Source organism: Micromonospora tulbaghiae (assembly GCF_900091605.1).
Lineage (GTDB): Bacteria > Actinomycetota > Actinomycetes > Mycobacteriales > Micromonosporaceae > Micromonospora > Micromonospora tulbaghiae.
The window spans coordinates 56,252-112,244 of sequence record NZ_FMCQ01000001.1 but is presented as its reverse complement, the minus strand read 5'-3'; the positions used below and the strand labels follow the sequence as shown (position 1 = coordinate 112,244).

The following is a 55,993-nucleotide window of genomic DNA, read 5'->3' as shown; positions in this document are numbered from 1 at the left end:
CCGGTGAGGCGTTCACGATGAGCTTCGCCGGTCAGGGCTTCGTCGTGGTCCAGCCCTCGGAGGAGCCTCCGGTGGCCGGCAGCGGCTCCCAGCAGCAGGGCGGCGTGCTCGGCGGCCTGCTTCAGTGACCCTCCGGTGCCCGGGGCGTCCGCCGAGGTCGCCCCGGGCCGGTCAGCTCAGCTCGCCCGACCGCAGCCGGGCCACCCAGGCCGCCGCGTCGGCGTAGTCGGCGTCGGTGAGACCGGGCGGCACCGGCGCCTGCTGGTCACCCGGCGCCGTGCTCCAGCGGTGCCGGGGGTACGACCCCAGGAACCGCACGTCGGCGCAGACCCGGCGCAGCCCCTGCAACGCCTCGCCGAGGCGTACGTCGGCGACGTGCCCGGCGCAGTCCAGGAAGAACACGTAGCGGCCGAGTGCCTCGCCGGTCGGGCGGGACTCGATCCGGGTCATGTTCACGCCGCGCACCGCCAGTTCCATCAGCACCGCCAGCAGCGCACCCACCCGGTCGTGGGCGAGGCACACCGCGAGCGAGGTGAGGTCGTCGCCGGTGGGCGGCGGGGGCGGCCCGGGGCGGGACACGAGCGCGAACCGGGTGACCGCGTCCGGGTGGTCGGCGATCTTGTCGGCCAGCACTGCCAGCCGGTGCCGGGTCGCGCCGATCGGGGCGCAGATGGCGGCGTCGTACTCGCCGCTCGCCGCTCCGGCCGCGGCGGCACCGTTGGAGAGCACGTCGACCACTGTGGCGTCGGGCAGGTGCTCCCGCAGCCAGCCCCGGCACTGGGTGGACGCCTGCGGGTGGGCCGCGACGGAGCGGACGTCGGACAGCGTGGTGCCGGCGCGGGCGGCCAGCACGAACTCCACCGGCAGGACCACCTCGCGGGTGATCACCAGCGGGTCGCCCTCGACCAGTTCGTCGAGCGTCACGCCGACCGCGCCGCCGATGGAGTTCTCCAGCGGCACCAGCGCCGCGTCCGCCTCCCCGGCGCGTACCGCGTCGAGCGCCTCACCGACGCTGCGGGCCGGCGTGCGGTCCCCGCGCTCGGCGGCGGGCACGGTACGCAGGGCCTGTTCGGCGAAGGTGCCCTCGGGGCCCAGGTAGACGAAGCGGGTCGGCGGTGTTCCCGGCATGCCGACCAGCCTACGCACCCGGCGTGCCGTCGCAGGCCAGGGTACGGATGCCGATCGGCGCCACGGTCCGTACCTCGACGCCGCACACGTCCGTGCCGGCGGTGACCAGCCTCGGCGTGCCGGTCTCGCCACGCGTGACCACCTGCAAATCCTCGTGCCCGGTGACAGTCAGCACCGTGTACTGCCAGCCCTCGGCGCAGAGCGGACCGGTCGCCACCGTCACCTTGACGTCCCGGGGCAGCACGCCTGCGGATCCGCGCAGCAGCGCGACGATCCGGTCGCCGGACGGCCGCCCCCGGCAGGGCGCCGCCGAGGCCGGCGCGGACGGCGCGAGCGTGGGCGGGAGGACCGGGGCCGGTGGGGTCGGGGTGGCACTCGGGCTGGGCGTGGCAGTCGCCGACGGGGCCGGGACGGGTGTGGCGGCCGCGGGTGGCGCGCGTAGCTCGGGCGGGGTGCCGCAGGCGGCGAGGGCGAGCAGCGTCACCAGCGCCAGCGGAGGGTGGCGGCGTCGGGGCTGTGGGGCGCGGGGCACGGGGGCGTCCTCGGGCATCGAGGGATGTCGTCGTGTGGTGGGGCCGAGGCCATAGTAGGAGCAGGACCGGCCCGGGGTGAAGCGCGCCGGGGTGAAGCGCGCCGGGGTGAAGCGCGCCGGGTCGGACCGCGGAGAGCTCAGACCGCGGAGAGGAAGGTGAGCGAGCCGACCACCGCGCCGTCGGTGAGGACCGGCGTGGAGATGGCGTCGACCGTCCGGCCGGCGTCGGAGCCGGGCCCCTGCACCCGCAGCAGGCCGCGGGCGAGCCGCCCGGAGTGCAGCGCGAGCAGCGGCGGGATCTTGTCGGTTTCCTGCTCGGTCAGCTCGCTCGGGCTCGCCGTGAAGTCGACCAGGCGCAGGCCGCCCTCCAGCAGCGGCAGGCCGATCACGTCCTCCGGGGCACCCAGGCAGAGCAGGTCGCAGCCGGACGAGGAGATAGCCACGACAGTGGTGCCCTCGTCGATCAGCAGGCACGGCTCGGCGGCCCGGGAGACCATGCCGGACCACTGCCCGAAGTTGTCGGACTCCTGCTCGGTGGATGCCGCGGGCGCGAACACGTCCGAGAGTGAGAGTTCGACGTGGGCCACCGCGCCTCCTATGTACACCGACGGTCTGTCCACGCTAGCCGGTCGGTGCGGCGGAAGCATCGGCTGCCGGGCGGCCGGCGACGGCGCGGACCGACGGAACCAGTCGGGGGCGGTGCCGTGGGCCGCGTGGCGTCGCCGGAGACGTTACCGGCGGGCGGCCCGCTTGTCAGCGGCCGTTCGGCCCTCGTCATACCACCGGTAGTCGGCGGTTGGACGGTACGTGCCGTTGAACCACGTCGCCGGCGCCTGGGCGACGCGGGAGAGCTTCTCGGCGGTGGCCGGGCTGATCCGGTTCCCACCGGCCACGAGCAGGCGGTCCAGCTCGCGGTGGGTGGCCATGAGGCAGTCCTTCGGCAGGCCGTAGACGCTGATCACCCCGGAGCCGACGAACGTCAGCACCGGGCTCACCGGGATCGGCAGGCCGACCGCGTCGGAGAGGGCCTTGCTGGCCCGCTTGGCGTCCCGGCGCGCCTCCGCCACGTACGGCGGGCGCTTGCCGTTGATCTGGACCACGTCTCCGGCCACGAGCACCCGGGCCCGGCCGTGGTCGGCGATGGTGACCGCGAACAGGCCGCTCGGACCGATGGCCAGGAACCCGGCCCGGTCGTCGCGGGCGCGGTCGAGCAGCATGTCCGCCGGGTCCGTCCGGGGCCACTCGATGACGTGCCAGGCGGGACCGAGATGGTCGAGCTGGCCCAGGGCGCGGGCCCCGGCCGCTTCCAACCGGCGGGCCCCCCGCTCCGCCCGGCGACGCCGGGCCCACTCCAATGGAGTCGGTCGGGCCGGCTCGAGCACCGAGGTGGGCTCGACCCGGGAGTGCGGCACCGTGCGGGGCGGCAGTGCCCTGCTCGGTACGGCTTGACGAGCGGGAAAGACAGTCATCGCGACCTCCGGCAAAAGGTCTCTCGAAGTTATGTCTCCACTACCCTACGTTGCGCCCCCGGGGGCTCGGCAAGTTGGACCGCCGGAGTGAGTGCGGATGAATGCCATATTCATTCACACTTCTTTTCCGGATGGTGCGCAAGCCTGCCCTAGGCTGCGAGGGTGACCCACTATGTGGACAGCGAAGTCGCCCGCCTCGGGACGGTGCTGCTGCACCGCCCGGGACCGGAACTGGCCCGCCTCACCCCACGGAACAACGACAGCCTCCTGTTCGACGCTATCCCATGGGTGGGACGCGCGCAGGAGGAGCACGACGGGTTCGCGGCGGCGCTGCGGTCCCGCGGGGTCGAGGTGCTCTACCTGGCCGACCTGCTGGTCGAGACGCTCGCCGTGCCGGACGCCCGGGCCGAGCTGACCGACCAGGTGCTGCGGTCCCGCCGGCTCGGCCACACCCTGCGGCGCCGCGTCGCCGACCATCTGACCTACCTCGATCCGGCCGGACTGGCCGACGTGCTCACCGCCGGGCTCGCACACGAGGAACTGCGGATCGGCGCCGACCGTCCCGGCGGTCTGGTCTGGACGCTCATGGACCGGCACGACTTCGTCATCGACCCGCTGCCCAACCTGCTGTTCACCCGCGACTCGTCGGTCTGGATCGGCGACCGGGTCGGTGTGACAAGCCTGGCCATGCCGGCCCGGCGGCGGGAGACCACGCTCACCGACGCGATCTACCGCTACCACCCGCGTTTCGTCGGCACCGAGTTCGTCTACCACCCGCGGCTGGAGCACCTGGAGGGCGGCGACGTGCTGCTGCTCGCGCCGGGGGTGCTCGCCGTCGGCGTCGGCGAGCGCACCACCCCGGCCGGTGCGGAACGGCTGGCCCGGCAGGTGTTCGCGGCCGGGCTGGCGCACACCATCCTGGTGGTGCCGATCGCGCAGGAGCGCGCCACCATGCACCTGGACACGATCTGCACCATGGTCGACGTCGACGCCGTACTGATGTACGCGAACGTCGCCGACCAACTGTCCGCGTACACGGTCATCGCCGGCGCGGACGGCGACGACCTGCGGGTCGACGGCCCGGCGCCGTTCCTGCGGGCCGCAGCCGACGCGATGGACCTCGACCAGCTCCGGGTGATCGACACCGGCCTCGACCCGGTCACCGCCGAACGCGAGCAGTGGGACGACGGAAACAACACGCTCGCGCTCGCGCCCCGGCTCTGCGTCGGCTACGAGCGCAACGTGGAGACCAACGCGCAACTGGAACGCGCCGGCATCGAGGTGATCGCCATCGCCGGGTCGGAGCTGGGCTCCGGGCGGGGTGGCCCGCGCTGCATGTCCTGCCCGCTGGTGCGGGAGAAGGGCGGGCCCGCCTGACCCGGAGACGTCAGCGCAGCGTCAGCTGGCGGCCGAGCAGCCCCTGGCGGACCCGTCGGCCGGCCGCGTCGAGCGGCTCCCGCTCCGCGACCGCCTCGGCGTAGCGCTTGGCGAACTCCGCCACCGGCGCCTCCCACTCGGCGGCCGGGGTGTCCTCCGGCAGGTCCCAGACCGGCGCGAGGCGGCCGTGCGCCCGGAACATGCCCGCGAACTTCGTGTCGTCGCCGAGCGTCAGCGCGCCCGCGGCGGCGAGCCGGGACAAGGCGTCCAGTGCGGCGTCCTCGTCGTCCGGCAGGACCAGGCGCACGTGGGCCTTCTCCGGCACCTGGCACCAGTACGCGGCCCGCGCCGCGGCCAGCTTCACGGTCGGGTAGATCGCCGAGTTGGCCCGCTCCAGGGATGCCTGGACGTTCGGGTCGTCGGCGGCGCCCGGGTCGAGCCAGAAGTCGAACCCGTCGTGCATGCTGATCTCCAGCGGGCCGTCCACCAGGATGTCCTGGAGGCGAGGGCCCGGCCCGGGCAGCGGCGGCACGCTCACCTGGCCGCCCGGCTCGGTCCGCAGCGCGGAGATCAGCGCGTCGGCCAGGTCACGGGAGACGTCGCCGGACTGCTGGTGCCGTTGCAGGCCGATGAAGACCCGCCCGTCCGGCTTGGTCATCGCCGGGGCGGCCATCGGCAGCACGGTGGCCAGCGTGACCGGCCGGTCGCCGTACTCCTCGACCAGTTCCGGGGTCAGCCGCAGCGGCGCGGACGCGGCCGGGACCAGCTCGCGCAGGGCGATCCACTCCGGCTCGTCGGCGAGGCCCTCGAACGGCCGGGGCACGAAGACGTCGCGCACCTTCTCCCGCTTCGGGGTGGCCTCGACGGCCCGCTGGTTCTTCCGACGCTTGCTCATGCGCCCGCTCCGCTCCGCTCGCTCATGGCGAGACAGCCTAGATGCCGGGCCTCGGCGGTGGGTGCCGGACCCGCCCGCCGCGTCGGTCAGCCGGCGGCGACCAGGTCCGTCCGCTGCACCGGGACCGGGTCGAACCGGGCCCACACGCTCTGGCCCAGCCCGTCGCGCTCCACGCCCCAGCCGCTGGCCAGCCCGGCGACGATGTGCAGTCCCCGCCCGTCCGCCGCGTCCGGCGAGGCGGTACGCATGCACGGGCCGGCGCCGGAACCGCCGTCGGTGACCCGGAGTTCGACACTCGGCCCCCGCTCGGTCACCCGCAGCCGCCAGGCGACCCGGACGACGCCGCCGGGCAGCGCGTCGGCGTGCCGGACCGCGTTGCCGACCAGTTCGGCGAGGACCGCGACCAGGTCGGCCACCAGGACCGGGGGTACGACACCGGTCAGCTCGTCGGCGAGCCGGTGCCGGGCCAGGCGCGCGCCGGTGGCGTCGTGGGGCACCACCACGCACCACGACCGTTCGGCCGGACCAGTCGACACGTCGTTCCTTCCCCGCCCGTGAGCGCCCCGGTCAACCCCGGGGCAGCCGCACCTCTGCGACCGTACCGCCACCGGCTCTGGGCCGGAGGGATACCCATCCATTCTGCTGTTCAACGATCTGGCGGACGAGATAGAGACCGAGCCCGGCACCGGGATACCGGCGGCGGTCGCCGGACTCGCCCTGCCAGAACCGGTCGAAGGCCCGCTCCACGTGCTCCGGCCGGATGCCGATGCCCCGGTCGGCCACCCGGAACGAGACGGTCCGCTCGTTCGCCTCGGCGGTGATCTCGATCGGCGTGTCCGGCAGCGAGTACTTCCCGGCGTTGGTGCCCAGCTCGGTGAGCACCGTGGCGAGGCTGTGCCGGTCACCGAGCGCCTTGGGCAGGTCGGCGGGGAGGTCGAGCACGACCCGGTGCCGGACGTCGGCCGGCAGGTCGACCACCGCCGCGCGCAGGGCGTCGACCAGGTCGAACGGCGCGGCCGGTTCACCGCCGGGCCGGTTCTCCGTGGCGGCGGTCAGCAGCCGGTCGACCAGGCGGGCCAGTTCGTTCGCGCGCTGGCCGATGATCCGGGCGGCCTGCCTCCGGTCGGCGTCGCTCAGCGAGTCCCAGTGGTCGGTGAGCGTGTCCGCGTACCCCTTGATGACGGTGACCGGGGTACGCAGCTCGTGGCTGGTCACCGCGACGAACAGGTCCCGGTCGTGGTCGCGCCGCTGCTGGTCGGTGGTGTCGCGGAAGCTGACCACCCGCAGCGCGTTCGGGCCGGGCAGCTCGCCGGAGGTGATCCGCAGCCAGCGGCCGTCCGGCAGCCGGTGGTCGAGCACCTGGCCGGGCGGCGGCAGCGGGAACGGCAGCGGACGGCCCAGCGCCTCCTCCGCCGGCCGGCCGGTCACCTGGACCGCGGCCGGGTTCCAGAGCCGGACCCGCCCGTCCCGGTCCACCACGGCGAGCCCGTCGGCGAGCGCCGCCACGACCGGGCCGTCCCCGTGTACGGGCAGGCCGGTCTGGTCGCCGTACATGTGGGCGACGCATGCGGCGATGTAGCCGATGACGGCGCGTTGCGCGGGTTGCAGCGGCTCGCCCAGCCGGTAGAGCGCGTGCAGGCTGCCGACTGTGAGCCCGCCGATCTCCGCGCGTGCCACGATCATCCGGCAGAGGCCCCGGCCGGCGACCTCGTCGGCGAGCGCACCGGGGATCGCGTCGACCCGGAACTCCCGCACCGGCGGGCCGGCGAGCAGGCAGACGGTGGCCGGGTCGCTGGCGGGCAGCGGGCGGCCGAGGACGAACTCGGCGCTGCCGGTCGCCGCGATCACCCGGCCCCCGGCCGAGGTGAACTCCACGAAGACCAGGCCGGCCGCGCCGACCGTCGGTTCGACCTCGCGGAGCAGACGGGTGAGCACGGCGAGACCGGACTCGCCCGAGTTGATCATGTTGATCACTGCGGTGTGGCCGGCGATGAAGGCGGGGTAATCGGTTCGCTCCGGCATGTCCCGAGTGTGCCGCGCCGTCCGCGTCCGGGACACCCCCCGCCGGTCGACCGTCCCCGGTACCGATCGACGGGGCTCACCGGCCCAACCGGGCCAGCGCGTGGGCCGGCCGGTCCGTGATCACCCCGTCCACGCCGGCTTCGAGCACGAGTTCCAGGTCCTCCGGCTCGTTGACGGTCCACACGTACACCGAGTTGCCGGCGGCACGCAGCGCGGGGACCAGCCGTGGGCGGGTCCGGACGAGGGCCACACCGGGGCCGGCGATCCGGGCGCCGAACGGCAGCCGGCCCAGCGGCAGCAGGCGCGGCAGCACCTCCAGCAGCAGCACCGTGGGCAGCGCCGGCGCGAGTTCCCGGATCCGGCGTACGGCGAGCGGCGAGAACGACATCACGGTCACCTGGACGGGATGGTCCGGGCGGGGCTCGGCCAGCCCGTACCGGCGCAGCATCTCGACCAGGCGGCGCTCGACCTCGCCCCGGTAGCGGGACGGGTGCTTGGTCTCGATCAGCAGCCGGACCGGCCGCCCGGCGGCCAGCACCGCGTCGAGCAGCCGCTCCAGCGTGAGCAGCCGGGTGTGCGACTCGTCGAGCGGCGCGTCGTCCTCGGCCAGCGTCGCGGCACGATGCCAGGAGCCGAAGTCGAGCGCCTCCAGCTCGGCGAGCGTCCGCGCGCTGACCAGCCCACGGCCGTTGCTGGTGCGGTCCAGCCGGCGGTCGTGCACGCAGACCAGGTGTCCGTCGCGGGTCAGCCGGACGTCGCACTCCAGCCCGTCCGCGCCCTCGTCGAGAGCGCGCAGGTAGGCGGCGAGCGTGTGCTCCGGCAGGTCGTACGAGGCGCCGCGATGGGCGAAGACCAGGGGGACGGTCATGGCCGCGTCACCGGCTCAGGCGACCCGGCCCGGCTGCCCGTCGTCGGTGACCACCGGGCGGCCGGCGGCGGCCCAGTCGCCCATTCCGCCGTCGACGTTGCGCACCTGGTCCCAGCCGTTGCGCAGCAGGTAGCCGACCACCTGGGCGGAGCGGCCACCGGCCCGGCAGATCACCGCCACGTCGCGGTCCTGCGGGATCTCGGCGAGCCGGGCGGGCAGCTCGGTCATCGGCAGGTGATGGGCGGCCGGCGCGTGGCCGGCGGCCCACTCGTCGTCCTCCCGGACGTCGAGCAGGTAGACGTCGTCGGGCACGGCCGACGCGGGGACGCTGGGTAGTGAGGCTCCGAACACGGTCACCAAGCCTAGTCGTCCTCGTCGCTCAGAGCCGGTTGACCCAGCGCGGGTTGGCGCCGGCCCATTCCGGCACGCGCGTGTCGCGCAGCGCGGTGAACAGTCCGCCGCCGCCGTTGTCCAGCACCACGTACGAGACGCCGTCGATGGTCTGCGGGTAGGAGGGCACCTGGACCCCGCGCAGGGCGTCCGCGGGCAGGCCGCGCAGCGCGAACAACAGCTCGTCCAGGGGTACGCCGTTGGTGTCCACGGTCAGCGCCCCGCCGGCCGCGCGGAGCACCCGGTCCAGCTTGACCGGGTCGCTGCGCAGCCGCGTCTCGCCCGCCCGGTCGAGCACCGCCCGCAGCATCTGCTGCTGGTGCCGCTGCCGGTCGTAGTCGCCGCCGGGCAGGTCGTAGCGCTGCCGCACGTAGTCGAGCGTCCGCGCGCCGTCCATCTGCTGGCAGCCGGTGTCGAACTGCTGCCGGGTGTGGATCGAGCGCACCGGCGTGTCCACGCACATCCGGATGCCGCCGAGCTGGTCGATCACCTGCTTGAAGCCGGAGAAGTCGACGAGTGCCGCGCCGTCGAAGCGGATTCCGGTGAGCCGGCTCAGGGTGGTGCTGAGCAGCCGTGCGCCGCCCTCACCGCCGCCGCCGTGCTCGTACGCGGCGTTGACCTTGTCCTGGCCGCCGGGGAAGCCGGGCGCCGCGGGGAGCGCCACCAGCAGGTCGCGCGGCACGGAGATCAGGTACGCCTGCCGCATCCCGGCGGGCACGTGCACGATCAGGATGCTGTCGGAGCGCTGGTCCTCCGGGTTCGCGCCGGGCCGGTGGTCCGAGCCGATCAGCAGGTAGTTGAGCGCGCCGTCCAGGTCTGTCCGCTTGTTCCGGGCGGCCGGGTCGAGCAGTTGCTCCTTGGCGACGGTGCGGTCGTAGCGCGAGGTGAGCCAGTGCAGCCCGGCGACGCCGAGCGTGGCGAGCAGGACCAGTACGAGGCCGGTGCCGAGCAGGAACCGGGCCCAGCGGGCGGGTCCACCCCGCCCGCGTCGGTTCCGTGCTGGCCTGGACGTGACGATCCCCCCGTAGCCGCGACATGAGACCCGCTCACGTCAGGCTACGGGGGGATCGGCCGACCGTTACCGCTTTCGCGCAGGTCAGCGGGTCATTTCCGGGTGGACAGGACGTCCGGGTTGTTCACCACGAAGTCGGCCAGCTTGTCGTTCTTGACCGCCTGGAACATGTCCATGGTCGTCTCGTTGAACGTCTCCCGGCCGTTGCTGTTGCCGGCGAACGTTCCCCCGTTGGTCCGCAGGGTGACCAGGTCGTTCCCGTTGAGGTTCTTGAGCGTGAAGATGAAGTCGGCGATCGGCACGCCGCCGGTGTCCAGGACGAACGCCTTGCCCGCGGCCTTCATCAGCGAGTTCAGCTTGAGCGGGTTGGTCAGCATGCCGCCCTCGGTGGCCTTCTTGGCCATCGCCTTGATCAGCTGCTGCTGGTTCTGCTGCCGGTCGTAGTCGCTGTTCGGCAGGCCGTAGCGCTGGCGGGAGTAGTCGAGCGCCTCCCAGCCCTCCATCTCCCGGCAGCCCTTCTTGTGCACCACTGCCTTGTACGGCTTGCCGGTCTTCTTCGCGTCGGCGTTCCACATCGCCTTGCCGTCGACGTACGACATGTGGTGCGACTTGACCTCGTGGCTGACGCAGATCCGCACCGAGCCGAGCGCGTCGATCACGCTCTTGAAGCCGCCGAAGTTGATGATCGCGGCGCCGTCGAAGCCGATGCCGGTCATCGACTTGATCGTCTTGGCCATCAACTGGGCGCCGCCCTCCCAGCCGCCGCCGTTCTGGGCGCCGTGGAAGAAGGCCGCGTTGATCTTGTCGGTGCCGCCCCGGTAGCCGCTCTTCTCGAACGCCGGGATACGCGCCTCGGTGTCCCGGGGGATCGAGATCAGGTACGCCTGGTCGTGGCTGGCCGGGATGTGCAGGATGATGATCGTGTCCGACCGGACGTCGTCGGCCGCCCAGCGCTCGCGGGCGTCCACACCGAGCAGCAGCATGTCGATCGGGCCTTCGAGGCTGTTGCCGCCCTCGGCCTCGCTCTTGCCCGCTCCGCCGAGCAGGTTGCGCTGGGCGATGTTGTCGGTGGCCTGGCCGATGACCGCCTTGCTGCCGACGATCGCGACGCCGCTGGTCACCATCAGCACCGCGCCGAGCACAAGCGTGAGCTTCGCCCAGAGCGGGTCCTTGCGCTTGGTGCGCTTCTTCTTGCCACCGCCCGGGCCGCGACCGCCGGAACCGGGCTGTGTGGGGATGACCGGAGGGACCCGCCCGGATGATCCGGGTGCCGGTGACTGCGGGCGACGGCTGGTCTGGACCGACATGCGTGCTCCAGCTCGGTGATCGGGGGCGGGACCACTTTACGTATCTGTTCCCGTTCTCGCGACCTCGTAGGGTCGCAATTCCCGTCAATACCGGCCAACACCTTTTGGTTGTGACCGAACGGGCAGGGGTAAGGAGCCGGTCGGCGGTTGGCCTCCGTGGTGGCGAGGTCCTAGCGCGAGAGACCGGTCATGTCGTGCCGGCGTCAGCCGCCCGCGCTGTCGCCCGAACCCTTCTGGTTGGCCTGCATCCACTCGGCCATCCGGTCCGCGGCGATGGCCTTGTACATCGCCAGCGCCTTCTCCCGGTCGGAAACCACCACGGACTGCCCGTCGATGGTCTGGCCGCCCAGGTGCGGGCTGGTGACGAACGTCAGGTTCTCGCCCCGCAGGCTGCGGAACTGCACTGCCATGTCGGTCAACGAGAATCCCTGGTCGACCGTGACGGCGGCGGTCACCGCCTTGAGGAAGTCGTTCAGCTTCTTCGGGTTGGTGAGCGTGCCGGTGCTCGCGGCCTTGTCCATCAGCGCCTTCAGGAACTCCTGCTGGTGCCGCATCCGGGCGAAGTCGCCGTCCGGGAACTGCTTGCGCTGCCGGACCCAGTCCAGCGCCTCGGCGCCGTTCATGTGGTTCACGCCCTTGGTGAACGTCCGGTACGGCTTGTGGATCGAGGTGACGGTCCGCTCGACCTTGAGGTCCACCCCGCCGAGGGCGTCGGTGACCTCCTTGAAGCCGCCGAAGTCGATGGCCATGACGTGGTCGATCCGTACGTCGGTGAAGCACTCGACGGTCTTCACCGCGAGCGGCAGACCGCCGAACGCGAACGCCGCGTTGATCTTGTTGCGCGAACCGGAGTCGCAGGACGCGCCCGCGCTCTCCGGGATCGGCACGTACAGGTCACGCGGCACCGAGACCAGGTAGGCGCTCTTGTGGTCGGCCGGGATGTGCATGACGATCACGGTGTCCGCACGCCACTTGCCGCTCCCGTCGACCGGGGCGTCCGGATCCCGTGAGTCGCTGCCCACGAGCAGGATGTTGAACGCGCCGTCGACCTGCTTGGCCGGCCGGCCCCCGGTGATCCCGGCGAACGGGTCGGTGCGGGCCAGGTCGTCGTCCAGGTTGCGGGCGTAGAACCAGGCGCCGAGGCCGCCGAGCAGCGCCAGCACCAGCACCGCCACGCCGGCCACCAGGCCGATGCGCCCCCAGCGCGGCCGGGGGCCCCGCCGGCCGGACCCGCCTGGACCGCCGCCCCCAGGACCACCGGGGCCGGTCGGCCCCACCGGACCGCCGGGACCGCCCGAGCGGGGCGCCTCGTCGTGTGCGGGGTACCACCTGGTTTCCGAGGGCCGGGCGCGCCCGGTGGCGGCCCGGTCGGAGCCCGGAACCTGGGCGCGGCCCGCGCCCCGGCTCAGGTGTCGGGGGATCGGGGCGCCGGCAGACGAGGTCGCTGACATGTAACCGAGGGTAGGTCGGCCGGGCCACCGACGCCCTCGTACGCGCGCCGATGTCAGCCGCGTCCCCGCCGGGTTCAGTACCCGAGCCGCCCGCGGAAGTACTCGATCGTGCGTCGGAGGCCGTCTTCGGGCGTGACGCTCGGCTCGTATCCGAGCAGTTCGCGGGCGAGGGTCAGGTCCGGGCGGCGCATCTCCGGGTCGTCGGAAGCGCGAGTGATGTAACTCACCTCGGACGTGCTTCCGGTGAGTGACACGATCGTCTCGGCAAGTTGCCGCATCGACATCTCGTGCTCGGTGCCGCAGTTGATCGGGCCGGTCTCGGTCGAGTCGAGCAGCAGCAGGATGCCGCGCACCAGGTCGTCGACGTAGCAGATCGAGCGGGTCTGGTTGCCGGTGCCGTGCACCGTGATCGGCTCGCCGCGCAGCGCCTGGGAGATGAACGTCGGGATGGCCCGGCCGTCGTCCGGGCGCATCCGGGGACCGTACGTGTTGAAGATCCGCACGATCGCGGTGTCCGTGCCCCGGCTGCGGTGGTAGGCCATGGTGGCCGCCTCGGAGAAGCGCTTCGCCTCGTCGTAGACGCTCCGGATGCCGATCGGGTTGACGTTGCCCCAGTACGTCTCGCGCTGCGGGTGCTCCTTCGGGTCGCCGTACGCCTCGGAGGTGGAGGCCATCAGGAACCGCGCGCCGTCGTCGGTGGCCCGCTCCAGCAGCGCCAGCGTGGCCACCGAGCCGACCCGGAGGATCTCGACCGGCAGCTTCTCGAAGTCGGTGGGGCTGGCCGGGGACGCCATGTGCAGGATCGCGTCGAACCGCTCGGCCATCGCCGGGTGGTTCGGCAGGCCGTCGGAGATGTCCGCCTCGACGAGCGTGAAGGTCGGCCGGTCCAGCAGGTGGGCGACGTTGTCCTTGGACCCGGTGACGAAGTTGTCCAGCACCACGACGTCGCACCCGCGCTCGACGAGCCGGTCGACCAGGTGGGACGGGACGAAACCGGCGCCGCCGGTGACGAGGATGCGGTGTCCGGTTCCGAAGCGGGGAGCGACCTTCATGGCGGTCAGCCTATACACGCGAGGCGGGGCCCCCGCGTAAGGCAGGGGCCCCGCTCGACAGTGGTGCTCAGTGGGCGCCGGCTCCGGTGAGCGAGCGCACCTCCAGCTCCGCGTACTTCTCCTCGTCGCTCTCCTTGGACAGGATCGTGCCGAGCCAGCCGCACAGGAAGCCGAACGGGATCGAGATGATGCCCGGGTTCGACAGCGGGAACCACTGCCAGTCGTGGTCGGGGAACATCGCCGTCGGCGCGCCGGAGACGACCGGCGAGAAGAAGACGAGCACCACGGCGGCGAGCAGGCCGCCGTAGATCGCCCAGACCGCGCCCGACGTGTTGAACCGCTTCCAGAACAGGCTGTAGAGGATCGCCGGCAGGTTGCCCGAGGCGGCGACCGCGAACGCCAGCGCGACCAGGAACGCCACGTTCAGGTTCTGCGCGTAGATCGACAGGACGATCGAGACCGCGCCGATCACCAGCGCGGAGATCCGGGCGACTGTCACCTCCTGCCGCTCCGACGCCTCACCCTTCTTCACCACGTTGGCGTAGAAGTCGTGCGCCAGGCTGGACGACGACGCCAACGTCAACCCGGCGACCACGGCGAGGATGGTGGCGAACGCGACCGCTGCGATGATCGCCAGCAGTGTCGCGCCGCCCAGGTCTCCGCCGAGGAACTGCTCTCCCAGCTTCTCGGCGAGCTGTGGCGCGGCGGTGTTGCCCGCCTTGTCCTGCGCGGTGATCTCCGACCCGCCGACGATCGCCGCCGCGCCGAAGCCGAGCGCCAGGGTGAGCAGGTAGAACGTGCCGATGATGCCGATCGCCCAGAGCACGCTCTTGCGGGCCGCCCGCGCGGTCGGCACGGTGTAGAAGCGGATCAGGATGTGCGGCAGGCCGGCCGTGCCGAGGACCAGCGCGATGCCCAGCGAGAGCAGGTCCATCTTGCTGTAGAACGTCTTCAGCGCGTCGCCGGGTGTCTCCACGCCGTAGCGCAATCCGGGTTCGAGGAACGCCGCTCCCTTGCCCGAGGCGCTGGCCGCGTCACCGAGCAGCGAGGACAGGTTGAACTTGTACTTGGCGAGCACCAGAAGCGTCATCGCCAGCGCGCCGCCCATCAGCAGGAACGCCTTGACGATCTGCACGTAGGTGGTGCCCTTCATGCCGCCGACCGTCACGTAGATGATCATCAGGGCGCCGACCATGATGATGGTGGCGACCTTGGCGGTGTCCGCGTCCATGCCGAGGAACGTGGTGTCCGGCTTGATGCCGAGCAGCAGGGCGACGAGCGCGCCGGCGCCGACCATCTGGGCCAGCAGGTAGAAGATCGACACGGTGATGGTGGAGACCGCCGCCGCGGTCCGGACCGGCCGCTGCCGCATCCGGAACGCCAGGACGTCCGCCATCGTGTACCGGCCGGAGTTGCGCAGCAGCTCGGCCACGAGCAGAAGCGCCACCAGCCAGGCGACCAGGAAGCCGATCGAGTAGAGGAAGCCGTCGTAGCCGTAGAGCGCGATGATGCCGGCGATGCCCAGGAAGGACGCCGCCGACATGTAGTCGCCGCCGATCGCCATGCCGTTCTGGAAGCCGGAGAAGGACCGGCCGCCGGCGTAGAAGTCGGTGGCGGTCTTGGTCTGCCGGCTGGCCCAGACGGTGATCGCCAGCGTGATCGCCACGAAGACCAGGAACAGCGTGATGGTGAGGTTCCGGGCGGTCGTGCTGCCCGCCTCAGCCGCGAGGACCGTGTTCATGGGTCACCTCCCCGATCTCGTCGCGGATCCGGTCGGCGACCGGGTCGATCCGGCGGCTGGCGAACCGCGAGTAGAGCCAGGCGATGACGAACGTGGAGACGAACTGGAGCAGGCCGAAGACCAGGGCGACGTTGATGTTGCCGATGAGCTTCGTGCCCATGAATCCCCGCGCGTACGCGGAGAGGATGACGTAGAGCGCGTACCACAGGAAGAACGCGACGGTCATCGGGAAGACGAAGCCGCGTAGCGCGCGACGCAACCCGGCGAACTCGTCCGACCGCTGGACGGCGAGGTACCGTTCCGCCGCCGACTCGGCGGGTGCGGACGCGGGTGTGTCCGTGGACATCTGTGGATCACCACCTTCGCAGGCGTGGGGGAAGTTTCGCGCACGGTAGAGAGCGCGCTCCCGGCCCGGGAAGGCTCCGCCGCCGGGCGGCGAACGGCTGCGCCGAACGGCACTCCCACTGCGCCCAGTGACTCACGTCACTCCGCTAACCGGTCACCCCAACCCGGTTGATCATGAAGTTGGCGGCGACAAATCGGACGCCGAATGCGGTCAACTTCATGATCGTCGGAGCAAGGGGGTCAGCCGGGGAGGTCGTGGTAGCGGCCTCGGTAGTGCAGCAACGGGGGCGTGTCCCGGGGCAGGTCCACCGACTCGATCGTGGCCTCGACCAGCAGGCTCCAGCCGTACTCGCGGGCGGCGGTGAGGCGGCAGCCCGCCCAGCCGCCTGCGTCCGAGGGCACCGGGCCGTACGGCGTCTCGGTCCAGGTGTCCAGCGCGAACAGACCGCCGGGTGACGGGAACAGGCCGGCGAAGCGGTCGGCGAGCTGCCGGTGCTGCGGGCCCAGCGGGGCCACCGCGAACCGTCCCGCCTCCTCGATGGCCGCCCACAGGTCCGACTCCGGGTCGATCAGGCCCAGCAGGCGGTCCGGCTCGCCCTCGGCCACGAGCGTGGAGGAGACGGTCAGCCCCTCCGGACCGGGCGCGGTCCAGAGCGTCACCGGGGCGGCCAGCCGTCCGCGCAGCCGGCGTACCGGCGAGCGTTGCGCGGCCGGCGCCGCGAACGGATCGGTGGAGTGGATCTGCGCGCCCGGCTCTGGATTCACGTGAAACATTGTGCCGCCCGTCCCCGGGCGAGGTTCGACGGAACGCCCTACCCTGCCGGGCATGGCTCTCATCCCACCGCAGCAGCTCGCCCAGGAACGGGTCGTCGCCGCCGACGCCATCCTGGGCGGTCAGGTCGACCTGCGTGCCTATCCACACCGGCACCTGCTGGTCAGGGCGAACAACACCTGGGGCCGCAGGGCGTTCCAGCCGCTGATGGAAGCGGTCGAGCACCTGTCGAACTACGGCTGGGAGCTGGTCACCATGACCAGCGTCGGCGACGGCCACCACGTCTACGCGGCGATGCGCCGCACCGCCTGACGGCAGCCCGGGGCGCGCGGATCAGTCGTCGGCGAGCAGGCGGCGGGCGGCGGCCAGCACCTCCGGGTCGGCGCAGCCGGCCGCGTACCCGGCGATGCGGCGGCGGATGTCGCGCCCGAGCAACCACCCCCCGATCCGCTCGGCGACCGGCCGCAGGAACGCCGGCCGGCAGCGGAAGTTGTACCGCCACGTCGCGATCGTGGTGCCGGGCTCCGGGCCGGGCGCGAAGCGCCAGCCGCCGCCGAACCGCTCGAAGAACCACGGTCCGCGCACCATCTTCATGCCGACGTTGGTCGGCGGCGACCAGGAGACGTACTCGCTGACCATGACCAGGCCGTGCCGGGACCGGGTGTACGTGCGCACGCCCCGGCCGGGCCGCGTCGCGCCGTCGACGAAGTGCTGCTCGCGGACGAACGGATCCCAGCGGTACCGCACCGGGGCGGTGGTCTGGGAGACGGCGAACGCCAGCTCCGGCGGGACCGGGACCGTGGTGACCGCTTCGACGACAGGCATCAGCGCCTCGGCGTGACAGCGGCCAGCAGCTCCGGCTGCCGGTGGTCGAGCGTGTCTCCCGCCATGTACGCGCCGAGCAGTGCCGCGCCTCCGCCGTACGCCAGGCCGACCGGCAGCGCCAGCCAGAGCCACACGTCGCCCAGTAGCGCGGCGGCCACCACGAACGGCACCGCCACCACAGCCGAGCCGACCATGGAGACCAGGGTGAGCAGGCCCTTGGTGAATCCGGCTCCGCTGTTCATGGCGAACGGGTTGCTCGACTCGGGCAGCGAGTACGCGCCGAGCACGGAGACGAACGCGTTGATCGCCAGCCCGCAGCCGTACGCGGCGAACAACGCGCCACCCATGACCCCGAGCCATTCGGGCCGGCCGAGGACGACCGCCAGCGCGACCGCGATCACGACGAGCATCGGCACCACGTAGATCGAGAACGCGGCCATCCGGGCCCGCAGCTCCACCCGGCCGGGCACACCAGCGACCAGGTTCGCGGCGTACGAGCTGCCGTCGAAGCCGAACTGGTTGGCGAGCGTCACCGACGCGAGCGCCCCGACGAAGATCATGGTGAGGCTGACCAGCGCCGGCGAGGAGTCGGCGGTGGCCTGCTCGAACGCCGCGCCGCCCTCGGACAGGAACGCGGGGCCGCCGAGGTTGACCATCAGCGGCACGAACACACCGACCACGGCGACGGTGATCAGGTTGGCCCGTCGCCGGGCGTCCCGCCACCAGTAGCGGCACTCGCGGGCGACGAGCGCGCCGAACCGGTCCCGCCGGGTCCAGCCCACCGCGCGGGGGAAGAGTTGCGCGACCGCACCACCGGCCACGCCGCGCGGCGTCCGCGCGGGGCCGCTGCTCGCCGTGCCCACCATCGCCGACTCCAGCGACCGCGACCACCAGAGCAGGAGTACGCCGAGCGTCGCGACCGCGATCAGCAGCTTCACCACGGCGGCGCCGGCCCGGCCCTCCGCCACGTCGACACCGGCGGTCCACGGTGCGCCGAACGGCGTCCAGCCGACCACCCGGGCCACGCCGTCCAGCCGGTCCCAGTCGGTCTGCCGTACCGCGGCGAGCACCAGCAACTGCAACGGCCCGAGCAGGGCGGCCAGCACCGCGAGCAGCACGGCGGCCAGGTCGCGTACCCGGCGTGAGCGCAGCATCGTCGCGAACGCGCTCGTGATCGCGCGGGCGCCGGCCAGGCAGACGAGCAGCCCGAGGACCACGCCGAGCGCGCCGGCCAGGGCGGCGGCCCATCCGCCGAGCGCGCCGGCGGTGACCACCAGCCCGGCCGCCGTGATCGCCGTCGCCAGGGCCGGCACGCTGACCAGGGCGGCGGCCAGCAGGCCGGTGACCAGGGTGCGGCGGGACAGCGGCAGCAGCGCGAACCGGGCCGGGTCGAGCGTCTCGTCCACGCCGAAGAAGACGAGCGGCAGGAGCAGCCAGCCGAGCGTCAGCACGCCACCGCCGAAGGCGGCGATCATCAGCGCGTACCGGGACTCACCGGCCAGCCCCGGCGCGGCCAGCAGGAAGAACCCGACGGCGGCGAACCAGAGCCCGAACAGCAGGCCGAGGACGAACAGCGCGACCCGCCAGGTCTGGCCCCGGAAGTTGTTGCCGAGCACCCGCAGCTTGAGCCGGACGAAGTGCCAGGGCGACACGCGCCGGGCCGGACGCTCGGGGACGGTCACCGGGACAGCCACGACAGCTCCTCGCCGGTCGCGGTCCGGCCGCCGACCACCTCCACGAAGACGTCCTCCAGCGACCGGTCGCCGCGCACCTCGGCCAGCGTGCCGACCTGCTTGATCCGGCCCTCGGCCAGGATCGCCACGTGGGAGCAGAGCCGCTCGACCACCTCCATCACATGGCTGGAGAAGATCACCGTGCCGCCGCCGCCGACGTACCGGTGCAGGATGTCGCGGATGAGCGCCGCCGAGACCGGGTCGACCGCCTCGAACGGCTCGTCCAGCACCAGCAGGCGCGGACCGTGCAGCAGCGCGCAGGCCAGCCCGATCTTCTTCTTCATGCCCGCCGAGTAGTCGACCACGAGCGTGCGGCCGGCGTCGGAGAGCGCCAGCACGTCGAGCAGCTCCGCCGCCCGCTGGTCGACCACCGCCGGGTCCATGCCGCGCAGCAGACCGTGGTACGCCAGCAGTTCCGCCCCGCTCAGCCGGTCGAAGAGTCGTACGCCGTCCGGCATCACGCCGAGCAGGCTCTTGGCCCGGACCGGGTCGGCCCAGACGTCGTACCCGAGCACCCGCGCCTCACCGGCGTCGGGCCGCAGCAGGCCGACGGCCATGGAGAGGGTGGTGGTCTTGCCCGCTCCGTTCGGTCCGAGCAGGCCGTAGAACGAGCCGGTCGGCACGGCGAGGTCGACGCCCGCCACAGCGACCTTGGTGTCGAAGCGCTTGGCCAGACCACGAAGGGAGAGCGCCGGGTGCTGATCGGTCATGGTCCGACCGTATCGGGCTCCGGCCAGCGGCTGCTCGGACGCCAGGATGATCTCGCGTCATCCCTGAGAGGTACGAGTCGGATCACCGACGCCCGGCTGGGTGGTGAACCGCCTCTGCGCCGGCACCGACAGCTGCTGAGCGGTTGTGCGGGCGGCGCACCGCCTCACAGGCGCAGCGACTCCGGGGTGTGCAGGCGGAGCATGGTGGCGCGGACGTCGCGGGGCAGCCGCCGCCGGCTCGCCATCGACACCACCACCATGACCGTGAACGCGAGCGGCACGGTCCACGCGGCCGGCTGGGTGGTGAGCGTCGCCGGCCAGCCGGTCAGCGGCGGGCCGAGCACGGTGAGCAGCACCGCGCCGACGGCCGCGCCGCCGCCGACCAGCACCCCGGCGGCGGCGCCCAGGTCGGTCAGACCGCGCCACCAGATGCCGAGCACCAGCAGCGGGCAGAAGCTCGACGCGGCCACCGCGAACGCCAGCCCCACGACCTGCGAGACGTCCAGCCCGGAGACGTTCAGGGCGAGCACCGCCGGCACCCCGCCGGCGATCACCGTGGCGATCCGGAAGCCGCGTACCGAGCCTCGGCCCAGCACGTCGGTGGAGATCACCCCGGCCACGCTCGTGAGCAGGCCGGACGAGGTGGACAGGAACGCCGCGAACGCGCCGGCGGCGACGAGCGCGGCGAGCAGCCGGCCGGTGGTGCCGTCGCCGAGCGCCGCCCCGGGCAGCAGCACCACCACCGCGTCGGTCTGGCCGCTGACGAGCAGTTGTGGTGTGTAGATGCGGCCCAGCACGCCGTAGACGGTGGGCAGCAGGTAGAAGACGCCGACGAGCGCCAGCACCACGAGCGTGGTGCGGCGGGCGGCGGCGCCGTCGGGATTGGTGTAGAAGCGGACCAGCACGTGCGGCAGGCCCATGGTGCCGAGGAACGTGGCCAGGATCAGCGAGTACGTGGCGAACAGTCCCCGGTCGTCCTCGCCCGCCGTGTCCGGCAGCAGCCATTCGGTGGCGCCGGTCGCCGCGCCGGACACCTCCGGCACCGGGTCACCGGCGGCGAACTCGAGGCGGTCGCCGGGGCGTACCTCCCGGATGTCGCCGTCGGGCAGGGTGAGCGTCGCACGGTGCTCGACCACGACGGTGGTCGCGGTCCGGAACGTCGGCCCGTCGGGCGGGGTCACCGCCGGGCGGGCGTCGGCCTGCCACTGCAATGCCAGGAAGATCGCGGGTACGGCGAGAGCGGTGAGCTTCAGCCAGTACTGGAACGCCTGCACGAACGTGATCGCCCGCATGCCGCCCAGCGCCACGTTCGCGGTCACCACCACGGCGACGAGCAGCGCGCCGAGCGGGTACGGCGAGCCGGTGAGCGTGGCCAGCGTCAGACCGGCGCCCTGCAACTGCGGCACCAGGTAGAGCCAGCCGATGAAGATGACGAAGACGGTGGCGAGCGTCCGCAGCCGGCGCGAGCCGAGCCGCACCTCGCAGAAGTCGGGCAGCGTGAACGCGCCGGACCGGCGCAGCGGCGCGGCCACGAACAGCAGCAACGCGAGGTATCCGGCGGCGAAGCCGACCGGGTACCAGAGCACGTCCACGCCGTACTTGAGGATCAGCCCGGCGACGCCCAGGAAGCTCGCCGCCGACAGGTACTCGCCGCCGATCGCGGCGGCGTTCCACGTCGGGCTGACCGCCCGGGACGCGACCAGGAAGTCCGACGTGGTGCGGGCCAGCCGCAGCCCGTAGAAGCCGATGCCGACGGTGACCAGGGTGACGGCGACGATCGCCGGGACCACGTAGCCGTTGGACATCAGCGTTCCGGCCGTCGGATCAGGTCGACGAAGTCCTGCTCGTTGCGTTCGGCCAGCCGCACGTACGCCCAGCCGACCACGATCAGGAACGGGAAGGACACGACGCCCAGCAGCAGCCACGGCAGGTTGACGCCGAGCACGGTGACCCGGCCGACGGTGGGTGCGATGGCGAACAGCCACGGCAGGCCGCCGAGGCCGATCAGCACCAGCAGGCTGAGCCGCAGCGCGAGGGAGAGCTGGGCGCGCATCAGCCCCTGCACGAGCGTCTCGCCGACCGGGGTCTGCTGGGTCAGCTCGGATCGGGCGCGGTCGGCCGGGTCGCCCGTACGGGAGATCTCGGCCAGCACGATCCGGGTCCGCTTCGGCGCGACGGCCGGCGCCGGCGCGCCTCCCGTCTCGGCGGTGGGTGGGGACGCGCGCGGGCCGGGAACCGGGGCGGCCCCGACGGGCCGCCCCGAAGGTTGCTGTTCCTCGGCTCCGGTCACCCCCGGCAGTCTCGCCCGCTCAGCGGGAATGTCAAGAGCACGGTTCCGAGCCCTGTGCACAACCTGTGGATAACGCCTCACGACTGTGGATAACCCGGTGGATGGCGTGGAGTCGTTGTGGACAACCGGACGGGGTGTCAGGGTGAGCCGGCAGAGAGGAGGTGTGACAGTGACCAGCCCGGCACGGCCCGGCAGCGGCGACGTCTGGACGGTCGACGACCTCCAGGATCTCCCCGAGGACGGCCAGGACTACGAGATCTTCGACGGGAGCCTGCTCGTGTCCCCACACGCCGACGTCCGGCACGGGGCGATCGCGAACCGCCTCCGCCGGCTCCTCGACCGGCAGGCGCCGCCCGGTCTGCTAGTCGGGCAGGACGTCGGCGTCAGCGCGAACCGCTCGTCCTACTTCCTGCCGGACGTCTTCGTCGCCGGTGAGGAGGCGTTGGAACGCGGGGGCCCGGCCCTCGCCCCGGCCGACGTGTACCGCGCCGACCAGCCGTTCCCTCTCGTCCTGCCGGTCGGCGAGATCTTCTGAGCGCCCCCCCGGAACCTTCCCGCCGTCCCGTGAGTGGACAGGTGGGGAGAGGGGGTGACGGTGCCCGACGGTGATCTCATCGCGGAGCTGTACGCGGGGTCCTTCCGCCGGCTGGTGGTCCAGCTCTATGCGGTGACCGGTGACCTGAGCGAGGCTCAGGAGGCGGTCCAGGAGGCGTTCACCAAGGCGCTGGTCGCGCCCGGGCGGTTCGCCCGGCTGGAGAACCCGGAGGCGTGGCTGCGGCGGGTCGCGGTGAACGTAGCCCGCAGCCGGCATCGGCGTCGGCGGGTCCTCGACCGGCTGCTGCTCCGGATCGGTCCTCCGCCCGCCGTCGCCGACCGGTCGCCGGAACACCTGGCCCTGCTGGCCGCGATGCGGGAACTGCCCGAGGGGCAGCGAACCGCGCTGGCTCTGCACTACCTGGTCGACCTGCCGGTGGAGGAGATCGCGGCCACCCTCGGCGTCTCCGCCGGCACCGTGAAGTCCCGGCTCTCCCGTGGGCGGCGGGCCCTCGCGGCGCTGCTCACGGATTCCGACGTCATCGACAGCCCCAGCAACGGGAGGATCGATGTCCGATCGTAGGCTCTCCGGTTTCGACGTCGACACCGTCGCCGCCAGCGTCCGGCAGCCGCCGCTCGACGAGCTGCGGTCCGTGGCCCACTCCCGCCGGCGCCGGTCCGGTGGCCTGGGCGCGACCGCCCTGGTGGTGCTGGCGGCCCTGGTCGCCACGCCGCTGGCGAGCCGGTCCGCACAGTTCGGATCGGCGGATCCGCCCGGGCCGGCCCTGCCGGGCAGGGCCGGCGACTTCACGTTGACCGGCCCGGCCTCCGGGGTGGACGTACGGGTCGAGACGTGCGTGTTGCGCTTCGCCCGGACCGCCGACGGGGGCCGGACCTGGACCGACTGGGACGATGCGCGCTACCGGGCCGCCGACTGCGAGCCCGGTCCGGCCCGCAGCGGTACGAGCCTGGAGTACGCCGTCCTGAGCGACAGCACCTATCTGGTCCACGACGACGGGGTGCGTCGCCTCTCCACCGACTACGGCCGCACCTGGCGGGACGCCGAGCAGGCGATCACCGCCGTACGGGCCTTCCCGCCCGCCGCCCGGCCCGTCCCGCGTGGACTGGCGTCGCCGGCGGTTACCGAGCCGCTCGCGGTGGACCCGTCGACGGGGGACGTCTACCGGCTCAGCGGGCAGCCGCCGTCGCCGCTGCCGCTCGCCGTCCTCTACCCCGCGTCGGACGGCAGTATCTGGACCACGTACGGGATCAACGGAACGACGGTCGGGGCGCGTAGCGCCGACCGGGGAGTGACCTGGACGACCTGGACCCCGGCCCCGGGGAAGACGGTTCTGGGACTGGCCGGGGTGGACCGGCGGGTGGGCTACCAGATCGTCGCGGACGCGGACGGTGCGGTGACGCTGGAGCGGACCCAGGACGGCGGGACGACCTGGTCCACCACGGTGACCGGGCTGCCGAGGGTGGAGCACTGGGATCTGACAGTCGGTTCGGACGGATCCCTGCTGGCCGTCACCCAGACCGGTGCGGGCGACGACCGGGTCGCGGAGGTACGGGTCAGCCGCGACGACGGCCGGAGTCTCGCCGTGGCCCGGGCGGGCGGCATGCCGGTCGCCTCGGTGAGTGTCGCGCCGGGCTACGCGTGGCTGTTCGGCCGGGACGACGGCCGGGACGGTGAGGCGGACCATCTGGTCCTCACGCCTGACGGGCAGGTCTGGACCCGGATCCTGCTCGCGTCCTCCTGACCGCGCCGGGGCGGGACCGTTGCCGGCCCCGCCCCGGCCACCGGTCAGTCCAGCCCCACCCGTACCGGGTTCGCGGTCGCCGAGCCGAGCCAGGTGTGCGGGTTGCCGAACCAGCACCAGCCGAGCTTCGGCGCGCCCTGGCTGATCCAGAGCGCCGGCACCCGCCGGTCGCCGCAGCGTGACCCCACGAGCGAGAAGCATCTGTTGCTCGCCAGCGCCTGCGGGTGCAGCGTGACGAATGCCAGTCCCTCGTCGATGGTGATCGGCAGCCGGTCCTTCGCGGTCATGTCCTCGAGTGCGGCCGACGGCGGCACGTTGCGGTACTCCTCGCCCCGGTCCACGTCGAGGAGCAGGTACGCGGGCCCGGGCGGCACCTCCAGCTCCTTGATCGGGTCGAAGGTGGGCAGGTCGTCGGCGGGGAAGTTCCGGTCGAGGACGCCGGTCCTGCGCTTGCCGGCGAGCGTGGTGAGCGCGATCCGTTCCGCCACGGGCACCAGCTCCCGCGTGGTCACCAGCAGGAACGGCACCCGCGCGTCGGTGGGGCCGGCCAGCTCGGCGGCACCGGCCACGGCCGGGTCGCGCAGCGGGGTGAGCAACGCGCGGAACTCCTCCTCGGTCTGCCCGGCCAGCGCCGGGTAGCCGAGCTGGACGAGGCGGTCGAGCTGGCGGTCGAACTCGGTAGCGGCGTCGAAGCGGTCGTCGGACATGTGGTCCTCCACCCTGTCGTACGGTCTGCCGTACATTGTACGTCAGTGCCGTCGGCGCCCCCGTCCCTCAGCGACTCCAGTCCTGTTTCGCGGCACGGACCAGCTTGTCCTTCAGCTCCCGGGTGTGCCGGCGGCTCACCGGCAGCTCGGACCCGTCGATCACCACCACGTAGCCCGAGTTGACCAGCCGCAGCTCGGCGATGAGCCGCAGCTGCACCAGGTAGGAGCGATGGATCCGGACGAACCCGGCGTCGGCCCAGCGCTCGGCCAGCGTCGCCAGCGAGACCCGGACCAGGTGCGACCCCTCCGCCGTGTGCAGCCGCGCGTAGTCACCCTGCGCCTCCACCCACCGCACCGCCGAGCGGGGCAGCATCCGGGTGGTGCCGGCCAGCTCGATCGGGATGGTCGGATCCTCCTCCGCCCGGCCCAGCGCGGCCGGATGCGACGGCACCACCCGGGAGCCGATCACCCGGCGCAGCGACTCGGCCAGCCGCTCGGCGCGTACCGGCTTGCGCACGTAGTCGGTGGCGCCCAGATCGAACGCGTCCACCGCGCCGTCGTCGTACGCGGTGACGAACACGATCGCCGGCGGACGGGCGAAGCGGCGCAGCACCCGGGCCAGCTCCATGCCGTCCAGCCCCGGCATCCGGATGTCGAGGAACACCACGTCCACGTCGTCGTCGCGTAGCACACGCAGCGCCTCGGTCGCGTCCCCGGCCGTGTGCAGCCGGGCCACCCGGGGGTCGGCGCGCAGGTGGTACGCCAGCTCGTCGAGCGCGGGCGGCTCGTCGTCCACCGCCAGCACCCGGAGGAATCCGGTGCCGGTGACGGTCACGACGACGCCCGGACGCCGGGGTGGAACTTCGGTACGCGCATGCTGACCTTCGTACCCGAACCCAGCCCGGTCTCCACGACCAGGCCGAAACCGTCCCCGAAGACCGACCGGAGCCGTTCGTCGACGTTCGAGAGGCCGACGTGCTGCCCCGGGTCGTCGGCCGGGTCGCCGGCCGCGCCGGACACCTCGGCGATACCGGCGGTAAGCGTTGTCGGATCCATCCCCACCCCGTCGTCCTCCACCGTGATGTGACACTCCGCGCCCGCGTCCCGGGCCTCGATGCTCACCATGCCGGTGCCCGGCTTGCGGGACAACCCGTGGCGGACCGCGTTCTCCACCAGCGGCTGTAGGCAGAGGAACGGCAGCGTCACCGGCAGCACCTCCGGCGCGATCTGGAGGCGCACCTGGAGCCGCTCGCCGAAACGTGCCCGCTCGATGGTCAGGTAGCGGTCGATCGAGCGCAGCTCCTCGGCGAGCGTGGTGAACTCGCCGTGCGCGCGGAACGAGTAGCGGGTGAACTCGGCGAACTCCAGGATCAGCTCCCGCGCCCGCTCCGGGTCGGTGCGCACGAACGAGCCGATCGCGGTGAGCGCGTTGTAGATGAAGTGCGGGCTGATCTGGGCACGCAGCGCGCGTACCTCGGCCCGCGCCAGCCGTTCCCGCGACGACTCCAGCTCGGCCAGCGCGAGCTGGTCACCCGCCCAGTGCGCGGTCTCCAGCGTCGCCTGCACCAGACCCGGGGCCGGGCGCTCGTCGGCAACCGCCACCAGCGCCCCGACCACCCGCCCGTCCGCGCGCAGCGGCGCCACCACCGCGCCGCGTACCGGGCAGTCGACCAGGTCGCAGCGCAGGTCCGACTCGCCGAGCACGGTCGAGCGCCCGCTGTCGGCGGCGCGCCGGGCCGCCGCGACCAGCTGGTCGCCGTGGTGCGCGCCCTGCCCGTCGACCGCGAGCAACACGTCCCGGTCCGTCAGCGCCAGCCCGGCCGCGCCCACGAGGGCCCGCAGATGGCGTACGGCCTTCGCCGCGTCCGCCGCGGTCAGGCCGGCGCGCAACGGCTCGGCGGCGAGCCCTGCGGTGTGCAGCACCTCGTACGTGGCCCGCTGCGTGGCGGTGGCGATGCCTCGCCGACCGCGCAGCCGCAGCACCGCCCAGAGCGCCGCGGCCAGCGCGGTCACCAGCGAGACGACGGCGAAGACGGCGGAGAGGTTGCCACCCACGCAGCGATCCTGCCGGGTGCCGGCCCGGTAGCGCTAGTACGCGCCCTTGCGGGCCAGCACCACGCCCACGGTCCGCCACAGGATGCTCAGGTCGTATGCCAGCGACCAGTTGTCGACGTAGTAGAGGTCGAGCCGGACCGCCTCGTCCCAGGACAGGTCGGAGCGGCCGGAGACCTGCCACAGACCGGTCATGCCCGGCCGGACCAGCAGCCGGCGCCGCACGTCGCCGAGGAAGTCGCCGTCGTCGGCGGGCAGCGGGCGCGGGCCGACGAGCGACATCTCGCCCCAGAGCACGTTGATCAGCTGGGGCAGCTCGTCCAGCGACGTGGCACGCAGGAAGCGGCCCACCGGGAAGACCCGGGGGTCCTGCTTCATCTTGAACAGCATGCCGTCGGTCTCGTTCCGGTCGACCAGGCCGGCCAGCCGCTCCTCGGCGTCCACGTACATGGTCCGGAACTTCCAGACCCGGAACGTCCGCCCCTCGTGGCCCACGCGGGGCTGGCGGAAGAAGACCGGTCCGGGGTCGGAGATCCGGATGGCGACGGCGATGGCGAGGAAGAGCGGAACCAGCAGCAGCAGGCCCAGCCCGGCGGCGACCCGGTCCATCAGGTTCTTGGCCAGCAGCGCCGGCCCGGACAGGGTCGGTTCCTCGACGTGCAGCAGCGGCAGGCCCTCGATCGGGCGGATGTGCACCCGGGGGCCGGCGATGTCGGTGAGCTGGGGCGCGACCACCAGGTCGACGCCGGAGCCCTCCAGCTGCCAGGCCAGCCGGCGCAGCTCGCCCGGCTCGGCGCTGGCCGAGCCGCAGACCGCGATCGTGTCGCCGCCGACCTCACGCACCAGGGCCAGGACGTCGCGGCCCGCGTACACCGGGACCGGGGTCTCCAGGCCGCGCGCGGCGGCATACCCGTCGGTGAGGTGGATGGCCACCGGCACCAGGCCGACGGACGGGTTCCGGGTGACTGTGGTGTAGACCTCCAGGCACTCCGGAAGCGTGCCGACGAGCACCATCCGGTGCCCGGCGTGGCCGGCGCGGCGGCGCAGCGTGTGCAGGCAGGCCCGGGCGATCATGCGGCCGAGCAGGATCAGCGACATCGCGCCGAGCAGCGCGAAGCCGACCGTCCACCGGGACAGGGAGTAGGTCTTCGTGGCGAAGGCGATGAACGAGACCCCCGCCGCCACCGCGACGCCGGCCCGGATCACCCGCTTGAACTCGTCCGGGCCGAGCCCCAGGTAGCGCCGGTCGTAGGCCCGGTTGCCCCAGAGGAAGAGCAGCCAGCCGAGCGGCAGCAGCACGAACGCCACGGTGTAGAACCAGACCTGCGGCGAGTTGCGGAAGCCGGAGTCGGCCTGCTCGAAGATCTGCACGGCCAGGAAGCTGGCCAGGGCCGCCGCGCCGAAGTCGAGCAGCAGCAGGAACACGATGTAGGGCCGGTGCCACCGCGAGACCCGGCGCCGGGCGCGGGCCCACGCCGACCGGGGTACGCCGTTGTGCGACGGCGGAGTCGGCGGCTGGATCTCAAAGCTGTCGACGTGCCGCACGCTCTTGCTCCGGCCTCTGTCGGTTACCGGGCGCTGGAGGCTTGTCGTCACCTCAACCCATGTCCTCCCGCATGACCCGCACCCTCACTCGGTGTGAGGGCCCGGGTCGCTCACCGTCCCAGTCTCCCACGCGGGCCCGGCCCGGACCGGCCCCGCGAAGAAGCCATGCCGTCGGTGTTCGGTGAGATCTGGCCGGCTCCGAATCAGTTGTGAAGCCGGGGACCGAGCCACTATACCGATGGATGACGGCTCGGGTAGAGGGGCGGACCGGACCTTCGGTGATCGCGGGTCGATTCCGCTCGGTAACCGGCGAATGCCATTACTCACCGTACGAGCCGGGACAACCTTCGGTCAGCCAGCGGCTTGCCGCCGGTCTGACAGGTGGGGCAGTACTGGAGGCTCGAATCGGCGAACGAGACCTCCCGTACGGTGTCGCCACAGACCGGACACGGCAGTCCCTTGCGGGCGTGCACCTTCAGCCCCGAGCGTTTCTCGCCCTTCAGTTCCGCGGCTCGCTGCCCCATCGACCGGCGTACCGCGTCGCCGAGCACCGTGCGTGTCGCCGCGTGCAGACCGACGAGCTGGTCGTCGGTGAGCCGGTCGGTGATCGCGAACGGCGAGAGCCGCGCCGCGTGCAGGATCTCGTCCGAGTACGCGTTCCCCACCCCGGCCAGCACCGACTGGTCGGTCAGCACGCCCTTCACCTGGCCCCGGCGGCTGCGCAGCCGCTCGGCGAATGTGGGCAGGTCCGCCTCCAGCGCGTCCGGCCCGAGCTTCGCCACGCCCGGCACCTGCGCCGGATCGGTGACCAGGTAGGCGGCCAGCTTCTTCTGGGTGCCGGCCTCGGTCAGGTCGAAGCCGGAGCCGTCGTCGAGGCGTACCCGCACCGCGATCGGGCCCTTGCCGGGCCGCAGCGGGGTCGCCGACGGGAACGCCTCCCGGTAGTGCAGCCAGCCCGCCCGGGCCAGGTGGACCACCAGGTGCAGTCCCTCGTCGAACCGGACGTCCAGGAACTTGCCGTACCGGCCGGCGCCGGCGACGGCGCGGCCGGCGACCGCGCTCGGCGGCGGGTCGTACGTCTTCAGCGCGCTGATCGCGGCGACCTCGAACCGCTCGACGCGGCGGCCCACCGCACGCTCGCGCAGGTAACCGGCGAGCGCTTCCACCTCCGGAAGTTCGGGCACGGTACAACGGTAGCCTTCTTTCCCGTGAGAATCGTGGTGGCGCACAACCGGTACCGGGAAGCCCAGCCCTCCGGCGAGAACACGATCGTCGACGCGGAGATCGCCCAGCTCACCGCCGCCGGCGTGGAGGTGCTGCCGTTCCTGCGCAGCTCCGACGAGATCCCGTCGATGTCCAGGCCGGCCAAGGCGCTGCTGCCGATCTCGCCGATCTGGGCCCCGAAGGCCCAGCACGACCTGGACCGCCTGCTCACCGAGCACCGGCCGGACGTGTTGCACCTGCACAACCCGTACCCCCTGCTCTCGCCCTGGGTGGTGCGGACCGCGCACAGGCGCGGCGTGCCGGTGGTGCAGACCGTGCACAACTACCGGCAGGTCTGCTCCTCGGGCCTCTACTTCCGCGACGGCGTGATCTGCCAGGACTGCCGGGGGCGGACGCTGGGCGTACCGGCGATCGTGCACCGCTGCTACCGCAACTCCCGGGCGCAGAGCGCGCTGATGGCGACCACGCTCGCCGTGCACCGCCCCACCTGGAAGTCGGTGGACCGGTTCGTCGCGCTCACCACGGCTGTGGCTGATCATCTGCGCGACTACGGCATCCCGGACGAGCGGATCGTGGTCAAGCCGAACGCGGTACCCGACCCGGGCACCCCGGCGCCGGCCGGGAACGGATTCCTCTTCATGGGGCGGCTCAGCCCCGAGAAGGGCCTGGACCTGCTGCTCTCGGCGTGGCGGCGGCACCCGGTGGGCGCGCTCGGCCCGCTGCGCATCGCCGGTGACGGCGAGCTGCGCCCGCTCGCCGAGGCGGCCGCCGCCGAACGGCCCGACGTGCACTACCTGGGCCAGCTCGACCGCTCCGGGGTACGCGCGGCGCTGGCCGACAGCTCCGTGGTGCTGGCCACCTCCACCTGGCACGACGTGCTGCCCACGGTGATCATCGAGGCGTTGGCGGCGGGGCGGCCGGTGCTCGGCACCGCGCTCGGTGGCATCCCGTACCTGGTGGGCGCGGACGGGCCGCGGGAGCCGGCCGGCACCGGCCCGGCCGAGGTGGCCACCGCGGCGCCGGGCGACGGGCGGGTCGCGTTGCCCTCCGGGGTGCAGCGCGGCGAGGCCGGCTGGGTGGTGGCACCGGAGGTGGACGCGCTCGCCGCCGCGCTGCCGCTGGCCGCCGCCGAGGCACCTGCACTCGCCGCCGCGGCCCGGTCCCGCTACGAGCGCACCTTCCACCCCGACGTGATCACCAAGCGCCTGATCGACGTCTACGCCTCGCTCACCTGACCCCGCGTCGATCTTGCACTTGCGGCCCCGACAAAAGGGGCGGAACTCCCTCCGGAGGGGCGGCAACTGCAAGATCGACGGGGATGGCGGGCGCGAAAGAGGGCGGGAGGGGTTCAGCGCAGGGAGGCGCGGGCGGAGAACGCGATGCTCGCCAGCAGGAAGCCGCCGTTGACCACAGTGAACGCGACCATCAGCCAGAGCGCCAGCGCGGGCGCGAAGGCCAGCACCAGGCCGGCCACGAAGATCACCGCGCCGTAGTCGCGCACCAGCTTCACCAGTCGTACCGGGAGCGAGGTCGAGGTGACCATGCTCGCCGCGTTCGGCCCGGACTGCATCACCGAGGTCACCAGGTTGACCATCCAGGTGCCGGCGAACACCGCCACCAGCCAGACCGGCGTGGACGGGCGCTGCGCCACGGCTGTCGCGCCGATGGCGGCCACCAGCGCGATCTGGGCGGCCACGTCGCAGAGCACGTCGATCCGGGCGCCGGCCGCGCTGCCCTGACCGGTCACCCGGGCGAGCTGACCGTCGGCGCAGTCCAGCGCGTACGCGATCTGCCAGGCGACCAGGGCGACCAGCCCGACCACCCAGGCCGGGACGGTGCCGGCGGCCACGTCGTCGGCGAGCGCCACCACTGTGACCGAGGCGGCCAGCCCCAGCACCAGGTTGGTCAGCGTCAGCGCGGTCGGGCGCAGCCCCAGGCGCTGGGCCGCAAGCGCGAAGGCCGCCCCGATCCACTGGCTGATCGACTCGCTGAACAGGCCACCTCCCCGGTTGACCCGGTGGAAGTCGGCGACGGTGGGACGGGGCTCAGCCAATGTGGTCGCGGAGGGCACCGGCGTAGTCTGCCAGCCGCTCCCGCGTCTCGGTAGCCGACATCGCGAGGTGTTCGAGGATGGTGTAGCGGTCCGGCCGGGTGGCCGGTGCGAACTGCACCGCCTCCACGAACTGGTCGTCGGTCAGCTCGACCTCGGCGGGCAGGCGGGGCAGCCCGTGCCGGGTCAGGCAGGCCGCCATCTCGGCGAACCGGCGCTCGTCGCCGCGCAGGTACGTGCAGAACAGCGCGCCGAGCCCGGCCAGCTCGCCGTGCGAGGCGGTGCCGGGGAACAGCGCGTCGATCGCGTGCATGATCTCGTGGCAGCCGCCGCTGCACGGCCGGCTGGTGCCCTCGATCGCCATCGCCAGGCCGCTGGAGATCAGCGCGTCGGCGAGCACCGTGACGAAGCCGTCGTCGCTCATGTCGCCCGGGTGGTTGAGCACCGCCTCGGCACCGGCGCGCGACAGCGAGGCGGCCAACCCGTCGACCCGCTCACCGCGTACCCGCCGGGCCAGTTCCCAGTCCGCCAGTGCGCTGATGTTGCTGACCACGTCCCCGACGCCGGCCCGGTTGTGCCGCTCCGGCCCGGCCTCCACGAAGTCCAGGTCCACGATCACCGCGATCGGGATGTGCACGCCGTAGGAGCCCTTGAGGCCCTCGGTGATCAGGCTGGCGACCGGGGAGGCGATGCCGTCGTTGGCAAGGCTCGTCGCCACCGACACCATCGGCAGGCCGCGCCGGGTCGCGGCGTACTTGGCCACGTCGATGGTCTTGCCGCCGCCGATGCCGACCACCGCGTCGTACGACCGGGTGCGCAGCTTCGCCCCCAGGTCGTCGGCGGCGTCGAGCGTGCCCCCGGCCACTGTGAACACGTCGGCCGAGCGCAGCGACGGCCGGATCAGCTCGGCGATCCGCTCGCCCTGCCCCGGCCCGACCACCACAGCGACGTCGCCACCGGCGGAGATCCGCCCGTCGGAGAGGATCGCCGCCAGGTCGGCCACCGCGCCCCGCCGCACGTCGATGTGCAGCGGGGTGAGGACGCTGCGGGCTAGTAGCGGCACGCGATCTCCCGCGCCCGGGCCAGATCGGCGTGGTTGTCGACCTCGACCCAGGAGACGTCACCGATTGGTGCCGCCCGCACCTCGCCACCGCGCTCGGCGAACTCCTGGTAGCCGTCCTCGTAGTAGAGGTTCGGGTCACGCCGCCAGGTCGCCTCCAGCGCGTCGGCGAGCGGCACCGCCACCTGCGGCTCGATGAGCGTCGCGCCGATGTACTCGCCGTACGCCTCGCCCGGGTCCATCAGCTTGGTGATGCGGGTGAGCTGGCCGGCGGCGTCGAAGGTGGTCTTCATCTCCTCCTCGGCCAGCGGCTTGAGCGTGTCGACGGCGAGCAGGATGCCCGGGCCGCGCTCGGCCAGCAGCGTCTTCTCCACGCTCACCGGGTGCACGGTGTCGCCGTTGACGAGCAGCACGCCCCGGGAGAAGTGCTCACGCGCCAGCCAGAGCGAGTACGCGTTGTTCCACTCCTCCGCCTTGTCGTTGTGGACCAGGGTGAGCGTGACGCCGTACTTCTCCTCCAGGGCGGCCTGGCGCTGCCGCACCGCGTCGGCCGCGTAGCCCACCACGATCACGACCTCGTTCAGCCCCACCTCGGCGAGGTTGCGCAGCGAGATGTCGAGGATGGTGGTCTCCCCGTCGACCGGCACCAGGGCCTTGGGCAGGGTGTCCGTGTACGGCCGCAGCCGGCGCCCCGCACCCGCGGCGAGCACCATCCCGATCATGCCGACACGCTCCTCTTCTCGACCCGATTCCACCCGGCGAGGATATCGTCGGCCACCGGCCCGCAGTGGTTCAGCCCGTCAGCCCGATCGAACGCAGCGCGGCGAAGCCGTCCTCCGCGATCCGCCGGATGAGCCCGTCGTTGACGTCCCGGTGCTCGTCGAGCAGGGCGATGTCACGTTCGGCCAGCCAGCGGAACTCGGTGTGCTTGCCCTCCTCCAGCCGGGGCCGGCTCAGGTCGCCGTCCACCCGGATCAGGAAGTCGGTCTCCACCCGGGTCAGCCCGTCGTCGGCGGTGTACCGGTATTCGCCGACCAGGCCGAGCACGTGCGACACGGCCCAGCCGGTCTCCTCGGTGACCTCCCGGCGCAGCGCGTCGTCGATCTCCTCGCCCGGCTCCAGATGGCCGCCGACGATGTCCCAGCAGTTCGGAAAGAGGCGCCGCTCGGGGGACCGGCGTTGGATGAAGATGCGGCCGTCGTCGTCGACGATCAGCGCGCCGGCGCAGCGGAGGGGCTCGGTGGGCACCCTCCGACAGTAGCCATCCGCGCCGTCTCCGGCGATGCCCGTCCTTGTCCCGGTACGCATCGAGGGCCCACCATGTCCGTACTCAGTCGCCGTCCCACAGGGGTGATGTGTGATGCAGGTACGGGAAGCGATGTCCAGCGAGGTACTCGTGGTCGGGCCGGAGCACACGCTCCGGCAGGCGGCCCGGATGATGTCGGCCCGCGGTGTCGGGTCGGCGGTCGTGATCGACCCGGACTCCGAGGGGGTCGGGATCATGACCGAACGCGATGTGCTGAAGGCGATCGGAGCCGGGCTCGACCCGGATGTCGAGCGCACCGGCGCACACCTGACCTGGGACGTCGTCTACGCCGGCCCGGACTGGACGGTAGAGGAGGCAGCCGCCGCGATGGCCCGCGGCGGGTTCCGTCACCTGGTCGTGCTCGACGGGCGGGAGGTGGCGGGAGTGATCTCGGTACGGGACCTGATGCGGGTCTGGGCGGGGCAGCACGCGCCGACCCGGACCTGATCCGGTCCGGCGCGACCGGCGCCGGAGAAAGGGCGATGGCCCGGCCGATATCGGCCGGGCCATCGTCGTCATGCGTTTCGTTTCGGTCGTGCCCGCCCGTCAGGGGCCGACGAAGACCGAGGTGCCGCGCCAGTCCACGTCGTCGACGCCCGGACCGCTGCGCACCGTGGCGGAGCCGGTCGGCACGCCGTCCGACCACGCCATCGAGGACAGGTTGCCGGTGCTCCGGGAGACGACGTAGAGCTTGTCGCCGTCCAGGAACAGGCCGCCCGCGTCGGCGAAGGCGGTGGTGCCGGTGACCGTGTTGCGCTCGGCGCCGACGGTGCCGGTGTCCGGCGCGAACCCGCGCCAGAACAGCGTGCTCTGACCGGCCAGCGAGTAGTAGATCCGGCCGCTCTTGTAGAACATCGCGGTCACGTTCGGCAGCTCCGCGGCGAAGTTGCCGGTCATGCCGGCGTACGTGGAGCCCTCCGGCGCGGAGCCGGTGACGACCGTGTCCCACTTGGCGTCGTGGTACGGGTCGAGCTTCTTGGCGGTGCCGAACTCGCTGCCGTCGAACGAGCGCTTGTAGAGGTCGCCGCCGACGCCGTAGAACAGGTCACCACCGACCCAGAACGCGCCCTTGATCTTCGACCAGCCGGTGTTGTCGCCGTTCGGCACCGACATCGCGTTGCCGACCGAGGTAGCACCGTCGTACGTGCGCTTGGTGATGCTGTCGACGGTGGTGGCCGGCGGCACCGGGGGCAGCTTGACGATCTCGATGCCCTGCACCAGCGGGTTCTCCAGGACGCGACCGAAGTCGATGTCGATGTTGCCGTCACTGGTGATCGGGAACGCGCGCATGGTGCCCCGGTTGGTGGCGCCGATCGCGGCGATCGGGTCGAAGTTGCTCAGCTTGACCACGCCGTCGATGGTCACGTTGAACTTGCGCTTGCCGGCGGTGGCGGTGCCGGCCCAGCGGTTCGCCAGGTAGAGACGCACCTGCACCGGCGTGCCGGCCGGGACCGGGAAGTCCCACTGCATGTCCGGCGCGGGCGACTCGTCCCACCGCTCCGCGTTGAACAGCTCGACCGGCGTGCCCGACGGCACCGTGCCGTCGAGCGAGGCGTTCGTGGTGTAGCTGGTCACCTGGTTGCCGGCGTTGTGGTAGGTGCTCGGCGCGGCGGCGGTGTCCGCGGCCCAGGCCGGGCCGCTCGGCGCCGCCAGCTGGTCGCCACCCGCGTTGACCCGGTAGAGCACGTCCGAGGCGTCCGGCGTGGGCGCGGTCTTGACGATCTCGATGCCGTGCAGCAGCGGGTTCTGGAGCACCCGGCCGAAGTCGATGTCGACCACGCCGTCGCTGACCACCGAGATGGACTGCATGGTGCCGCGGTCGGTCCCGCCGGCCGCGACGACCGGGTCGAAGTCGTTCAGCTTGAGCACGCCGTCGACGCTGACGTCGAACTTGCGGGCGCCCGGCTTGCTCGTGCCGGACCAGCGGTTGCCCATGTAGATCCGGACGTCGACCCGGGTGCCGGCCGCGACCGGGATGTCCCACTGCATGTCCGGCGCGGTCGCCTCGTCCCACCGCTCGGTGTTGAACAGCGTGGCCGGCGTGCTCGCCGGCACGGTGGCGTCGAACGTCGCGTTCGTGGTGTAGCTGGTGACCTGGTTGCCCGTGTTGTGGTACGGGCTGGGCTCGGTGGCGCTGTCGGCGGCCCAGTCCGGCCCGCCGTCGGTGGCCGGGATGGCCGGACCACCGGCGTTGACCCGGTAGAGCACCTCGGTCTGCGCCGCGCGCCCGGCCTGGTAGACGTTGCCCGGCAGACCCTTCGTGCTGGTCGAGTGCGGGGCGTTGCCGCCGTCCAGCGGGAAGAAGGCGAGCCGCTTGCGCTGGTAGTCGAAGTTGCCGATGTACTCCTGGTCGCTGCCCATCCAGAGGCCCTCCGGGGTCACCAGCATCTCGGTGACGCCGTAGCCGCGCGGGTGGCGGCCCGGGTTCCAGGACAGCGGCAGGCCGCTCACCGGGTCGAGCGCCGCGATGCTGGCCCGCGGCACCGCGCCCGGTCCGGCCTTGTCGCGGGCCAGCGGGTTGTTCGACCAGCGGAAGTGACCGCCGACGTAGATGGCCTTCTCGCTGATGCCGACGGAGAGGAACGTGTCGCCGCCGGAGAAGTTCGTCCAGGTCGGCTTCTGGCCGTCGCCGGTGGCGTCGGTCTCCCAGCGGGCCGCGGAGTCGCAGAGCGTGCCGGGGTACGACGCGCCGGTGGTGACCACCACGAAGTACTTGCTGTCCGGGGAGAACTGGATGTCGCGCACCCACGAGTCGAACGCGGCGTACTTGCAGGCCGCGGAGTAGCCGTCGGTGTTCCAGTCGGCGATCGTGGCCGAGCTGGCGCCCAGGTTGATCCGCACGATCTGGTCGTGCACCACGTCGTCGGCCTTCTTGAAGTTGCCGATCACGACGAGGTGCTTGCCGTCCGGCGAGACGGTGAACTTCTCCACGCCGACACCGGCCGAGGCCCCGTTGTTGGTCGGGGTCCAGTTGTGGTGCTCGGTGAGCGACACGGTGAGGTAGTCGTCTACCGCGCCGGTGGTCGGGTTCAGCGAGGCCAGCCCGTTGCGGTTGGTCGTCGCGGTGACGGTGGTGAAGATGCCGCCGACCAGCAGGTGGCCGTCGACGAGCGCGATGTCGTTCACGGTGCCGTTGAACGCCGGGCCCTTGAACCCGTCGACGGGGGTGCCGTCCGCGACGTTCAGCAGCGCCAGCTTGCGGAAGTTCTTGTCGCCGACCTTGTTGAACTTGCCGGCGACGTAGACCGTGCCCGGGGTCGGGCCGGCGATGACCGCGGTGACGTCACCGTCGAGCACAGGCGCGAACGCGTTGTCGATCTTGCCGGTCGCCTTGTCGAAGGCGAGCAGGCCGCGGCGGTCGACCGGGGTGGGTGAGGAACCCCGGTTCTGCGCGTTGGTGAACGAGCCGCCGACGATCACCTTGCTGCCGGCGTCGTGGATGGCCACGACGTTGCCGTCGTTGATGTTCGGCGTCTTGTCCGACGGCACCTCGCCGACCATCGTGCTGTGGTCGGGCGCGGGCGCCGTGGCCGGCGCGGCGAGCGCCGGCACCGGTGTGAACAAGGTGGCGATGCCGAGTACGGCAGCGCCGAAGGCGGACACCGAGCGGTGTCTCAGGATTGAGGAAGCCACAGGCTACTCCGGGGGGAAACGTCGGAGGCGCTGCGATCGTGGTCGGTGCCGACGTGAGGCGGGGCGTCACTCGACCGACCGCAGACGTGAGAGCAATACCTTCTCGCATTCGGCCGTCGCCCGTCCACCCGGGTTCGGCCTTTTTGGCCGAGGAAACGCCCCGGGTCACACGAAAAGACGAGCGACGATCACCTGGGGGACACGGAGGGTGTTCCTCCGGGAACACTCAGGTCCGGCATCGGTGGCTGGAAGTACGGATCGGTCGCCATCTCCCGGAAGACCTGCTCGCTCTCCGGGTCGTTGCCGAACGTGCTGTCGTAGATCGGCTTCTCCGTCTGCCGGGCGGCGAAGTAGACAGCCGCCTTGATCTGCGGGTGCTTCTTCAGGTACGGCCCGACCTCGCGCATCCACTCGGCCCGCTGGCCCGGCCGCCCGTCCTGGGTCAGGCCGTACTCACCGATGATGACCGGCCGCGGATGCTTCTTGGCGAACGCCATGAAGTGGTCCATCCGGTTGGAGAAGCTGTTCCACTCCGGGCTGGGATAGACGTCCGCGCAGAGCCAGTCGACCTGGTCGTCGCCGGGGTAGTAGTCAGCGGCCCGCCGCTGCGGCTCGGCGAACCCGTCGGCGTGCGGGCACCACACCCAGCCCGCGTTGGTGACGCCCATCTCGGTGAAGATGCCGCGGACGTGCTTCCAGGCGGCGACGTAGTCCTCCGGGGAGTGCATGCTCGCGGCCAGGTTCGGCCGGTCCATCTCCCACCGGTAGCGCAGCAGCACCGGGACGCCGAACTCCTTGACGTCCTTCGCGCGCTCCCGGATCAGCGAGTCGTAGACGCCGCTGACAGTGGACCGGGTGTCGGTGCCCTGCCACGAGATCATCTGGAGCTTGCCCTGCGCCTGGAACGCCCGCTCGGTGGCGCCCGGGAACGGCTCGTTCCACTCGTGGAACATGTGCGCGATGGCGAGCTGGCCGCCGGCCGCCCGGTTGAAATCGTCGAACGCCGTGGCCCGCCCGCTGGCGTTGTGGAACCGCGGCTTGACCCAGGTGCCGAGCCAGGCCCCCTTCTCGGGCGGCTCCGGCCCGCGTCCGGTGGTGCGGACCGGAGCGGTCCGCGGCGTCACCGTCGGCGGGGCCGGCGCGGCAGTCGTCTCCTCGCCGGACCGTTCGGAGCCGATGTCACAGGCCGCCACCGCCGGTGCCAGCAAGGCCAGGCCCAGCACGGCAGCCATCGTCAGTCGTAACCGTCGTACCACCGCAACCTCTCCCCAGGACGGTCGCCGGCCACGGTATGGGGGCCCTGACGAATCCGCGTGGGCGGAGAGGCACGCCGGGCCGGGCGGGCGACCCCTGGCACTCTACCTGTGACGCGGCGCTCAGGTGGGGTAGCCGAGTTGCGTCAGCAGCGGCCCGGCCTGAGCCATCACGTCGGCCAGATCCTTTTCGGTCAGTCGCTTCCGCCAGCGCCCCACCGAGCCCGGCCGCGCCTTGGCGAAGCGGGCGTGCAGCGCCTCCCGCCCGGCCGGGTCACCGACCTCCAGGAAGTCGGCCACGACCTCGGCCGCCTCGGCGGGGCGGGTGACGACATCCTCGTATCGCAGGTGCCGCACCCGCTCCGCGGGCAGCTCGGCGAGCTGGGTGAGTGCGCTGCCGGTGAACCGCCGCCACATCCAGGCCGACCGGCCCAGGTCGGAGACCTGCGTGAACTCGTCGCGCCGCTCCGGCTCCACCCAGAACCGGGGCGCGGCGCCCCACGGCGTACCGCCCCGCCCACTGCGACCGGTGCCCGTGGACGCGGCGTTCAGCCAGGGCTGCTCGGCGTGCGACACCGCCACGTCCCGCCCGTCCCGGTAGACGTGCAGGAAGACCGCGTCCGGGAAGACCTCGGTCAGGAACGGCACGATGAAGCAGTTCTCCGGGTCCTTCTCGGCGAACCGCAGGCCGCCGTGTCCGGAGGCGGCGAGCAGCGCGCCGTAGTAGCCGCGGAAGTAGCGCGCGGCCCGCTGCGGCGTCCAGCTTCCCTCGTAGACACAGCGGGCGACGGCCTTGGTCAGGCGCGGTTCGAAGTGGTACGACACGTCCGGCAGCGCGCCGACGCAACTGCCGAGGAACGTGGTGCCGGAGCGCGGGGCGCCGAGGATGAAGATCGGCCGCTCCACCTTCAGGGTGAGCCGGCGGCTGCCCCCCTCCACCGGCCGTTCCAGCTCGCGCCGTTCCTTGCGGTCCGCCAGCAGGCCGACCGCGGCGAGCTTCGCGGCCTTCACCGTGGACAGGCCGGAGTGCGGGGCGAGGGGGGAGTCGCTTGTCATCGAAGGTCCCATCGGTGCGCAGGATCGGTCAGGACTGGGCGGCCGGGTCCGCCCCGGCCCGGTTACGGCCACGGCGCAGGGCGCGCAGCGCGTCGAGGTTCAGGGTGCGCCGCCAGCGCCAGACACCCGCCACGTACGCGGCCAGGCCGACGGCGGTCACCAGCGCGAGCACCAGCGGCGCGGCGCCGAGCAGGGTCGCCACGCCGAGCGGCAGGCCCAGCGTCACGACGGCGAGCGCCATCGCGGTGCGGGTGCCGGCGCCGAACGGGTGCAGCCGCATCGACCACCAGAGCTGGGTCAGCGGCACCAGGTTGGTGACCAGGATGGAGACGGTCCAGGCCAGGGCCGCGCCGAGGATGCCGTAACGCGGGATGAGCACCACGTTGCCGACCACGTTGAGCACGGTGCCGGTCATCGCGTTGTAGAACGTCCACGCAGTGCGCCCGGCCATGTTGAGCACCATGTCGACCATGCCGCAGCCGGTGGCCAGCAGCATGGTCAGTGCCAGCAGCACCACGACCCGGCGGCCGTCGGCGTAGTCGCCTCCGAACAGCGCCAGCATCGGCGTGGCGAACGCCGCGAAGATCAGGTACGCGGGCCAGGAGAGGATCACGAGCCAGCCGGTGGCGACCTGGTAGAGCTGGCCCGCCTCGGCCCGGTCGTTGCGGGCGAACGCGGCGGCCAGCCGGTGCTGCACCGAGCTGGACAGCGCGACGCTGGAGAGCTGGCCCAGCGCCAGGAACCGGGTCGCCGCCGTGTAGATGGCCGCCTCGGCCGGCCCGCGCAACGCACTGAGCAGCACGATGTCCAGCCGCTGCACCACGATGGCGGCCAGACTGCTGACCGCACGCGGCCCGGTGAAGCGCCAGAACGGTCCGGCCAGCTCACGCGCCGGCACCGGCCGGATCACCTGCCGGCCGGCCCGGCCGACCAGCCGGCTCAGCCAGAACAGCGCGACCACCGCGGCGATCAGGTACGGCACCACCCAGGCCAGCGGCAGCGCGACGGTGGCGGACAGCCCGAGCCAGGCGGCCACCGCCACGGCCAGGAACTGCACCAGCGTGCGGCCGAGCCGCTCCACCGTCAGCAGCGGGCGCATCTGACCGAAGCCCCGGCAGGCGGCGAGCGCGTAGTCGTTGAGCGCGGCCAGCGGCACGAACGCCAGCAGGATGCGCAGCGCGGTCACCGCCTCCGGCCCGGCCTCCGGCATGGTGGCCCGGGCCAGCGCCGGTGCGGCCAGCCAGCCGGCCAGCCCGAGCAGGGTGCCGACCACCAGCACCGGCAGCAACCCGACCAGGATCGTGCCCCGGATCTGGTCGCGGCGGTCGAGCGTGCGCTGGCGGCTGACGAAGTAGACGGTGCCGACGTCGGTGCCGAGCCGCGCCGCCGACGCGGCGATCATGAACGCGCTGGTAGCCGCGAAGAACATGCCCGCCTCGCGGACCGACCAGCCCCGGGCGATGACGATGTTCAGGCCGAAGCCGGCCACCGCGGCCAGCCCGACCCCTACGAGGTTGGCGAAGCCCTGCCGGGCCGCGCCGCCCAGCCCCGCGCCCGGCCCGGGGGGCGGTGCGGTGAGCGTCGGGGTGCCGCCGGCGTCCGCCCGGGTCACCGCCGCCACGACGGCACGCGTCCCCACCACGCCGCCAGCCGCTCGTCGTACGGCGCGAAGTGGTCTTCCAGCCGGGTGCGCAGTTCCGCCGACATGGGCGAACGGGAGCGCGAGTTGTGTTTGCCGAACGCGATGTCCGCCCAGCGGGGCAGCTCGAGGAAGTCGCAGACCGCGTCGAAGGAGGGACGCGGGTCGGCGAAGAAGTCGTCGCTGTCGATGACGTGCATGCGGTCCCGGCCGACGAGCGCCTCCAGGCGCTCCAGCTGCTCGATGTAGCGGCCCCGGGCCAGGTACGCGTTGTGCTGGAGGTGCTCGCTGGCGTACGACGCGGAGCTGATCATCCGCTCCCGCTCGCCCGCCGTCCGGGACTCCTCCAGCGCGAGCGCGCGCTCGAAGTCGGTCTCGGTCTCGTAGCCGCGGGCCAGCTCGTGCGAGTGCGCGGAGTAGGCCCGCTCCACCGGGTCGCGCAGCAGCACCAGCAGCTTCACCGAGGGCAGGTCACGGGCGATGCGCTGCCCGGCCAGCGGGTGGAACATGTAGTACGGGCTGGACTCGCCGGTGATGCCGCGTACCCCGATCTGGGCCTTCACCGCCTCGGCCTTGCTCGTGGTGGGGAAGTGCCCGAGGTACCAGCTCATCCCCCGGTGGTAGTCCATGTCGAAGTAGTGCACGCCCTTGTGGTACGCGGGCGGCAGCACACCGGGATGCTGCGAGAGCGTCTTGAACAGCGAGGTGGTGCCGCAGCGCTGCGCCCCCACGATCAGGAATCCCGGCACCATCCGCGAACCGGCGGTCAAGCGGCCGACCGTCCGGCTCACCGACTTCACCGCGCGGAGCGCCTGCTCCTTGGCCAGCGTCACGTCCCCACTCCTCACTCTCACCCGGCCCGGCGGGCCAGGTGTTCCTCGACGGCGGGCAGCAGCCAGGTGTCGACGTGCCCCAGTCGCGCACCCGCCTCCGCCTGCCGGTCCCGCAGGTAGCGCGCCGCCAGCTCCACCAGGTAGAGCACGGCGACCAGATCGGCGCCCCCGCCGGTCTGGTCGAACGGCGCCAGGGTGCGGCCGGCGCCGGCGATCAGCGCCCGGGCCGCCTCGACCGGTTCCACCCCGTCGTGGCTCATCGCGCTCTGCACCGCCAGGTGCAGCGCGTCGTACCCGGCCGGCACGTCCGCCTCGAACCGCTCCCAGTCCCAGACCAGCACCCGGCCGTCGGCCAGCACCGCGCTGTTGCCGCCGTTCCAGTCCCCGTGCCAGGCGCCGAGGGCGACCACCGGGTCGGCGTCCGCGACGGACTTCAGCGCCGCGCGCAGCCGCCCGGCCTCCGGCCGGGGCCCGAGCGCGTCCACCGCGGCGGTGAGCCGGGCCGCGTGCCCGCTGCCCGCCCACGACTGCCGGCGTACGCCGAGACAGCCGGCGACCGCCACCATGGCCGCGCGCTCGGCCGCTTCGGCGGCGGCCGGGGCGGCCCGGGGCAGCCGCACCGGCAGTGCCTCCTGCACGAGCAGCGCGTGGCCGTGCCAGTCGCCGTGATGGCGTACCCCGGCCAGCACCACCGGGCCGAGCGGCACCTCGGCGAGGCGGCGCAGCGCGTCCGCCTCCGCGTGCACCAGCGCGCGGGTCAGCGGGTCGACGCCGAGCTTGGCGTACCCGAGGGCGCGGCCGTCCGGGGCGAGCAGTTGCAGCACCGGCTTGCGGTTCGCGCGGGCCGGCCCGATGTGCAGGCTCACCAGCGCCGGCTCACCGAGCACCTCGGTCAGGTACGCGTCCAGCCCGCCGCCGTAGGCCACCAGCCGGTCGCGGAACACCAGCGGACCCAGCCCGAGCCGGAACGCGGTGGACAGCCCCTGCCGGACCAGCTTGGCCTTGCGGCCGACCGCCTCCGTGGAGTGCCGCACCGCGCTCGCCGCCGCCCGGCCGGAGCCGGTCGGCACGAGCAGCCGGGGGCGGGCCGCCGAGGGCACCACCACCCAGCCGGCGCCGCCGCGGCGCAGGCTGGGCTCGGCCGGTGCGGGCCAGATCAGCCCGGCCAGTTCACCGAGGTACGCGGCACGGCCGTCGCCGTCCGGGGGTACGCGGAACACCATCAGTGGTCACCGGTCTTTTCCAGTCGGGCCCGTAGCCCGGCGATCGTGCCCTCGGGTGGCGCCGGCCCGAGCGACCGGCGGATCCGGTCGTTGCGGGCCAGCAGGGCGACCGTGATCAGGGCGTAGGCGAGTGTCGCTTCCATCGCACCGTAGGTGAACTGGAAGAACAGCATGAGGATGAGCACGAGCGTGCCGGCGATCCCGATCGCGCTGTGGTCGCGCCGGTAGCGCCAGATGCAGTAGATGAAGAAGGCGTTGTAGCAGATGGCGCCGACCCAGCCCTGCCCGACGAGCAGCGCCCAGACCTGGCCGTTGCTGCCCAGTTCCCGGTTGCCGCACTGCTTGCAGTCCTCGGACTTGCCGATGGCGATGGACCGGTTGCTGCCGATCAGCGCCCGGTTGCCGCCGTACCCGAGGACCGGCGAGTGGTTGGCCGCGGCGACCGCGCCCTGGGACAGCGTGGTCCGGATGTCGTCGCTGTGCCCGTTCTGGAGGCGTTCGTCGAAGGTGCGGCCGAGCGGTGTGGCGACGATCAGCACCCCGATCAGCCCGACCCCCAGGGCGAGCCCGCCGAGCACCACCATCCGGCCGCGCAGCGCGAGCCGCAGCGCGACGTACGCGGCGGCGATGCCGAGACCGATCCAGAGGCCGCGGTTCAGCGAGTAGACGATCGGGAAGATCGCCGCCAGGGCGATGGCCACGCCGGCGGTACGGCGCAGCGGCTTGCCCAGCACGACCCAGCCGACGATCAGCCAGACCAGCAGGATCGCGGTGTTCTGGCCCCACGAGTTCGTGTAGGTGAACGGCGCGGACGGGCGGGGCGAGCTGGCCTCTCCCTCGATCACCTGCTGCACCTGGGCGAACTTGATCTCCATGAGGGAGGTGACGTACGGGTGACCGGCGATCGACTGGGGCAGGACGAAACGCAGCGGCGCCACGAACGTGAGGTTCGGGAAGAGCGAGCCGATCCAGCCGCCCAGGACCACGACCACGCCCATGAACCCGAACAGCCGGACCATCCGGCGCTGGGACAGCTCCCGGTCGCGCAGGTTGTAGACGTAGAGCATCGTCACGGTCATCGCGAGGTAGTTGGCGAGCCGGATGCCCCAGCCGATGTACTTGCCGCTGCCGCCGGGCGGCAGCGTGTTCGGCGCGGTGAGGTCGAGGGTGACCACTGACAGGAACACCCAGAGCAGCAGGACCATCCAGATCCCGAAGCCGGGCGGCACCCGCACCGGGCCGCGCTTGCGCATCTGCCAGATCATCGGCACTGCGAAGATGACGAAGACGAAGCTCGACACCCCGAGCACCCACCACAGCGGGTACAGCAGGAAGACCCCGATCAGCGGCCACGCCGTCGGCAGCCGCCACGACCAGCCCTCCGGCCGCACCGTCACCGGCCGGAGACGGTTCCCGTCCGGCGGCGACACCGCCCCGACCGGGACCGTCCCGCGCGCGGTGCGGGGCGGGGTGGCGGTGCTCATTTCACGGAGACCTTGGCGGTGGTCGGTGCGTAGATCACCCAGGCGTTGCCGGGCTGGGGATGCAGGAGGTCGCCGCCGGTGTCGGCGAGCGTGCAGACCATGCCCAGGCCGGGCTTGCGCCACCGGCCCTTCGCGCTGTTCGGCCCGGACACCGCGACGACCGCGCCCTCGCCGAAGACGTTCGCCGACGGCAGTGAGCGCGGGGACGGCTTGCGCACATCCAGCGTGCGGTATTCCATCGTCAGCACGATGACGGAGGCAGCGGTCACGGTGACCTTGCCGACCTTGCCGGCCCAGAGGGACTTCGCCTGGTCGTACCGCCAGACCATCGGCGGCCCGCCGGCCACTGTGACGGAGAGTTCGGTGGCGGGGACGAGGTCGCGGGCGGCGAGCGCGTCGCCCTCGGCGGCGTGGTCGATCGGCGGAGAGGGCGGCTGGCCGCCCTTCGGGGCGGCCTTGAGCAGCGCGGCTGTCGAGGTGTAGTCGCCGGAGAAGACCTTGCCGTCGTCGTCCGGCGTGACGCCGTCGAGGTCGGAGTTCTCGAACTGGGAGAGGAAGCCGGTGGGGCCACCGGCGTAGCCGACGAACGGGCGCAGCACCGCGAGCGACCGGATGTCGACCGGCCGGATCTCGGTGACCGGGCCGATCTTGGCGGCGTCCTTGGAGTGGAACACGGCGGTCAGGTGCAGCGTGTCGGACTCGGCGAACTCGGCGTAGACCAGGTCGGCGGCGTCCAGGCCGGCCGGGGTGGTCGCGGGGCTCACCCGCAGCGGCACCGCGACCGCCTGGCGGGTGGCCGCGGCCGGGGTGCCGATCGGCGCGCCGGTCAGCGGGCCGGTGGGCAGGTTCTGCGTCGGGGCCGCCGAGGACGGCGAGGCGGTGACGTCGCCCGGGTCCGCCACCTGGATCTTTCCGGGCTTGGGTTCGGGTTCGCTGCATCCCGTCCCGACGCCGAGGACGACGGCGGGGGCGAGCGCGGCACGGAGCATCTGCCGGCGGTTCACCCCAGGTCCTCGCCGGAGTCGAGGGCGTAGCTGCGGCCGTCGCCGTCACCGCGGGAGCGGTACGTGCCGCCGGTGCCGTTGAGCGGCGCCGGCTTGCCCGGCATGCCCTGGTTGCCGGGGTTCGGCGGCGGGGTGGCCTTGCCCGGTGCCGGCTTCGCCGGGCCGGGGCGGGACGACTGCATACGCGGCAGCACCATCGTCGACTCGGCGGACGGGCCGGGGCTCGGCCGGGGCTTGGGCCGGTTGGCCGGGGCCGCGGGCGCGCTCGATCCGCCCGAGTTGCCCGAGTTGCCGGAACCGCCCGACGCTGCCGGACGGGCGGCACCGCCGGCCGGGACGGGCAGGCGCGGGGCCAGCACGGCGCCGATCACCGGCGCGTTCACCTGCTCGAACTGCTGCAGGGCGGCGGTGATCTCGCCGCTGCGGGTCTTGCCCGCCTCGGCCACCATGATGACCGCGTCGACGTACCGACCCAGGGCCTGGGCCTCCACGGCGAACGTCGGCTGCGCGGTCTCGATCACCACGTGGTCGAAGCGCGCGGACAGCTCGTGCATGATCTCCAGCAGCCCGGCGACCGGCAGTTCGACATCGGCGTCCAGGTCGCCCGGCACCAGCACCCGGAGCTGACCGAGCCCCGGCACCGGCGCCAGCGCCTTGAGCGGGGGCACGTCGCGGCGGAGCACCGAGGCGAGGCTGTGCCGCCCCTCGGCCACGCCGGTGATGGCGCCCACCGCCGAGTCGGGCTTGGTGGTGATCAGCGCGACCTGCTGGCCGGTGCGGGCGTACGAGGCGGCGAGGTTGGCGGCGACGAACCCGGCCGCGGTGCCGGCCGACGCGTCGCAGAGCAGCAGCTGGCGACCGCGTCCGCCCTGTGCCGGTTCGGGCACCGCGGACAGCAGCACGTTGCGCAGCCGGCCCAACTCGCGGGAGGCCCGGTGGGTGGCCGGCAGGACGGACAGCGAGGGCACCCGCGACGGAAGTTCCACGAGCAGCGGCAGGCCGACCCGGTCGGAGATGTCGCGTCCGCGCCGGATCCGGGTGTCGAGCCGGTCCAGCACCAGCGCCAGCACGATGCCGAGCAGCAGGCCGGCGCCCATGCCGCTGGCGAGGTTGAGGGTGCGGTTCGGCGAGCTGGGCCGCTCCGGCAGGCGAGCGTCGGAGATGATCTCGCCGGGGTCGGAGCCGGCCGAGACCAGCGGGCTGAGCCGGTTGTTCAGGCCGTTGAGCTGGTTGGTCAGGACGCTCCGTTCGGCCTCGGCCCGCTCCCGCTCGGGCGAGTTCGACGGCGCCGCGGCGATGCGCCCGGCGACCGCGCTCAACTGCTTGTTCAGGTCGGCGATCTGCTGCTTGAGCGCGTTGGTCTCGTTCTCCAGCGCCTTCTGCGCGGTGGCCTTGCGCAGGTCCAGGTAGGCCTGGGCGAACGCGTGCGAGCCCGACTGGGCGCCCTCGGGGCTGTTCGCCTCGTACGCCACCTGGAGGATCTGGCTGTTCGGCGGCACCTTGACGGTCACCGACTTGACGAGCTGGTCGGCGCCGGTGTCGACCTTCATCAGCGCCTTGGCCCGCTCGGCCACCACCAGGGATCGGACCACCTGGGCCTCGGTGTCGAGGTTGACCTTGGCGTTGGGGTTGCTCTCCGCGCCCGAGCCGAGCGGGCGCACCAGCAGCGAGGTGGTCGAGGTGTAGTGCGCCTCCTGGATCTGGTTCAGCGCGAGCCCACCGCCCAGCCCGAGGACCGCGGCGAGCAGCAGGATCCACCAGCGGCGGCGCAGCCAGCCCAGGTATGCCATCAGGGCAAGACCGTCGGCGTCGCTCTCGGCCAAATGGGGTGAGGGCATCAGAGTCTGTCGCTCCCTTTCGACCGAGCCGGGCAGTCCACGGCACAGCTGGACCTGACCGTGGCCTTGAGTGTCCCCGATCCGAACGACGAGGGAAAGTCTGCTCACGTTCCGGTAAGCCTGCCCGGGTGTGGGCAGCCCGCGTAGAAATGGCCGATCGGCGCTGACCATTCGGCGGGTTTCCCGGTGTTGGGCCTGACCTGCCCCCGGATAAGCCGACGTCGCCGGCGGCTCTCGTGCGGAGCGGTGACGGAATCCTGACACATCTCACTTTCTCTTGGGGGCCCGGCCCGGCAGCCGGGGCGCACCGGGCTGACCTGGACGGTGACCGGCCGGTGCACATCCCAGTGGCGGGAATCGAGAGGTGAGCCGACCGGCGAGCCAGGATCCGTCCAATGGCCCCTTCAGTTGCCCATGGGCGCGCCAGTAGGTTGTCAGGACGCGTCCGAGGGGCATTCACAAAAATCCGGACGCGTCATCCGCGTACGGGAGGACTTTTGTGGTGAGCGGGTCAACCGAGGACTCGGGGCAGGTCCTGCTGGTGGGTTCCAGTGGCGGGCACCTGGCCCAGCTCCTGGCCCTGGAACCGTGGTACCGGGACCGGCGCCGCGCATGGGTAACCTTCGACACCCCGGACGCGCGCTCGCTGCTCGCCGGTGAGGACGTGGTCTGGGCGCACCACCCCACCACACGCAACGTCAAGAACCTGGTACGCAACGCGTTCCTCGCGTTGAAGGTGATCCGCCGGCGCCAGGTCGACGCCGTGGTCACCACCGGCGCCGGGGTCGCCCTGCCGTTCGTGGTGGCGGCCCGGATGCGCAAGATCCCGACGGTCTACATCGAGGTGTACGACCGGATCGACAGCGCGACGCTCACCGCCCGGCTCTGCCGTCCCTTCCTCTCCGCGATGCTCGTGCAGTGGGACGAGCAGCGCCGGATGTACCCGGAGGCCACCGTCGTGGGGAATCTGCTCTGATGGCGCACATTCCGCAGCAGCGGGACCGGCGTTCCGCGGCACCGTACGTGCTCGTCGTGGTCGGCACCGACGTGCACCGCTTCGACCGGCTGGTCGGTTGGCTGGAGCGCTGGCACGCGGCCCGGCCCGAGGTCCGGCTGGTCCTCCAGTACGGCCACAGCCGCACCCCGGCCCTGCCCGGGGCCACCCCGTTCCTCGGCCACGAGGAACTCCAGCGGGCGATGGCGGAGTCGACGCTCGTGGTCAGCCACGGCGGCCCGGCCACCATCACCGAGGCCCGGCGCAACGGCCACCTGCCGATCGTGGTGCCCCGCGACCCGTCGCACGACGAGCACGTCGACAACCACCAGCAGCTGTTCTCCCGCCGCCTGGGCGCGGCCGGCATGGTGCGGCTGTGCGAGTCCGAGGCGGAGCTGCTCGCCGCGCTGGACGAAGGGCTGGCCGACCCGAGCCGGTTCGTCCTGGCCGCCGACCCGGGCCGCCCGGACCCGCGCGCCGAGGCGGTCGCCCGGGTCGGCGCGGTGATCGACGAGCTGGTGGCGCGCCGGGTACGGCAACGAGCCGTCGGGCGTCGCGGATGAGCGCCCCGGATCCGGCACCGCCGCGGGTCCTCTTCGTCGGCGGCCTCGGCCGCAGCGGTTCCACGCTGCTGGAACTGCTGCTGGCGCAGAGCGCCGACGTGTGTGCCGTCGGTGAGGTGGTGCACCTGTGGGAGCGGGCGCTCGGCGCCGACGAGCGCTGCGGCTGCGGTGAGCGGTTCACCGCCTGCCCGTTCTGGCGGCAGGTCGGCGACCAGGCGTTCGGCGGCTGGGCCGCGGTCGACCGGGACGACGTGCTGGCGCTCAAGGACCGCGTCGACCGGACCCGGCACATCCCCCGGCTCGCCAAGGACGCGCTCCCGCCGGAGCAGCTGGCCGACGTGCGCCGCTACGCCGACCTGTACACCCGGATCTACCGGGCCGCGCTGTCGGTGACCGGCGCACGGGTGGTGGTGGACTCCAGCAAGCACGCCTCGCTCGCCTTCGCCCTGCGCTGGGCCGAGGGGCTCGACCTGCGGGTGCTGCACCTGGTCCGGGACAGCCGGGCGGTGGCGTACTCGTGGGGCAAGCAGGTGCGCCGCCCCGAGGTGGTCGACGGCGAGGACTTCATGCCGACCTTCTCGCCGTTCGAGGTGAGCAAGCTGTGGACCGCGCAGAACGCCGCGTTCCACCTGCTCGCCTCCCGGGCCAAGGTGCTGCGGCTGCGGTACGAGGACTTCACCGCGAACCCGGCCGGCACCGTACGCCAGGTGCGGGACTTCGCCGGCCTGCCGGACGACCCGGCGGCGCTGCGCATCCTGTCCGGTACCGACGAGACCGCAGCGGCGCCCGAACCGGCCGCGCCGTTCCGCGCGCACAGCGTCGCCGGCAACCCGCTGCGGTTCAGCGGCGGGCCGTTGACGGTGCGCCGGGACGAGGCGTGGCGGGACCGCCTGCCGCGCCGCAGCCGTGCCGTGGTCAGCCTGGCCACGCTTCCCCTGCGGGTCCGCTACGGCTATCTGGGCCAACGGGGATCCGACGAGTCCGTGGAGAGAGCATGAGTGGGCCGAGCATCTCGGTCGTCGTACCGACGCGGGACCGTCCGGAGCTGCTGCGTGCGGCGCTCGACGCGATCCTCAGCCAGGCGCACCCGGGCCTGATCGAGGCGATCGTGGTCTACGACCAGTCCGAACCGGACCGGTCGCTGGAGACCGACCGGGGTGACCGCCGGATCCGGGTGATCACGAATACCCGTACCGCCGGGCTGGCCGGCGCGCGCAACACCGGCATCGAGGCGGCCACCGGCGACTGGGTGGCGTTCTGCGACGACGACGACGAGTGGCTGCCCGGCAAGCTGGCCGCCCAGTTCGGGGCGCTCGACGCGCACCCGGACGGCGCGCTGGTGAGCTGCGGCATCCGGGTCAGCTACGACGACCGTACGGTGGACCGTTCGCTGGACCGCGCCCGGATCTCGCTGGAGGCGTTGCTGCGCGACCGGCTCACCGAGCTGCACCCGTCCACGTTCCTGATCCGCCGGGCCGCGCTGCTCGACGCGATCGGGCTGGTGGACGAGCAGATCCCGGGCAGCTACGCCGAGGACTACGAGTTCCTGCTCCGCGCCGCCCGCTACGCCCCGCTGGTGAACGTGGAGAGCCCGTACGTGCTGGTCCGCTGGCACAAGCGGTCCTACTTCGCGCAGCGCTGGGAGACCATCTCGACCGCGCTGCAGTGGCTGCTGCGCCGCTATCCGGAGTTCGCCACGGTGCCGCACGGCGAGGCGCGGGTGGCCGGGCAGATCGCCTTCGCGCAGGCGGCCATGGGCAACCGGCGGGACGCGGTCCGCTGGGCCCGGCGCACGCTGGCCCGCAACCCGAGGGAACCGCGCGCCTACCTGGCGCTGGCGGTGGCGAGCCGGGCGGTGCAGGCCGACCGGGTGCTGCGCACGCTGCACAAGCGCGGCCGGGGCATCTGAGCCGTACGCGAAACGGGCGGGCGACCGAGGTCGCCCGCCCGTTGCCGTTCCGTCGCCGGGGTCAGGCCGTGCAGAAGGACTTCCACGCCTGGATGCTCGGCTGGTCGAGCAGCCGGAAGTCGCCCTGGCTGACCGTCTGGTTGTAGTACGCCACGAACTCCGGCCGCTGGCCGTTGAGGAAGCCGGTCATCGACCGGATCCAGGCCGCCCGGCCGGTGCCCGAGTCACCCGGGACCAGGTCGCTGCCGGTCTCCGCGACGCCCCACGGCTTGCCGAGCGCCTTGGACTTGCTGATCATCGCGCCGTAGATCTCCTGCGGCGGGGCGTACCGCTTCCACTTGGCGCCCCAGTTGTAGCAGTCCCAGCCGAGCGCCTCGATCACGTCGCCGCCGGGGTAGAAGGCGTCGAAGCTGCGCCCGGACTTCGGGTCGAGCGTCCAGCACATCAGGATCAGCGTGTTGATCAGCTTGGGGTTGCCCGTCCGGTCGGCCAGGCCGGCGATCCGCTTCCACGCCGTCCGGTACGCCGCCGTGCTGAACGCGCCGCGCTCGACGTCGTCCTCCGGCTCGTGGAAGTACGACCAGTAGACGTTGTGCTCGCGCGGGATCGAGGCGAACCAGGACGTCAGACGGGAGTCGAACTTGCCGGTGTTGACCTCCTGCGGTGACGCCTTGAACGACACCACCACGGTCCGGTCCACCACGTCGGCCCGGCTGCCGGACCAGGCCGGCGGCAGGCCGGGGAAGAAGATCCGGGCCATCCGCAGCTTGCCGAAGGTCCGGTCGGACCGGGCCAGCGCCTGGCCGAAGGTCTCCCCGTTCTGCACGCCGATGGAGGCGCCGGGCAGCGTCAGTCGCGTACCGGTGAAGCCCGGGCCGGCGGCCGCGGAGGCCGACGGACGCGCCGAGGGCTTGCCACCGAGGCCCTGGTCGGCGCCCGGGGACGCCGGGCCGGAGGTGGCCGGCGTGCCCGGGCCCATCGAGGTCGCCGGCCCGACCGAGCCCGGCGTCCCGCCTGCCTGCCGGTCCGTCGAGTCGGGTCGCAGCGCGGCCACCGCGACCCCGCTGCCGGTCACGGCCACGACCACGGCCGCGGCGATGGCGACGCGCCAGCGCCGCCGGGAGCCGCCGGGTGACGGTGCGGGCACCGGGGCGAGCGGCGGCGTGGGCGGCCGGCCCGGCCCACCGGTGGCCGGTCCGTGCGGAACGTCCACCGGGGGCGGTCCGGTCAGGGTGGCGGTCGCCGTGGTGCCCGCCCCCCAGCCCGCCTCGCCCGCCGGTGCGCCCCGACCAGTGTCGCCGGCCGGTCCGGTCCGGCCGGATCCGTCGTGCGGACTCCAGGCGGTGTGGCCGCCCGCCGCCGGGCCGGCCTGCGTGGCCCAGTCGTCGTGCGGCTCACCCTGCGGCCAGGCTCCGTCCTGCTGCGGCGCCCAGCCGTTCGTCGTGCCGGGCGCGGCGTCCCAGCCGGCCGGGTCGTGCCCTGGCCCGTCGTGGTGACCGGCGTCGTGCCGGTCGCGCTCGGGCCAGGGCAGGTCACCGCCCGGCCGGGCCGGTGCTGGCGGCGTGCTCTCGGCCTCCGGCCAGGGCAGCGAAGGGCCGCCCATCTGGCGCGGAATGTCCTGACCCGGCCACAGGCCGGTCGGCTGCCCGAAGGCATTGTGCGGCTCTCGGTCGGCCGGCATGACCCTCCCTGGCTGTCGGCGGCCCGTGGTCGGGGCTCAGATCGCCACGCATTCCTGTCTGACGATAACCCTCATCCACCTGGCCGTATGTACCCTGACACTCAGCCGAACGCCTCACCCTGGTTGTCGGTGACGGTCGAAGCGGGCATCTCGACCCCGGTCCGGGCGATCGCGTCGAGCAACTGGTCGGCCAGTTCGGGCCGGCAGACCAGCAGATCGGGCAGGCGCGGGTCGGCGCGGTTGTAGCGCAGCGGCGAACCGTCGATCCGGGACGCGTGCATGCCCGCGCCCAGCGCCACGGCGACCGGGGCGGCGCTGTCCCACTCGTACTGACCGCCCGCGTGGACGTACGCGTCGACCTCACCGGTCACCACCGCGCACACCTTCACACCGGCGGAACCCATCGGCACGGCGGTGGCGCCCAGCATCTCGACCAGCTCGCCGACGAACGCGGGCGGGCGGCTGCGGCTCACCGCGATCCGGATCGCGCCGTCGGACGGCTTCGGCTGCGGGCAGGTGGTGCCGAGCACGAGCGGCGTACCGTCCACCGTGGTCCGGGCCGGCATGCCCACCGCGCCGGCGACCAGGGCGCCGTCGGGGGCGGCGGAGCGCTGCCAGAGCGCCACGTGCACCGCCCAGTCGTCCCGCCCCTCCTCGGAGAACTCGCGCGTGCCGTCCAGCGGGTCGATGATCCAGACCCGGTCCGCCTCGTGCCGGGGTGCGCGCTCGCCGTCCGCCCAGGCGCGACGTGAGTCGGCCTCCTCCTCGGAGAGCACCGCGTCGGCCGGCCGCAGCCGGGCCAGCGCCGCAGTCATCAGCTCGTGCGACGCGCGGTCGCCGGCGTCCTTGAGCGCCTTCGGGTCGGCGAAGCCCTGCCGGTCCCGCAGCGCGGTGAGCGCCCTGCCGGCCTCGGTCGCCAGCCACTGCGCGAACCGCTGGTCGTCGAGCCGTCCCGCCTCGTCCTCGGTCACGAGCCCCATCCCTTGTTCTCCGGGTCTGCCGCGACCCGTCATCCTTCGGCGTCCGGTCGGACCGGCGCCAGCGTCCGTCGGATCGTAGACAGTCGCGAGGTGGTCTCGGATCCCCCGGACGCACCAGTGCCCCGGCCGGCCGCCCGCATGTTGAACTTCGCGTGTATCGCGGTCGGACCCGCCGGGCCAGGCCCTAGGCTCTGCGCATGACCGCCGAGCAGCTGATCTCGTTCGCCCGTGGCGCGCCTTCGCTGGACATCGTCGATGTCGAGGGGCTCAAGGCCGCCGCCGTCCGCGCCTTCGACGCCGACCCCGCCGGGGTCACCGCGTACGGCACCTCCGTCGGCTACCCGCCCTTGCGGAAGTGGATCGCCGAGAAGCACGGTGTCGAGGCGGACCAGGTGCTGATCACCAACGGCTCGTTGCAGGCCGACGCCTTCCTCTTCGACCACCTGGTCCGCCGGGGCGACGCGGTGGTGGTCGAGCGCCCGACGTACGACCGTACGCTGCTCAACCTCAAGCAGATGGGCGGCGAGGTGCACGGCGTGACGATCCAGCCGGACGGCCTGGACACCGCCGAGCTGCGCAAGTTGCTGGAGTCCGGGGTGCGGCCGCGGCTGGCGCACGTGATCCCCAACTACCAGAACCCGGCGGGCGTGACCCTCTCCCTGGAGAAGCGTCGTGAGCTGCTGGACCTGGCCGCCGAGTACGACTTCACGATCTTCGAGGACGACCCGTACGCGGACATCCGGTTCCGGGGCGAGCCGCTGCCCTCGATGCTGTCGATGGACACCCGGGGCGTGGTGGTGCACGCCTCCAGCTTCACCAAGACGGTCTGCCCGGGCGTGCGGGTCGGCTACCTGGTCGGCCCGGCCGAGCTGATCGCGGCGATCGCGAAGCGGGCGACCAACCTCTACATCTCACCCGGCATGGTGGCCCAGGCGATCGTGCACCAGTTCTGCGTCTCCGGCGCGATCGACGAGTCGATCCGGACGGTCCGTTCGGCGCTCGGCGAGCGGTCGGCGGTGCTGGCCGAGTCGCTGCGCCGGCACATTCCGGAGGCCCGGTTCGTGGAGCCGGACGGCGGCTACTTCCTCTGGGTGGAGCTGCCCGAGGACGTCGAGGTCGACCGGCTCGCCCCGGCCGCCGCCGAGCGCGGCGTAGCCGTGGTGAAGGGCAGCGACTTCATGGTCGACGGCGGCCGGCACGCGCTGCGCCTGGCGTACTCGGCGGTGACCGCGGACCGGATCGACGAGGGCGTGCGGCGTCTGGCCGAGGCGATGGCCGCCGTACGCGGCTGATTTTCTGTCGGGTTTCTGACAAAAGCGCCCTGCTGGCCGGTTCGGCTCTCCCGCTGAACCGGCCGGCAGCCCACAATGCTGCGAGTGCCGCTCACCTTTTGTCGGTGACCGGCCCGTACGCCCGGGTGGCCGCCGGCCGCCCCGGCCGGGCCGGCGGCACGCCCAGCATCACTCCCGCCCCCAAGGGGTGCCGGGTGGGCCGTGTCGCCCCTCACCCCCCTGACGCGGCCCGGCCCGCCCGGCGCCGCCGCGTGACGCCCGTCGCAACCGCCAGTACCCCGCACCCGCGCCCGCGCTGCGCTTCCCGCCGGTCGGCGTAACCTGCAAGCCGCAGCTCTAGGGGAAGGGGGCGAGAGATGACGGACCGGGTGGCACGCGACCGAACCGCCGGCACCGACGGCAGCCGGGCACTGCGCCCCCGCGCCTGGTCGGCCCCGGTACGCGCGATGTC

General features: G+C 72.7%; 55 protein-coding genes (2 of these 55 cut by a window edge). 14 read left to right on the top strand and 41 right to left on the bottom strand.

Annotated elements, in window-relative coordinates; translation table 11 throughout:
- Positions 1-128: the 3' end of an AIM24 family protein gene (locus GA0070562_RS00525; protein ID WP_091413409.1), read on the top strand. The gene continues 592 nt to the left of window position 1, outside the view; only the last 128 of its 720 coding nucleotides appear in the window; its start codon lies beyond the left edge, outside the window; the stop codon is at positions 126-128.
- A 43-nt stretch (positions 129-171) separates the two neighbouring features.
- On the opposite strand, the gene pheA is transcribed toward GA0070562_RS00525, so the two are convergent.
- The 4 genes from pheA to GA0070562_RS00505 all read right to left on the bottom strand — a co-directional run bounded on the left by pheA (position 172) and on the right by GA0070562_RS00505 (position 3,129).
- Positions 172-1,128, bottom strand: coding sequence for a prephenate dehydratase (gene pheA, locus GA0070562_RS00520; RefSeq protein ID WP_091413405.1), 957 nt, complete (start codon positions 1,126-1,128; stop codon positions 172-174).
- A gap of 10 nt (positions 1,129-1,138) precedes the next feature.
- Positions 1,139-1,678, bottom strand: a complete 540-nt coding sequence (locus GA0070562_RS00515; RefSeq protein WP_091413403.1) for a hypothetical protein — start codon at positions 1,676-1,678, stop codon at positions 1,139-1,141.
- A 119-nt stretch (positions 1,679-1,797) separates the two neighbouring features.
- Positions 1,798-2,247 (bottom strand): hypothetical protein, encoded by a 450-nt coding sequence (locus tag GA0070562_RS00510; RefSeq protein ID WP_091413401.1) that lies wholly within the window; start codon positions 2,245-2,247, stop codon positions 1,798-1,800.
- A 144-nt stretch (positions 2,248-2,391) separates the two neighbouring features.
- Positions 2,392-3,129 carry a hypothetical protein gene (locus GA0070562_RS00505; protein WP_091413399.1) on the bottom strand — a complete coding sequence of 246 codons (738 nt, stop codon included), beginning with the start codon at positions 3,127-3,129 and terminating at the stop codon, positions 2,392-2,394.
- A 162-nt stretch (positions 3,130-3,291) separates the two neighbouring features.
- Here GA0070562_RS00505 and GA0070562_RS00500 point away from each other — a divergent pair, with 162 nt between their 5' ends.
- Complete coding sequence (locus tag GA0070562_RS00500; RefSeq protein ID WP_091413397.1) at positions 3,292-4,506, top strand: arginine deiminase; 1,215 nt, start codon at positions 3,292-3,294, stop codon at positions 4,504-4,506.
- Between the two features lie 10 nt (positions 4,507-4,516).
- On the opposite strand, the gene GA0070562_RS00495 is transcribed toward GA0070562_RS00500, so the two are convergent.
- The 12 genes from GA0070562_RS00495 to GA0070562_RS00440 all read right to left on the bottom strand — a co-directional run bounded on the left by GA0070562_RS00495 (position 4,517) and on the right by GA0070562_RS00440 (position 16,426).
- Positions 4,517-5,401 carry a DUF5926 family protein gene (locus tag GA0070562_RS00495; RefSeq protein ID WP_091413394.1) on the bottom strand — a complete coding sequence of 295 codons (885 nt, stop codon included), beginning with the start codon at positions 5,399-5,401 and terminating at the stop codon, positions 4,517-4,519.
- An 86-nt stretch (positions 5,402-5,487) separates the two neighbouring features.
- Positions 5,488-5,937, bottom strand: a complete 450-nt coding sequence (locus GA0070562_RS00490) for an ATP-binding protein (RefSeq protein WP_091413392.1) — start codon at positions 5,935-5,937, stop codon at positions 5,488-5,490.
- Positions 5,938-5,968: 31 nt separating this feature from the next.
- The gene (locus GA0070562_RS00485; RefSeq protein WP_091413390.1) at positions 5,969-7,423 is read right to left on the bottom strand and encodes an ATP-binding protein; all 1,455 of its coding nucleotides are present in this window, start codon (positions 7,421-7,423) and stop codon (positions 5,969-5,971) included.
- 76 nt (positions 7,424-7,499) lie between these two features.
- Positions 7,500-8,291: a glycerophosphodiester phosphodiesterase gene (locus GA0070562_RS00480; RefSeq protein ID WP_091413388.1), complete on the bottom strand. Its 792-nt coding sequence runs from the start codon at positions 8,289-8,291 to the stop codon at positions 7,500-7,502.
- Between the two features lie 15 nt (positions 8,292-8,306).
- Positions 8,307-8,642, bottom strand: a complete 336-nt coding sequence (locus GA0070562_RS00475) for a rhodanese-like domain-containing protein (RefSeq protein WP_091415937.1) — start codon at positions 8,640-8,642, stop codon at positions 8,307-8,309.
- Positions 8,643-8,670: 28 nt separating this feature from the next.
- Positions 8,671-9,414: an LCP family protein gene (locus GA0070562_RS00470; RefSeq protein WP_443673970.1), complete on the bottom strand. Its 744-nt coding sequence runs from the start codon at positions 9,412-9,414 to the stop codon at positions 8,671-8,673.
- 371 nt (positions 9,415-9,785) lie between these two features.
- Positions 9,786-11,000: an LCP family protein gene (locus tag GA0070562_RS00465; RefSeq protein ID WP_091413384.1), complete on the bottom strand. Its 1,215-nt coding sequence runs from the start codon at positions 10,998-11,000 to the stop codon at positions 9,786-9,788.
- A 203-nt stretch (positions 11,001-11,203) separates the two neighbouring features.
- Positions 11,204-12,451 (bottom strand): LCP family protein, encoded by a 1,248-nt coding sequence (locus tag GA0070562_RS00460; RefSeq protein WP_091413381.1) that lies wholly within the window; start codon positions 12,449-12,451, stop codon positions 11,204-11,206.
- A 74-nt stretch (positions 12,452-12,525) separates the two neighbouring features.
- On the bottom strand, positions 12,526-13,503 hold the full coding sequence (locus tag GA0070562_RS00455) for an NAD-dependent epimerase/dehydratase family protein (protein ID WP_091413379.1): 978 nt from the start codon (positions 13,501-13,503) through the stop codon (positions 12,526-12,528).
- Between the two features lie 67 nt (positions 13,504-13,570).
- Positions 13,571-15,244 carry a solute symporter family protein gene (locus GA0070562_RS00450; RefSeq protein WP_091413377.1) on the bottom strand — a complete coding sequence of 558 codons (1,674 nt, stop codon included), beginning with the start codon at positions 15,242-15,244 and terminating at the stop codon, positions 13,571-13,573.
- Complete coding sequence (locus GA0070562_RS00445) at positions 15,222-15,590, bottom strand: DUF485 domain-containing protein (RefSeq protein WP_091413375.1); 369 nt, start codon at positions 15,588-15,590, stop codon at positions 15,222-15,224. Before GA0070562_RS00445 ends, GA0070562_RS00450 begins: the two co-directional genes overlap by 23 nt.
- Positions 15,591-15,829: 239 nt before the next feature.
- On the bottom strand, positions 15,830-16,426 hold the full coding sequence (locus GA0070562_RS00440) for a flavin reductase family protein (protein WP_419779935.1): 597 nt from the start codon (positions 16,424-16,426) through the stop codon (positions 15,830-15,832).
- On the opposite strand from GA0070562_RS00440, the gene GA0070562_RS00435 reads away from it, so the two are divergent.
- Complete coding sequence (locus GA0070562_RS00435; RefSeq protein WP_047890511.1) at positions 16,416-16,673, top strand: hypothetical protein; 258 nt, start codon at positions 16,416-16,418, stop codon at positions 16,671-16,673. The two genes, GA0070562_RS00440 and GA0070562_RS00435, sit on opposite strands and share 11 nt — an antisense overlap.
- Before the next feature lie 21 nt (positions 16,674-16,694).
- Here the strand turns inward: GA0070562_RS00435 and GA0070562_RS00430 are convergent, their stop codons facing one another.
- The 5 genes from GA0070562_RS00430 to GA0070562_RS00410 all read right to left on the bottom strand — a co-directional run bounded on the left by GA0070562_RS00430 (position 16,695) and on the right by GA0070562_RS00410 (position 21,784).
- Positions 16,695-17,186 (bottom strand): SRPBCC family protein, encoded by a 492-nt coding sequence (locus GA0070562_RS00430; RefSeq protein WP_091413372.1) that lies wholly within the window; start codon positions 17,184-17,186, stop codon positions 16,695-16,697.
- Complete coding sequence (locus GA0070562_RS00425; RefSeq protein ID WP_091413370.1) at positions 17,186-18,880, bottom strand: ABC transporter permease; 1,695 nt, start codon at positions 18,878-18,880, stop codon at positions 17,186-17,188. The genes GA0070562_RS00430 and GA0070562_RS00425 overlap by 1 nt, the downstream gene beginning before the upstream one ends.
- Positions 18,865-19,629: an ABC transporter ATP-binding protein gene (locus tag GA0070562_RS00420; protein WP_091413368.1), complete on the bottom strand. Its 765-nt coding sequence runs from the start codon at positions 19,627-19,629 to the stop codon at positions 18,865-18,867. The genes GA0070562_RS00425 and GA0070562_RS00420 overlap by 16 nt, the downstream gene beginning before the upstream one ends.
- 164 nt (positions 19,630-19,793) lie before the next feature.
- A complete protein-coding gene (locus tag GA0070562_RS00415; RefSeq protein WP_091413366.1) occupies positions 19,794-21,434 on the bottom strand; it encodes a sodium/solute symporter in 1,641 nt (546 codons plus the stop codon).
- On the bottom strand, positions 21,434-21,784 hold the full coding sequence (locus GA0070562_RS00410) for a hypothetical protein (protein ID WP_175438621.1): 351 nt from the start codon (positions 21,782-21,784) through the stop codon (positions 21,434-21,436). The genes GA0070562_RS00415 and GA0070562_RS00410 overlap by 1 nt, the downstream gene beginning before the upstream one ends.
- A gap of 304 nt (positions 21,785-22,088) precedes the next feature.
- Between GA0070562_RS00410 and GA0070562_RS00405 the strand changes: the two genes are divergently transcribed.
- From GA0070562_RS00405 to GA0070562_RS00395, 3 genes are read left to right on the top strand one after another with little or no spacing between them, the layout of a single operon-like run.
- Entirely contained in the window at positions 22,089-22,454 is a 366-nt protein-coding gene (locus GA0070562_RS00405; protein ID WP_175438578.1) for a Uma2 family endonuclease, read from the top strand.
- A 54-nt stretch (positions 22,455-22,508) separates the two neighbouring features.
- The gene (locus GA0070562_RS00400; protein ID WP_225853085.1) at positions 22,509-23,036 is read left to right on the top strand and encodes an RNA polymerase sigma factor; all 528 of its coding nucleotides are present in this window, start codon (positions 22,509-22,511) and stop codon (positions 23,034-23,036) included.
- Complete coding sequence (locus GA0070562_RS00395) at positions 23,023-24,216, top strand: hypothetical protein (RefSeq protein WP_091413359.1); 1,194 nt, start codon at positions 23,023-23,025, stop codon at positions 24,214-24,216. Before GA0070562_RS00400 ends, GA0070562_RS00395 begins: the two co-directional genes overlap by 14 nt.
- Positions 24,217-24,260: 44 nt before the next feature.
- On the opposite strand, the gene GA0070562_RS00390 is transcribed toward GA0070562_RS00395, so the two are convergent.
- The 5 genes from GA0070562_RS00390 to GA0070562_RS00370 form a co-directional block, all read right to left on the bottom strand.
- Positions 24,261-24,923, bottom strand: coding sequence for a DUF5701 family protein (locus GA0070562_RS00390; RefSeq protein WP_225853086.1), 663 nt, complete (start codon positions 24,921-24,923; stop codon positions 24,261-24,263).
- A 67-nt stretch (positions 24,924-24,990) separates the two neighbouring features.
- Positions 24,991-25,758 (bottom strand): LytR/AlgR family response regulator transcription factor, encoded by a 768-nt coding sequence (locus GA0070562_RS00385; protein ID WP_091413355.1) that lies wholly within the window; start codon positions 25,756-25,758, stop codon positions 24,991-24,993.
- Positions 25,755-26,978: a histidine kinase gene (locus tag GA0070562_RS00380; protein WP_091413352.1), complete on the bottom strand. Its 1,224-nt coding sequence runs from the start codon at positions 26,976-26,978 to the stop codon at positions 25,755-25,757. The genes GA0070562_RS00385 and GA0070562_RS00380 overlap by 4 nt, the downstream gene beginning before the upstream one ends.
- A gap of 33 nt (positions 26,979-27,011) precedes the next feature.
- On the bottom strand, positions 27,012-28,520 hold the full coding sequence (locus GA0070562_RS00375; protein ID WP_091413347.1) for a sugar transferase: 1,509 nt from the start codon (positions 28,518-28,520) through the stop codon (positions 27,012-27,014).
- 323 nt (positions 28,521-28,843) lie between these two features.
- Positions 28,844-29,704: an Fpg/Nei family DNA glycosylase gene (locus GA0070562_RS00370; RefSeq protein WP_091413345.1), complete on the bottom strand. Its 861-nt coding sequence runs from the start codon at positions 29,702-29,704 to the stop codon at positions 28,844-28,846.
- 24 nt (positions 29,705-29,728) lie between these two features.
- Between GA0070562_RS00370 and GA0070562_RS00365 the strand changes: the two genes are divergently transcribed.
- Entirely contained in the window at positions 29,729-30,979 is a 1,251-nt protein-coding gene (locus GA0070562_RS00365; protein WP_091413342.1) for a glycosyltransferase family 4 protein, read from the top strand.
- Between the two features lie 113 nt (positions 30,980-31,092).
- Here GA0070562_RS00365 and GA0070562_RS00360 read toward each other — a convergent pair whose 3' ends face one another.
- From GA0070562_RS00360 to GA0070562_RS00345, 4 genes are all read right to left on the bottom strand, one after another.
- The gene (locus GA0070562_RS00360; protein WP_091413339.1) at positions 31,093-31,815 is read right to left on the bottom strand and encodes a CDP-alcohol phosphatidyltransferase family protein; all 723 of its coding nucleotides are present in this window, start codon (positions 31,813-31,815) and stop codon (positions 31,093-31,095) included.
- Positions 31,790-32,857 (bottom strand): iron-containing alcohol dehydrogenase family protein, encoded by a 1,068-nt coding sequence (locus GA0070562_RS00355; protein ID WP_091413337.1) that lies wholly within the window; start codon positions 32,855-32,857, stop codon positions 31,790-31,792. The genes GA0070562_RS00360 and GA0070562_RS00355 overlap by 26 nt, the downstream gene beginning before the upstream one ends.
- Entirely contained in the window at positions 32,845-33,576 is a 732-nt protein-coding gene (locus GA0070562_RS00350) for a phosphocholine cytidylyltransferase family protein (RefSeq protein ID WP_091413335.1), read from the bottom strand. Before GA0070562_RS00350 ends, GA0070562_RS00355 begins: the two co-directional genes overlap by 13 nt.
- A 70-nt stretch (positions 33,577-33,646) precedes the next feature.
- Positions 33,647-34,102 (bottom strand): NUDIX domain-containing protein, encoded by a 456-nt coding sequence (locus GA0070562_RS00345; RefSeq protein WP_225853087.1) that lies wholly within the window; start codon positions 34,100-34,102, stop codon positions 33,647-33,649.
- Positions 34,103-34,214: 112 nt separating this feature from the next.
- Between GA0070562_RS00345 and GA0070562_RS00340 the strand changes: the two genes are divergently transcribed.
- Positions 34,215-34,607, top strand: coding sequence for a CBS domain-containing protein (locus tag GA0070562_RS00340; protein WP_091413331.1), 393 nt, complete (start codon positions 34,215-34,217; stop codon positions 34,605-34,607).
- 99 nt (positions 34,608-34,706) lie between these two features.
- Here the strand turns inward: GA0070562_RS00340 and GA0070562_RS00335 are convergent, their stop codons facing one another.
- From GA0070562_RS00335 to GA0070562_RS00295, 9 genes are all read right to left on the bottom strand, one after another.
- On the bottom strand, positions 34,707-37,793 hold the full coding sequence (locus GA0070562_RS00335) for a malectin domain-containing carbohydrate-binding protein (protein ID WP_091413329.1): 3,087 nt from the start codon (positions 37,791-37,793) through the stop codon (positions 34,707-34,709).
- Positions 37,794-37,981: 188 nt separating this feature from the next.
- Positions 37,982-39,025, bottom strand: a complete 1,044-nt coding sequence (locus GA0070562_RS00330; protein WP_091413328.1) for a glycoside hydrolase family 26 protein — start codon at positions 39,023-39,025, stop codon at positions 37,982-37,984.
- A gap of 144 nt (positions 39,026-39,169) precedes the next feature.
- The gene (locus tag GA0070562_RS00325) at positions 39,170-40,102 is read right to left on the bottom strand and encodes a sulfotransferase family protein (protein ID WP_091413326.1); all 933 of its coding nucleotides are present in this window, start codon (positions 40,100-40,102) and stop codon (positions 39,170-39,172) included.
- A 28-nt stretch (positions 40,103-40,130) separates the two neighbouring features.
- Positions 40,131-41,744 carry an oligosaccharide flippase family protein gene (locus tag GA0070562_RS00320; protein WP_091413324.1) on the bottom strand — a complete coding sequence of 538 codons (1,614 nt, stop codon included), beginning with the start codon at positions 41,742-41,744 and terminating at the stop codon, positions 40,131-40,133.
- Positions 41,711-42,574 carry a sulfotransferase family protein gene (locus GA0070562_RS00315; RefSeq protein WP_091413322.1) on the bottom strand — a complete coding sequence of 288 codons (864 nt, stop codon included), beginning with the start codon at positions 42,572-42,574 and terminating at the stop codon, positions 41,711-41,713. The genes GA0070562_RS00320 and GA0070562_RS00315 overlap by 34 nt, the downstream gene beginning before the upstream one ends.
- A 17-nt stretch (positions 42,575-42,591) precedes the next feature.
- Positions 42,592-43,797: a hypothetical protein gene (locus GA0070562_RS00310; RefSeq protein WP_091413320.1), complete on the bottom strand. Its 1,206-nt coding sequence runs from the start codon at positions 43,795-43,797 to the stop codon at positions 42,592-42,594.
- Positions 43,797-45,281: an O-antigen ligase family protein gene (locus GA0070562_RS00305; RefSeq protein ID WP_091413318.1), complete on the bottom strand. Its 1,485-nt coding sequence runs from the start codon at positions 45,279-45,281 to the stop codon at positions 43,797-43,799. Before GA0070562_RS00305 ends, GA0070562_RS00310 begins: the two co-directional genes overlap by 1 nt.
- On the bottom strand, positions 45,278-46,285 hold the full coding sequence (locus GA0070562_RS00300) for a DUF3048 domain-containing protein (RefSeq protein ID WP_091413316.1): 1,008 nt from the start codon (positions 46,283-46,285) through the stop codon (positions 45,278-45,280). The genes GA0070562_RS00305 and GA0070562_RS00300 overlap by 4 nt, the downstream gene beginning before the upstream one ends.
- Complete coding sequence (locus GA0070562_RS00295; RefSeq protein ID WP_091413314.1) at positions 46,282-48,123, bottom strand: Wzz/FepE/Etk N-terminal domain-containing protein; 1,842 nt, start codon at positions 48,121-48,123, stop codon at positions 46,282-46,284. The genes GA0070562_RS00300 and GA0070562_RS00295 overlap by 4 nt, the downstream gene beginning before the upstream one ends.
- Before the next feature lie 499 nt (positions 48,124-48,622).
- On the opposite strand from GA0070562_RS00295, the gene GA0070562_RS00290 reads away from it, so the two are divergent.
- Genes GA0070562_RS00290 through GA0070562_RS00275 form a run of 4 tightly spaced genes read left to right on the top strand, consistent with a single transcriptional unit; the run spans position 48,623 to position 51,589 of the window.
- Positions 48,623-49,099 (top strand): glycosyltransferase family 28 protein, encoded by a 477-nt coding sequence (locus GA0070562_RS00290; protein ID WP_013289269.1) that lies wholly within the window; start codon positions 48,623-48,625, stop codon positions 49,097-49,099.
- Complete coding sequence (locus GA0070562_RS00285; protein ID WP_091413311.1) at positions 49,099-49,680, top strand: glycosyltransferase; 582 nt, start codon at positions 49,099-49,101, stop codon at positions 49,678-49,680. Before GA0070562_RS00290 ends, GA0070562_RS00285 begins: the two co-directional genes overlap by 1 nt.
- Positions 49,677-50,678: a sulfotransferase family protein gene (locus GA0070562_RS00280; protein WP_091413309.1), complete on the top strand. Its 1,002-nt coding sequence runs from the start codon at positions 49,677-49,679 to the stop codon at positions 50,676-50,678. The genes GA0070562_RS00285 and GA0070562_RS00280 overlap by 4 nt, the downstream gene beginning before the upstream one ends.
- Entirely contained in the window at positions 50,675-51,589 is a 915-nt protein-coding gene (locus GA0070562_RS00275; protein ID WP_091413308.1) for a glycosyltransferase family 2 protein, read from the top strand. Before GA0070562_RS00280 ends, GA0070562_RS00275 begins: the two co-directional genes overlap by 4 nt.
- 61 nt (positions 51,590-51,650) lie before the next feature.
- Here the strand turns inward: GA0070562_RS00275 and GA0070562_RS00270 are convergent, their stop codons facing one another.
- Complete coding sequence (locus GA0070562_RS00270; protein ID WP_091413306.1) at positions 51,651-53,270, bottom strand: hypothetical protein; 1,620 nt, start codon at positions 53,268-53,270, stop codon at positions 51,651-51,653.
- 101 nt (positions 53,271-53,371) lie between these two features.
- Complete coding sequence (locus GA0070562_RS00265) at positions 53,372-54,250, bottom strand: 3'(2'),5'-bisphosphate nucleotidase CysQ (RefSeq protein ID WP_091413304.1); 879 nt, start codon at positions 54,248-54,250, stop codon at positions 53,372-53,374.
- A gap of 197 nt (positions 54,251-54,447) precedes the next feature.
- Here GA0070562_RS00265 and GA0070562_RS00260 point away from each other — a divergent pair, with 197 nt between their 5' ends.
- Both GA0070562_RS00260 and corA read left to right on the top strand, forming a co-directional pair.
- Positions 54,448-55,542, top strand: a complete 1,095-nt coding sequence (locus tag GA0070562_RS00260) for an aminotransferase-like domain-containing protein (RefSeq protein ID WP_091413302.1) — start codon at positions 54,448-54,450, stop codon at positions 55,540-55,542.
- A gap of 356 nt (positions 55,543-55,898) precedes the next feature.
- Positions 55,899-55,993 carry the 5' portion of a magnesium/cobalt transporter CorA gene (gene corA, locus GA0070562_RS00255; RefSeq protein ID WP_091413300.1) on the top strand. It continues 1,054 nt past the right edge of the window, so the window shows 95 of its 1,149 coding nt (coding positions 1-95); the start codon lies at positions 55,899-55,901; its stop codon lies off the right edge, out of view.

Bases quoted from the DNA above. Each gene is read 5' to 3' on its own strand.
- pheA (WP_091413405.1), bottom strand. From the start codon at position 1,128: ATGCCGGGAACACCGCCGACCCGCTTCGTCTACCTGGGCCCCGAGGGC.
- GA0070562_RS00515 (WP_091413403.1), bottom strand. From the start codon at position 1,678: ATGCCCGAGGACGCCCCCGTGCCCCGCGCCCCACAGCCCCGACGCCGC.
- GA0070562_RS00505 (WP_091413399.1), bottom strand. From the start codon at position 3,129: ATGACTGTCTTTCCCGCTCGTCAAGCCGTACCGAGCAGGGCACTGCCG.
- GA0070562_RS00495 (WP_091413394.1), bottom strand. From the start codon at position 5,401: ATGAGCAAGCGTCGGAAGAACCAGCGGGCCGTCGAGGCCACCCCGAAG.
- GA0070562_RS00485 (WP_091413390.1), bottom strand. From the start codon at position 7,423: ATGCCGGAGCGAACCGATTACCCCGCCTTCATCGCCGGCCACACCGCA.
- GA0070562_RS00480 (WP_091413388.1), bottom strand. From the start codon at position 8,291: ATGACCGTCCCCCTGGTCTTCGCCCATCGCGGCGCCTCGTACGACCTG.
- GA0070562_RS00465 (WP_091413384.1), bottom strand. From the start codon at position 11,000: ATGTCGGTCCAGACCAGCCGTCGCCCGCAGTCACCGGCACCCGGATCA.
- GA0070562_RS00460 (WP_091413381.1), bottom strand. From the start codon at position 12,451: ATGTCAGCGACCTCGTCTGCCGGCGCCCCGATCCCCCGACACCTGAGC.
- GA0070562_RS00455 (WP_091413379.1), bottom strand. From the start codon at position 13,503: ATGAAGGTCGCTCCCCGCTTCGGAACCGGACACCGCATCCTCGTCACC.
- GA0070562_RS00450 (WP_091413377.1), bottom strand. From the start codon at position 15,244: ATGAACACGGTCCTCGCGGCTGAGGCGGGCAGCACGACCGCCCGGAAC.
- GA0070562_RS00445 (WP_091413375.1), bottom strand. From the start codon at position 15,590: ATGTCCACGGACACACCCGCGTCCGCACCCGCCGAGTCGGCGGCGGAA.
- GA0070562_RS00435 (WP_047890511.1), top strand. From the start codon at position 16,416: ATGGCTCTCATCCCACCGCAGCAGCTCGCCCAGGAACGGGTCGTCGCC.
- GA0070562_RS00440 (WP_419779935.1), bottom strand. From the start codon at position 16,426: ATGAGAGCCATGCCCGGCAGGGTAGGGCGTTCCGTCGAACCTCGCCCG.
- GA0070562_RS00430 (WP_091413372.1), bottom strand. From the start codon at position 17,186: ATGCCTGTCGTCGAAGCGGTCACCACGGTCCCGGTCCCGCCGGAGCTG.
- GA0070562_RS00420 (WP_091413368.1), bottom strand. From the start codon at position 19,629: ATGACCGATCAGCACCCGGCGCTCTCCCTTCGTGGTCTGGCCAAGCGC.
- GA0070562_RS00415 (WP_091413366.1), bottom strand. From the start codon at position 21,434: ATGTCCAACGGCTACGTGGTCCCGGCGATCGTCGCCGTCACCCTGGTC.
- GA0070562_RS00395 (WP_091413359.1), top strand. From the start codon at position 23,023: ATGTCCGATCGTAGGCTCTCCGGTTTCGACGTCGACACCGTCGCCGCC.
- GA0070562_RS00390 (WP_225853086.1), bottom strand. From the start codon at position 24,923: ATGTCCGACGACCGCTTCGACGCCGCTACCGAGTTCGACCGCCAGCTC.
- GA0070562_RS00350 (WP_091413335.1), bottom strand. From the start codon at position 33,576: ATGATCGGGATGGTGCTCGCCGCGGGTGCGGGGCGCCGGCTGCGGCCG.
- GA0070562_RS00340 (WP_091413331.1), top strand. From the start codon at position 34,215: ATGCAGGTACGGGAAGCGATGTCCAGCGAGGTACTCGTGGTCGGGCCG.
- GA0070562_RS00330 (WP_091413328.1), bottom strand. From the start codon at position 39,025: ATGGCTGCCGTGCTGGGCCTGGCCTTGCTGGCACCGGCGGTGGCGGCC.
- GA0070562_RS00325 (WP_091413326.1), bottom strand. From the start codon at position 40,102: ATGACAAGCGACTCCCCCCTCGCCCCGCACTCCGGCCTGTCCACGGTG.
- GA0070562_RS00310 (WP_091413320.1), bottom strand. From the start codon at position 43,797: ATGGTGTTCCGCGTACCCCCGGACGGCGACGGCCGTGCCGCGTACCTC.
- GA0070562_RS00305 (WP_091413318.1), bottom strand. From the start codon at position 45,281: ATGAGCACCGCCACCCCGCCCCGCACCGCGCGCGGGACGGTCCCGGTC.
- GA0070562_RS00295 (WP_091413314.1), bottom strand. From the start codon at position 48,123: ATGCCCTCACCCCATTTGGCCGAGAGCGACGCCGACGGTCTTGCCCTG.
- GA0070562_RS00285 (WP_091413311.1), top strand. From the start codon at position 49,099: ATGGCGCACATTCCGCAGCAGCGGGACCGGCGTTCCGCGGCACCGTAC.
- GA0070562_RS00280 (WP_091413309.1), top strand. From the start codon at position 49,677: ATGAGCGCCCCGGATCCGGCACCGCCGCGGGTCCTCTTCGTCGGCGGC.
- GA0070562_RS00275 (WP_091413308.1), top strand. From the start codon at position 50,675: ATGAGTGGGCCGAGCATCTCGGTCGTCGTACCGACGCGGGACCGTCCG.
- GA0070562_RS00270 (WP_091413306.1), bottom strand. From the start codon at position 53,270: ATGCCGGCCGACCGAGAGCCGCACAATGCCTTCGGGCAGCCGACCGGC.
- GA0070562_RS00265 (WP_091413304.1), bottom strand. From the start codon at position 54,250: ATGGGGCTCGTGACCGAGGACGAGGCGGGACGGCTCGACGACCAGCGG.
- GA0070562_RS00260 (WP_091413302.1), top strand. From the start codon at position 54,448: ATGACCGCCGAGCAGCTGATCTCGTTCGCCCGTGGCGCGCCTTCGCTG.